Source organism: Streptomyces sp. CBMA29 (assembly GCF_014596445.1).
Classification (GTDB): domain Bacteria; phylum Actinomycetota; class Actinomycetes; order Streptomycetales; family Streptomycetaceae; genus Actinacidiphila.
On the sequence record NZ_MECL01000124.1, the window covers coordinates 56,153 to 112,237 of the forward strand.

Consider the following 56,085-nt stretch of genomic DNA (forward strand, 5'->3'; position numbering starts at 1 on the left):
CCAGGGTGGGCCAGTCGGCGCCGTTCGCGTCGATCCACGCCTCGACCTCGCCGGCGAGCTTGGACTGGAGGAGGAACAGGTGCTTGGTCTCGCGGACCTCCAGCGCGCTGCTGCCGCTGATCGCGGAGCGCGCGTCGATGAGGTCGGTCGGGTCGAGCACCCGCGTGCAGTTCTCGCACTGGTCGCCGCGGGCCTTGTCGTATCCGCAGTACGGGCAGGTGCCGACGATGTAGCGGTCGGGCAGGAAGCGTTCGTCGGCGAGCGAGTAGACCTGCCGGACGGCCCGCTCCTCGATGAAGCCGTTCTCGTCGAGCTTGCGCGCGAAGTGCTGGGTGATGTCGCGGTTCTCCGCCGAGGAGCTGCGGCCGAAGTGGTCGAAGGACAGCTCGAAGCCGTCGTAGATCGCCTTCTGCGCGAGGTGTGCCTGGCCGCAGAAGACGTCGACCGGCAGGCCCGCCTCCTTGGCAGCCAGCTCGGCGGGGGTGCCGTGCTCGTCGGTGGCGCAGATGTAGAGGACCTCGTGGCCGCGCTGCCGCAGATACCGCGAGTAGACGTCTGCCGGGAGCATGGACCCCACCATGTTGCCCAGATGCTTGATCCCGTTGATATAGGGGAGGGCTGAGGTGATGAGGTGACGCGCCATTGCGGGCTGCTCCCAATTCGTTGCGGGGAGTGAGTAATTCCTCTACGGACGGTCAATATCGTATCGGACGACCGGGGGGCATCCGCCGCCCCTTTTCCGGGTAGCCGGGCCATGAAGGGCTGTGAACGGCCCTGGGGGGCCGGGCGCTGAAGATCACAGCGAGTGACTGCACGTGCACATGCACGTGCACATGCACGTGCCTGCCCAACGAGTTATGATCTGCCGTACCAGACATGGCACTTATGGGGAGTGGCTGATGCGCCGGACGCACAACGGAATGGCCGCAGAAGACCTACGCGGAGTGGTCTGGCAGAAGAGCCGTCACAGCAATGCCAATGGAACGTGCGTCGAGTTCGCCGCCCTGCCCGACGGCGAGGTCGCCGTACGGAATTCGCGCTTCCCCGACGGTCCGGCGCTGATATACACACGTGCGGAGATCGAATCGATGATCATCGGCGTGAAAGCCGGTGAATTCGACCACCTGGTCCCGTAATGCTCCTGACCTGCCCTTGACCTAACACGGTCCCGTCGGTGTGAGGAAAAGCGCCCAGACGACCTTTCCCGTGCCGCTCAGCGGGTGCCATCCCCAGTTCTCGCTGAACGAGTCCACCAGATGGAGACCGCGGCCGGTCTCGGCCACGAAATCAGGGTCCTTGGCGACGGGCGCCACCCCGCTGGGGTCACGCACCGCACACACCACGCGCGAGGTCCAGCGCACCAGGCTCAGCCGTACCGGGGCGCCGGGCGCGCCGATCGGCACCGCGTACCGCAGCGCGTTGGTCACCAGCTCGGACGCGACCAGTTCGACCGAGTCGCGGAGCGTGGACAGATCCCATCGTTGGAGCGTCGCGCGCGTGAAGTGACGTGCCTCACCCACTGACTCCAGGGCGGCGGGCAGCTCACAGGTGGCTCCGTTACCCGAGGCCACGCGCTCAGGCGCGAGCACTCCCTGCCATAACGGCTCCAGCACGGCGACTGCCTCTGCCTTCATACGTGCCCCCGGGGTATCTGCACGTCCACCATGCTCATGGATCAGCACCCTCCGATGCAAGAGCGTCTGCACGTGCATCTGCAAGGAATTGATGCACGTGTCGATGGAGAGTGACCGAATGGGTACACCGCGCAGTCCGTTAGTGGCAGACTGCTGATGAACCAAGGGCGGAGCGTGACCTATGAGCGCAGGGCAGCCGGGAGGCGGGTCCATCGTGCGACGAATGCTGCTCGGAGCGCAGCTGCGGCGGCTGCGTGAGTCCAAGGGCATCACCCGCGAGCTGGCGGGCTACTCGATCCGGGCCTCCGAATCGAAAATCAGCCGCATGGAGCTGGGAAGAGTCAGTTTCAAGGAGCGCGACGTCGCCGATCTGCTGACCCTCTACGAGGTCACCGACGACGCCGAGCGGGCGGCCATGCTGGGCCTGGTCCGCGAGGCCAACGCGGCCGGCTGGTGGCACGGTTACGGCGAGGTCATGCCGACGTGGTTCCAGACGTACGTGGGCCTGGAGGAGTCGGCCGCACTGATCCGCACCTTCGAAGTGCAGTTCGTGCACGGCCTGTTGCAGACCGAGGACTACATAAGGTCGGTGATCCGGCTTGGTCACCCCGAAGCAGCCGTGCCCTGGGTGGAAAGACGAGTCGGTCTACGCCTGGAGCGGCAAAAGCTTCTCGTCTCCGAGCAGGCGCCGCACTTCGTCGCCGTCATGGACGAGGGCGCGCTGCGCCGTCCGTTCGGCGGCCGACAGGTGATGATCGACCAGGTGCGGCACGTCCTCGAAGCCGCCGAGCGGCCCAATGTCGACGTCCGCATCCTGCCGTTCGCCACGGGCGGGCACGCGGCGGGCGGCGGCGCCTTCACGCTGCTGAGCTTCCCGGAGTCCGACCTGCCGGACCTGGTCTACCTGGAGCAGCTCACCGGGGCGCTCTACATCGACAAGCCCGACGAAGTGGTCGAGTACCAGAAGGCGATGAACGCGCTGAGTGATGTCGCGCTGACGCCCACCGCGTCCCTGGACTGGCTGAACTCCTTCCAGCGCGAACTGTGAGCCGTGCGCTCGGGGCCGACCTTCACCGGTGACGGTGGGGGTCGGCCCTTCGCGTGCGAACAGTGGCGGACGCGGAGCTTCCGCTCCCGATTCCGTCACCCTCCCCGCATTGACGATTACGCAAATGCGCACCGCGTACAGTGTCTCGCCGGGCAATTCGCCCGAGGTGGAACCGGTGTGACGCGCGTCATACGAGCGGGATGGTTCAAGTGGTAAACGTTGGGGCTTCGTCGTGTGCGTGCGAGCCACCGGACTGAAGGTGTGGGAATGGGCGTTCGTGGGCGCAAGCGAGAACCCAAGCGCAATCGAAAGCGCTGGATCATCTCGATAGCCGTCGCCTTCGTGGTGCTGCTCGCCGGTGGCGCCGGCGCGATCTACCTGAAGCTCAACGGCAACATCTCGACGTTCGACTCGGCGGGGCTGAGCAAGAACCGGCCCAAGGCCGCGCCCGCCGACGCCAACGGCCACACCGCCGTCAACGTCCTGCTGATCGGCTCCGACACCCGCTCCGGCGCGAACGGCAAGCTCGGCGGCTCCGCCGCCGGCGACATCGGCCGCTCGGACACCACGATCCTGCTGCACGTCTACCCCGACCACAAACACGCGGTGGGCATCTCCGTACCGCGTGACTCGATGGTCGACATACCTCCGTGCCTGCTGCCCAACGGCAAGTGGTCGCCGGACCAGCCCAGGGCGCAGTTCAACTCGGCGTTCTCGATGGGCGACACGGCCAAGGGCAATCCGGCGTGTACGCAGAACACCATCGAGAAGCTGTCCGGGCTGCGCGTGGACCACACCATGGTGGTCGACTTCGAGGGCTTCGCGTCCATGACCTCCGCCGTGCACGGCGTCGAGGTCTGTGTGCCGAACAAGATCTACCAGGGGGACATGAACCCCAACCGCGGCAGCAAGGGCAAGGTCGTCCTCGACGCGGGCATGCAGAATCTCCAGGGACAGCAGGCGCTGGACTACGTCCGCGTACGGCACGGGGTCGGCGACAACTCCGACGTCGGCCGCATGCTGCGGCAGCAGGCGTTCCTGTCCGCCCTGATCGCCAAGATCAAGGGGCAGGGCATGAACCCGACGACGCTGCTGCCGCTGGCCGACGCCGCCACCAAGTCGCTCACCGTGGACCCGGGGCTCGGCAGCGCCACCAAGCTGATGTCCTTCGGGCTGTCGCTGAAGAACATCGACCTCAAGAACATCCAGTTCATCACCGCGCCGTGGAAGTACGACGGGCCGCGCATCGACCTCGTCCACCCCGACGTGGACGACCTCTTCGCGGAGCTGCGGGCCAACCGCACGCTGGAAGGCGTCGACGCCTCGGGCAAGCCGAAGTCGACGGCCTCCCCGACGCCCGCCGCCACGGTCGACGGCACCGGCGTCCCGGTCGGCGTCTTCAACGGCACCTCCGTGGACGGGCTCGGCGGCAAGGCCGCCGACAAGCTCAAGGGCTCCGGTTACACCGTCACCGGGACCTCGACCGCCAAGTCCCAGGACCACGCCACCACGCGTATCGAGTACGGGCCCGCCGACAAGGCGCACGCCGCCGAGCTCGCCAAGCTCTTTCCCGGGGCGGAGCTCGCTCCGCTCGACATCACCGGTGTCAATCTCGTCGTCGGCCAGGATTTCGCCTCGGCGGCGGGCAAGCCGAAGCCGTTGCCCACCAATCTCACGCAGCAGGCTCGCGCCGCGGACAGCGATCCCTGCCAGAAGCTCTCCTACGGCTGACGCCCCCGGGGCGCTTCTTCTGCCCAGGGGGGCAGGCCGATCTTTCAGGGGCGCGGCCCCTGGCGGTTCCCTTGCGCTGGGGGGCAGGCCGATCTTTTTAGGGGCGCGGGGAACTGCGCGCTCAGCCAGCGCGGCGGCGCGGGCGAAAAACCGGCCCCAGTGGGGCAGATGCTGTGTGTTTTCGGGCTGACAGCCCGGTGGGGGCGGGCCGCGCAGTTCCCCGCGCCCCTAAAAACCGGCCAGCCGCCCCGGGCGGAGGAACCGCCAGGGGCCGCGCCCCTGAAAAGATCGGGCGCCCCCCCGGGGCTAGTCGGCTACGGCGGCTTGGGCCGTCACACGGTTGATGCGGCCGCGTACGAGATATTCGCCGGGAACGGCGTTGCGGGCGCCGAATTCGGCCCCCCGGGCGGAGCCCATGTAGCGGGAACCGATCTTGGTGGACCAGAGGAGCAGAGCGGCGGGGTCCTCGACGAGCTCGGCGGTGCACTCGAAGAGGACGAAGGAGTAGGGCGGCTCCTGGTCGTCCACGCAGAGCGCGAAGCGGGCGTCGCGGCGCAGGGCCCTGCCCTTGAGGGAGTCGCTGCCGGTGTTGAAGACGACGCGGATGTCGGAGGGGTCGGTGTCGTCGAGCAGGAACCAGACGGGCGTGACGTGGGGACCGCCGTCCTTGCGCTGGACGGCGAGCTTCCCGGTGCGGGTGCCGGTGGAGGCGAAGGCGCGCCATTCGGCCTCGGTCATGTGCTGCATGGGGTCAGGTTAGGGCCGGGCGGGGCCGGAGGTCAGGCCGCCCCGCCGTGGGTGTGGGCGGCGGCGCCGCGTACCTCCAGGCCGTCGAGGAGTTCGGCGGTGGCCGCGGCGACGGCGGCCACGGCGGCGTCGAAGACCTCACGGTTGTGCGCGGCGGGCGCGCGGAAACCGGAGATCTTGCGGACGTACTGGAGCGCCGCCGCTGTGATGTCGTCCTCGTCCGGATCGGGCGTCATCGGCGGTCGGAGGGTCTTGATGCTTCTGCACATGTCTCCAGTGTCGCGCGGGGGTACGACATCGCGACCCGAACTCGGTCACGGCGGCCCCTTGGCGTGCGGCCGTCGCAGTGCTTCAATGCTCTCCATTGGTTAGGAACCTTTCCTAACTGCACAGCAGGCCCCCGCAGTTGGCCGTTCCTCCGACGGCCGGAAACGGAGACGCACGTGCACCGATCCCCCCACTCGCACCGCTCGAACCGGCGCCCCAGCCGCCGGATAGCCATGATCGCCGCCGTCGGCGTACTGGCGGGCGGCGGCGCCTCGCTGGCCCTGGCCACGGCGGGCAACGCGGCCAGCGCGCCCGGCGCGCACACCGCCGCCGTCGCCGCCGTCGCGCCCAAGGCGGCGGCAGCCGGTCTCGCCGACCCGCACAAGAAGGAAATCGCGATGGAGCTGGTCTCCAGCGCGGAGAACTCCTCGCTGGACTGGAAGGCCCAGTACAAGTACATCGAGGACATCGGCGACGGCCGCGGCTACACCGCGGGCATCATCGGCTTCTGTTCCGGCACCGGCGACATGCTGGACCTGGTCAAGCACTACAACGACCTCAAGCCCGGCAACGTCCTGGCCAAGTACCTCCCCGCGCTGGAGAGCGTCAACGGCTCCGACTCGCACTCCGGCCTCGGCTCGGCCTTCGTGAGCGCGTGGAAGACCGCCGCCAAGGACACCGTCTTCCAGACCGCGCAGAACGACGAGCGCGACCGGGTCTACTTCAACCCCTCGGTCAACCAGGCCAAGACGGACGGCCTGGGCACCCTCGGCCAGTTCATCTACTACGACGCCATCGTGATGCACGGCCCCGGCGACGACTCCGTCAGCTTCGGCGGCATCCGCAAGACCGCCATGAAGAAGGCCAAGACCCCGGCCCAGGGCGGCAACGAGACCACGTACCTCAACGCCTTCCTCGACGCCCGCAAGGCCGCGATGAAGACGGAGGACGCCCACGACGACACCAGCCGCGTGGACACCGAGCAGCGCGTCTTCCTGAACGCGGGAAACCTCAACCTGGACCCGCCGCTGAAGTGGAAGACGTACGGCGACTCGTACCAGATCCTGACGCTTCCGTAGCCCCCGACCCGTTCCGCCCCCGGCCCGCCGACCCCTGTGTCGGCGGGCCGGGTACGCTCCCGGGGTCGGATGCAGAGATCGGATGTATCGAAGGAGCCGCTGCCCATGCTGCGCTACGGACTGACCCACCCCGCGATCCTCGCCGCGCTCGCCGCCGCGGGCCACGGCTCCCGCGTCCTGATCAGTGACGGCCACTATCCGCACACCACGGGCGCCAATCCGGCCGCCGAGCGCGTCTACCTCAACCTCAGCCCCGACCGGCTGCTGGTCACCGAGGTGCTGGACGCCCTGGTCGACGCGATCCCGATCGAGGCGGCGGCCGTCATGACCCCGCCGCGTGAGTTTGACGACACTACCGACGTTTCCGCGCCGGAGATCTTCGCGGAGTTCCGTACCGCCCTCCCCGGCCTCACCCTCGACGGCCTGGACCGCTTCGCCTTCTACGACGCCGCCCGCGGCCCCGACACCGCCCTCGTGGTGGCCACCGGCGACAGGCGTACGTACGCCAATCTGCTGCTCACGATCGGGGTACGGTCAGAGGACCGCTGAGCCGCGCGAGGGTCGGCAGCGCGCGGGCCAGAGCGCGGGCGGTGCGCGCGGCGCGGGACTCCGCGCGGGCGACGGCGTCCGGCGCCGGGCCGAGCAGGCCCTCCGCGAGGAAGAGGACCAGGCCGTGGGCGGCGGAGGAGACGTCCAGTATCAACTCCACCGCGTGGTCGCCGGAGGTGAGGCGGCGGGCCGTCGGGAGCACGGCGGTCAGCACCTGGTCGCCCGCCGAAGCCAGGCTCGGATAGCGGGACTTGTCGAGTCCGGCGCTGAACGTGATGTCGAACAGGGCCCGTTCCTCCACCGCGAAGCGGACGTACGCGGCGGCGAAGTCCGCCAACTGCTCCACCGGGTCAGCGGATTGACGGACGGCGGCCGAGAACCGGCGGTGCTGCTCGCGGTACCCGCGCTCGGCCAGCGCCGCCAACAGCGCGTCCCGGTCGGCGAAGTGCTTGTACGGCGCCGCCGCGCTGACCCCCGCCCGCCGACTGGCCTCCGCGAGGGTGAAGCCGTGCGGCCCGCGCTCGGCGACGAGGCCGAGGGCGGCCCGCTCCAGGGCGTTGCGGAGGTCGCCGTGGTGCTGTCCACTGCGGCGGGCCGGTGCGGTGCGCTTGACGGGAGGCGTCATATCCGCAGGTTAACACCCGTCACCACGCGGTGAACTGCCGTCACCTCAGGCGTTCGTGACCGGCGAGGGGCGCACCATGAACACGTCCACCGGGTCCTGCGCCTCCAGGACGAACCCCCACCGCTCGTAGAGCCGCCGGGCAGCGCTGCCCTGGAGGACGTTCAGCCGTACGGTCTCGCCGCGTGCGTCGGCGCGGCCCAGCAGCTCCCTCAGCACGGCGGAGCCCAACCCCCGCCCCTGGTAACGGGGTTCCAGATAGAAGTGTTCGAGCAACCCGCCGCCGCCCTCGGCGGGCCGCAGCGTCACGCACCCCGCGAAGTCCCCTTCGACGGTGACGACCGAGGTGTACCGCGTCGAGAACGAGTCCCGCAGCCGCTGTCGCACCCGGCGCTCGTCGTAGCGCCCGAGCCGTTCCAGATCCGCCCGCATCACGACGGCCCGCAGCTCGGCTATGGGCTCCACGTCCCCCGCGACGGCCGCGCGCAGCGCCCACCGCAGGTCAGCTCCCCGTACCGCCCCGTCCGATCGCATCCCCCAAGTATCCGCGAGCCCCCGGAGCCGTCGCGCCCCAGCCCCCTCGCGCCCCAGCCCCCTCGCGCCCCAGCCCCCTCGCGCGGCGCGCGTCACTCCGGTGAGAGCCAGTCGAGCCGGGTGTCCAGCCAGATCAGGCACAGCCAGGCCAGGAGGAGCAGTGCGGCCGTGGCTGTCACGGCCGACAGCAGGGTCCGGGGGGTGCGGGCCACTCGGGCGCCGAGCGCGCGACGGGTCGACGCCCAGACCAGCAGCGTGATCGCCGGGACGCCGATCAGCATGCACGGCAGGTCGAGGTACAGGAGAGTCCAGTCGCGCTGGCCCTCGAAGGCACCGCGCAGGCCGGGGCGGGCGGTGCGGAGCCAGACGCCGAACGCCGTGGCGGCTGCGACGAAGGCGATGAGGCAGCCGGTCGCCGGGGTGTTGTCCGCGCTGTCTTCCATGAAGCGTACGGACGCCTGTCAGGCGCCGGCGGTTCCGGCGGACCCGCCCTCACAGGGCAATACACCTAGGGCGTGAGGGACTGCGTGCCCAGCACCCCGAGCAGGGCGAGGCGTTCGGCGTCCTCGGTGCCGGGCTCTGCGGTGTAGACCATGATCCGCAGATCGCTTCCGGCGACGCTGAGGATGTCGCAGTCCAGAGTCAGCGGGCCGACCACCGGGTGGTCGACCGTCTTGCGGGAGGCGTCGTGCCAGGTGACCTCGCCCGATTCCCACAGCTCGGCGAAGCGCGGGCTGCGGGCGCGCAGCTCGCCGACCAGGCGGCGCAGGCGCTGGTCGGCGGGGTAGCGGTTGGCGGTGGCGCGCAACTGGGCGACCTGGGAGATCTCCAGCAGGCGCAGCGACTCGGGGGTGTGGCGGACCCGGGAGCCGGAGCCGAGGAAATTGCGCCAGATCGCGTTGCGGTCGTCGCCGTCCTGCTGCCCCATCAGGGCCACGTACAGCGGGTTGGCCAGCAGCAGCGTCCACGCGGCGTCGCTGACGGCGACCGGCGTCCCGGTCAGCCGGTCGAGCATGCGCTGCACGCTCGGCGTGATGTACGCGGGGACCGTGCCCTGGCCCGGCGGTACGAGTCCGGCGACGTGGAAGAGGTGCTCGCGCTCGGCGCTGGTCAGCCGCAGCGCGCGGCCGAGCGCTTCGACGACCTGCTCGGAGGGGTTGGCCGCGCGGCCCTGTTCGAGCCGGGTGACGTAGTCGACGGAGATTCCGGCGAGCAGGGCCAGCTCCTCGCGGCGCAGCCCGGCCGCGCGCCGGTGGCCGCCGGCGGGCAGCCCGGCCGCCTCGGGGGAGACCCGGTCGCGCCAGCGCCGTACCGTGTGCCCGAACTCCGTGGTCGCCATGGTTCCACTGTGCACCGGACGCGCACCGAACGCCCCGCGCCGTCCTGGCCCGCGCCGTCCTGGTACCGGCAGTCCCAGGAAGACCGGGCCACTGGCTGCCCCGGCGGGCCTGCCGCACCGTGGACGTATGACAACGACACTGATCACCGGAGCGAACAAGGGTCTCGGCTTCGAGACCGCCCGCCGCCTGCTGGCCGCCGGGCACACCGTCTACGTGGGCAGCCGGGACGCCGACCGCGGGCGGCAGGCCGTCGAGCGTCTTGGCGCGGGCGCGCGGGCGGTCCTGCTCGACGTCACCGACGACGCGTCCGTCCGGGCCGCGGCCGAGGCGATCGCGGCGGACGGCGGTCTCGACGTCCTGGTCAACAACGCGGGCATCGAGAGCAGGACCGCGGACAACGGCGTCGTCGGCGCCGCCGACCTGACTGCCGACGTCATGCGGGAGACGTTCGAGACGAACGTCTTCGGCCTGGTGCGCGTCACCCACGCGTTCCTGCCGCTGCTGCGCCGCTCGGCCGCGCCGGTCGTGGTCAACCTCAGCAGCGGCCTGGCCTCGCTGTCCCGGCTCAGCGCCCCCGGCACCCCCGCCTCCGCGTATCCGGGCGTCGCGTACCCGGCGTCGAAGACCGCCGTGAACATGATCACCGTGCAGTACGCGAAGGCGTTCCCCGAGATGCGGATCAACGCCGTCGAGCCCGGTTTCACCAAGACCGATCTGAACGGGAACACCGGGGTCCAGACGGTCGAGCAGGGCGCGGAGATCATCGTCCGGATGGCGCGGGTGCCGGCCGACGGTCCGACCGGCGGGTACTTCGACGCCGAGGGGCCACTGCCCTGGTAGCCCCCGGCGACCCCTGTACGCCGGGGGCGTACGGCCTCGGCCGAGGCGGTCTCAGCCGAACATGCCCGGCTCGTAGTCCCCCGCGGGCTGCTGAATGATCACGTTCAGCCGGTTGAAGGCGTTGATCAGGGCGATGCCCGTGACGAGGGCGGCCAGCTCCTCCTCGTTGTAGTGCTTGGCGGCGTTCTCCCACACCTCGTCCGCGACGCCCCCGGCCGCGTCGGCGATACGGGTGCCCTGCTCGGCCAGCTCCAGGGCCGCGCGCTCGGCGTCGGTGAAGACCTTGGCCTCGCGCCAGGCGGCCACCAGACTGAGCCGCTGCTGCGTCTCCCCGGCGGCCGCCGCGTCCTTGGTGTGCATGTCGGTGCAGAATCCGCAGCCGTTGATCTGGCTGGCCCGCAGCCGTACCAGCTCCTGGGTCGCGAGCGGCACCGTCGAGTCCGCCAGCACTTTGCCGGCCGCGGTGAGGTGCCGCAGCGACTTCGCGGCGAGCGGGGTCTCGAAAAGGTTCAGACGGGCTTCCATGGCGTACTACTCCTCGCGCTAGTGCGTTTCCGCGCCGTCGCCGCCCTCCACGGCGGTCCCGGCGTCTGCACCTCCCTGACGCGCCGCCCCGCCCCGATGTGACCGCTCCAGAAGTGACGCCCGTCTCCCCGCGGCGCCGCGGGCCGCGGGCTGCGGGGCCGCGGGGCCGTTCGTGATCCGCCGGACACGCCCTAGCCGCGCGGGCCGCGTTGGAGAGGTGTCACGACCGTGTCGTGGAAGCGGTCGACGGCTTCGTCCACGCTGCGGATGAAGCCGGTCTCGGCCGTACCGCGGGTGCTGCCCATGCCCTTGAACAGGGAGAGGCGGAAGCCGGTGATCGTGGCGCCGTCCCGGGGGAGCAGATCGGCGGGCTCGGGGCGCAGCCGCTCCAGCGTTCCCCGGGGGCCGGAGCCGCGTCCGTCGACCAGCGTCTCCACGTGCAAGTCGGCCGGTGCGTCGGGGAGTTGGCGTACCAGCCGCTTCGCCCAGGTCAGCGGTGAGCCGGCGGCGGGCGCGGGAACGTCCAGGGACGTACGCAACTTGCTGGTGCGCAGATCGGCGGTGAGACCGAGGACGCCGGGGCTGTCCTCGATCCGCAACTCGGCCTGGAGGCGCCCCTCCCGGCACAGCCGGTCGGCGAGCGCGGCGCGGCGCTCCCCGGGGTCGGTGCCGCGCTTGACCCGCTGCACCGGCAGCACCTTCTGGCCCAGCTCACCGCCGAGCCGCAGGCAGACCTGACGGATCAGCCGCTCCCAGTTGGCGACCACGTCGACGGCGCGCGGGTCGCCCTCGCACAGCGTCTCCTCGTCGATGCCCCGGCGCACCGGCACCCAGGCCGGGCCCATGTTCTGGAAGCCGTGGCAGCCGGAGTTCTCGTGCTGGAGGTAGTACAGCAACTCCCGCAACAGCCAGGCGTGCGCCGCGTTCCCGACGCCCTCGTGCCGGATGAGCATCTGCGCCTGGTGGGTGACCTCCGCCCAGGACAGGTGCCACAGCGCCACCTTGTGCTTGCGGCGGCCGTCGATCTTGACGTCCACGAGCGGACTGCCGTCCAGGGCGACGTCGTTGGAGAGCGTGATCACCGCTTCGTACGCGCGGCGGCCCGCGATGTCCACGTAGTCCTGGACCTGCGCGGTCCGCAGCGGATTGCCGTTGGTCTTCGTCTCGACCAGCGCGGTCCACAGTTTGCCCGCGCGCTCCACCCGGATCAGCCCGTCGGGCCGCTTGGGGCTCTCGCCGCCGTGCGGCAGCGACACCTCGGTGTACGTCTCCATCCGCCCGGCGGGCGCGCCGAACGCCGCCGTCAACCGCCGTCCGAACTCGGGCACTTGGGCCATCACCGAGAGCAGTACGGACGTGGCCCTGGTCTCCCGCTCGCGGTCGCTCTTGAGCGTGCCCGCGGGGAAGAGCCGTGCCATGCGCCAGGAGTCGTTCTCCGCGAGGGACTTGCGGGTGACGGCCGGCAGCGTGACCTTCTTACGGGCGGTGCGGGGGCGCTTGGGCGGCGGGGCCTGCTCGACCGACGGGGCGGCCTGCGGGGCGGTGGCCCGGGGCGCGACCTGCCGGGGGATCGGCGCCGAGGTGCCCACCGGGCCCTGGGCGTGCGCCGGGCCCTGAACGGCCACCCGCGCCGACGCGTCCGGAGGAACCGGCGGTTCCGGCGCCGCCTCCAGTGCGCCGCCCGGCTCCTCGTCGGCCGCCGACTCGTCCGCGTCGTCCACGTCGATGCCGAAGTCCGTTGCCAGGCCCGCGAGTCCCGAGTCGTACCCCTGGCCGACGGCCCGGAACTTCCAGCCGCCGTCCCGCCGGTACAGCTCCCCGAAGATCACGGCGCCGATCGGGCCCGCGTCCTCGATCGTGAACCGCAGCAGCCCCTCGCCGTTGCGGTCGGCGAGCGTCAGCCGAAGGTCGTCCAGGTCCCCGAACCGCGCGCCCCCGTACCGGCTCGCCGCCAGCACGATCCGCTGCACATCCCCTGCGGCGGCCGTCAGATCCAGGCTGATCCGGTCCTCGCTGCCGCTCTCCGTCGGGATCTTGCCGAGCAACTGCACGCTTCCGTCCGCCGCCGCGGGGTTGTTGTAGAAGTAGAAGTCGTCGTCGCTGCGGACCTTGCCGTCGCCGTCCAGCAGCAACACGGACACATCGGCGTCCCCGTCCCCGCTCGCGCTGCTCCACCCCAGGCTGACGATCACCGCCCCGGCGTGCTCGCTCAATGCCGAAAGTCCGACATTGCCGCCCTTGACCATCTCGCGCATACGGCCCCCCACAGGCTGTGACCCAGCGCACAACCGCCGCGCGCTGCCTGCACCTTAGCGCCGTAATATGCCCGCGCGATCCCATTCGCCCGGTCCTTTGCGCATGTGCCCGGATAAGGGGGCACCTGTGCCCCGGGTGCCTTGGGGGCGGGACTTACGTCGCTGAGGGGGAAGCGGTCGGGCGGGTGGGGAGGAGGGGCTTGCAGGTGGTGTACGCCTTGGCGGTCTTGGGGTCGGAGGTGTTGAGGTCGCCGAAGCCGAAGCCGCCGCGGCGGGTGTCGGGGGAGCCGGAGGCGTTGGGGGAGGGGGTGGGGAGGGTGACGCCGTGGTCCTTGAGGCAGCTCGTGAACGCCTGGAAGGCGGAGCTGTCGCCGCCACCGCCGGGGCCGCCGCCGCGCTGGCCGTTGAACTGGGGGCGCAGCGAGGCGCATGCCTGTATGGCCTTCTGGGTGGCCGGGTCGGCGGACTCGCCGCCGAAACCGCCGAAGCCGCCGCCGAATCCGCCGCTCGGGCGGCCGGAGGGGCGACCCGAGGGCCGGCCGGACGCGCGGTCGGAGGGCCGTCCGGAGAAGGACGGCAGCTTCACGCCGTGCTGGGAGAGGCAGTCGCGGTAGGCCGCCATGTCCTGCGCGCCGCCGGAGGCGTTCTTGGCGGAGGACGACGGCGAGGACGAGGCGGACGTCTTCGCGTCGGCGGACGCCGAGCCCGAGGAGCCCGACGACGAGCAGGCGGTGAGCAGCAGCGCGCCCGAGGCGAGGACGGCGACGCACGCGCCCGCCCGCAGCGCGGAGCGGCGCGCGGACTGTCCAGTGGTCGGCAAAGGCATGACCGTGGTCTCCTCGGAAAGACGGGACAAGGGGCGCCGCTCACCCACGCGCACGCGCGGGACACGAGTACCCGTGAGTGGCGGCGCATGAGTGAACCGCCGCGAGTTAGGCACAGCCGGGGCGCGAGCTGTGAGTTCCCGGGGAGTCAGGGCGCGGAAATCGGCCGTCGCGACCCGTACGGGCCCGCCGTACGGTCCGGTTGGGCCGTATAGCGACCGCTTCGTGCCGGGGAAGGGTGTCGGTCCGGGCGGCGGGGTTCCCAGGAAACTCCCAGCCTTCTCCCAGGCCATCAAAGGCGTCGGCGGCCAGGATGCGCGCCATGAAGGTGCTCCCACGGCGGCGCAGGGCCGTCCTGATCAACTCGGTGCTCGGCGTGGTGGTCCTCGCGGGCGCAGGCGGCGCCTACGCGGCGGTCAACAACGGCGACAGCGGCAACACCCGCGGTACGGGCGCTCGCGTGGTGACCGTGTCCAAGGGCACGGTGCTGGCGACGGTGTCCGGCTCCGGCACGCTCGCCTCGCCCAGTGACGCCGGTGTGGACTTCACCACGGGCGGCACGCTCACCGAGGTCGACGTGAAGCCGGGCGACAAGGTCGCCAAGGGCCAGGTGCTGGCGAAGGTCGATCCGACCGACGCCAAGGAGACGTTGCAGCAGGACCAGGCGACGCTGACGGCGGCGCGGGCCAACCTCACCAAGGTGGAGGCGGGCGAGCTGGTCACCTCCAACTCAGGCTCCAACACGGGCTCCGGCAGCTCGCGGGACGCCACCCCGACGCCCACGCCGTCCCCCACCTACACCGTGGACCCGGCCCAACTGGCCCAGGCGCAAGCCCAGTTGACGCAGGCGCAGAACGCCGTGGACGCCGACCAGCGCGCGGTGGACGGCACCACGCTCAAGGCCCCGGTGTCCGGCACGGTCGCCTCGGTGTCGGCCGCCAAGGGCCAGACGGTGTCCGGTACGGGCGGCACCGGCACCGGCAGCGGCAGCGGTTCGGGCGGCCAGGGCTCGAACTCCAGCAGCTCCAACTCCACTTCGAGCAGCAGTAGTTCGGGTACCCCGTCCGGCTTCGTCGTCCTGACCAACCCCACCGGCATGCAGGTGACGGCGAACTTCTCCGAGGCCGACTCGCTCAAGGTCAAGGCGGGCCAGCCCGCCACCGTCACCCTCAACGCGCAGTCGAGCACGGTGCTCAACGCCAAGGTGCTGTCGGTCAGTTCGCTCCCGGTGAGCAGCGGAAGCGGCAGCGGCGGAGGGAGCGGCAGCGCCGTGCAGTACGCGGCCACGCTCGCCATCACCAGCCCCACCGCGGACCTGCGGACCGGTCTGAGCGCCAGCATCCAGGTGATCACCGGCTCGGCCTCCGGCGCGCTGAACGTGCCGACCGCCGCGGTCTCCGGCACCGGCGCCAACCGTACGGTCACGGTGGTCAACTCCGACGGCGGCACGACTCGTACGGCCGTCACCGTCGGCGTCGAGGGCGACACCGCCGACCAGATCACCAGCGGCCTGACGGAGGGTCAGCAGGTGCAGATCGCCACGGTCGCGTCCTCCGGCAACGGCGGCTTCCCGAGCGGCGCCTTCCCCGGCGGCCTCGGCGGCGGCGCGAACCGGATCGGCGGCGGGGGCGGCGGCTTCCGTACCGGCGGTGGCGGCGGTGGCCGCGGATGAGGCCCGCCCTGCGGCAGCGGCTCGGCGGCCTGCGGCCCGGCGTCCGTACCCGTGACGCCGAAGAGACCTCGGGCGCCCAAGAGAGATCCCGCGCCGAAGAGACCTCGGGCATCGAAGAGACCTCACGCGTCGAGGGCGACGACGACAGCCCCTGGGGCCGCCCCCCGGTCATCGAGGTGCGGTCGCTGCTGAAGACGTACGGGCACGGCGACGCCGCCGTGCGCGCGCTCGGCGGTGAGCCCGACCCCGTCACCGGCGTCTCGCCCGGCATGAACCTGCTGGTCGAGCAGGGCGACATGGTGGCCGTGATGGGCAGTTCCGGGTCCGGCAAGTCGACCCTGATGAACATCCTCGGCTGCCTCGACATCCCCACCGAGGGCCGCTATTTGCTCGACGGCATCGACGTCGGCGGCCTGGACGAGCACCAGCTCTCGCTCGTCCGGAACCGTAAGATCGGCTTCGTCTTCCAGTCGTTCAACCTCGTGCCGCGCACCCCCGCGCTCGCGCAGGTCGAACTCCCCCTGGCCTACGCGGGCGTGCGGTCCGCCGAGCGCAGGCGGCGCGCGCTGGCGGCGCTCGCACTGGTCGGCCTCGCCGACCGCGTCCACCACCGGCCGAACGAACTCTCCGGCGGCCAGCAGCAACGCGTCGCGGTGGCAAGGGCGTTGGTCACCGCACCGGCCATGCTGCTCGCCGACGAGCCGACCGGAAACCTGGACAGCCACAGCACCGAGGAAGTGCTCGCCATCGTCGACCGGCTCAACGCCTCCGGGCGCACCGTCGTACTGATCACGCACGAGGACGAGGTCGCCCGGCACGCCAAGCGGGTGATCACGCTGGTCGACGGCCAGGTGGTCGAGGACCGGCGGCAGGCGCCGGCCGACGGCCCGCCGCCCGCGCTGCGCGACCCGGCGTCCTTCGCCGCGCACCACCCGCAGGACCCGATAACCGGCGGCAGGCGTCAGGCACTGACGAGTGGCACGAGCAACGGCTTCGGAAGCGGGGGCACGGCGTGAACCCCTTCGAGACCCTCCGCTTCGCCTTCGGCGGCCTCGCCGCCAACAAGGTCCGCTCCGGACTGACCATGCTCGGCGTGCTGATCGGCGTCGCCGCCGTCATCATCCTGCTCGCGGTCGGCAACGGCTCCTCGCAGTCCGTCAAGGACTCCATCGAGAAGCTGGGCACCAACTCGCTGACCGTCTCCTCCGGCGCCGGATTCAGCGGCGGAACCGGCGGCGGTTCGTCCTCGTCGGCGACCACCGTCAAGCCGCTGACCGTGGACGACGCGCGGGCGCTCGCCGACCCGACGGCCGCCCCCAGCATCGAGTCCGTCGCGCCCGAGGTGACCACGTCCTCGCAGACCGCGCTGTACGAGGGCGCCTCGCACGACGTCGCCCAGGTCGTCGGCACCTACCCCGCGTACTTCAAGGCGTCCAACAGCAAGGTCGCCAAGGGCGACTACTTCAGCGCCGACGACGTCCTCAACTCCCGCAAGGTGGCGGTGATCGGCTCGACCACGGCCACCGACCTGTTCGGCACGGCAGACCCGGTCGGCAAGAAGGTGGTGCTCGGCGGGACGCCGTTCACGGTCGTCGGCGTGCTGGCGGCCAAGGGCGGCACCGGCTTCCAGGACCCGGACGACATCCTGGTCGCGCCGCTGCCGACCGTGCAGAACGCCTTCACCGGCTTCGGCTCGGTCAACCAGATCCTGGTGGAGGCGAAGTCGGCCGACGCGACGACCCCGGCGCAGAACGAGATCACCACGATCCTGATGGGCACGCACGGCATCAAGGACGCCAACGCGCTGGACTTCCGGGTCAGCAGCCAGCAGTCGCTGCTCAGCACCCAGTCCGACACCAACAAGACGTTCACGGTGCTGCTCGGCGCGGTCGCGGCGATCTCGCTGCTGGTCGGCGGGATCGGCATCACCAACATCATGCTGGTGACGGTCACGGAGCGGACCCGCGAGATCGGCATCCGCAAGGCGATCGGCGCGCCCAAGGGCGTCATCCTCGGGCAGTTCCTCGCCGAGTCGACCCTGCTGTCGCTGGTCGGCGGCGGGCTCGGGGTGGTGGCGGGACTGATCGGCTCGCGCTTCACGATCGTCGGCATCAAGCCGGTGATCATCCCGGAGTCGGTGTGGGGCGCCTTCGCCATCGCGGTCGCCATCGGCCTGTTCTTCGGCAGCTACCCCGCCAACCGGGCCGCCGCCCTGCGCCCGATCGAGGCCCTGCGCCACGAGTGAGCACCCCGATGAGCCCGCACAGCACGTCAACTCACGTAAGGACGAGGGAGAACCGGACATGGCGCGACGCCGCACCGAACTAGTGAAGGCCGACGCCGACACGGAGCTGCTGCCGCTCACCGACACGTTCGGTGAGGTGGAGATCGTCGAGCGGCCCGGCGAGGCGCTGCTCACCGAACGGCCGGAGGACGTCCTGTCCGAACCGCCGGACACCCGCGACATCTCGGCCGAGCTGGCCGCCCCGCCGCGCCGCAAACTGCCCTGGCTGACGCTGCTGCTGTCCGCGGGCGTCGTCGCCGCGGCGGCCTTCGCGGGCGGCGCGCTGGTGGAGAAGAACCACCTCAACGGCCGCTCGTCCGGCGGCGGTTCGGCCGCGGCCCGCGACTTCGCGTCGGCCTTCGCGGGCGCCAACGGCCGTACGGGTACAGGCACGGGCACGGGCACGGGCACGGCGGGTACGGGCTCCGGTACGGCGCCGGGCGCGGCTCCCGGGGCGGCGGGCGGCACCGCCGCCTCCGGCGTCACCACCGGCACCGTCAAGCTGGTCGACGGCGACACCATCTACGTCACCGACGCCCAGGGCGGCATCGTCAAGGTCACCACCGGCGGCTCCACGAAGGTCACCGTCACCAAGGACGGCAAGACCTCGGACCTCCAGCCCGGCCAGAGCGTGACCGTACGCGGCAGCGCGAATTCCTCGGGCGACATCGCCGCCACGACCGTCACCGAGGGCGCGGCCACCGCGGGCGGCTTCGGAGGCTTCGGCGGCCGTGGCACCGGCACCGGCGGCGGTACGGGCACCGGCGGCGGTACGGGCAACTGACCCCGCCTTCACAGGACGGGAGCGTACGGTGCGAAACCGCACGGTACGACGGGGGCCAGGAGGACTCCATGGACACGACGCCCGAGGCCAGCCTGCTGGTGGTCGACGACGAGCCCAACATCAGGGAACTGCTCTCCGCGTCCCTGCGCTTCGTCGGCTTCAAGGTGGTCTCCGCCGCCTCGGGCGCCGACGCGCTGGCCGCCGTCGCCCGTGAGCGCCCCGACCTGGTCGTCCTCGACGTGATGCTGCCCGACATGACCGGTTTCGCGGTCGTCCGGCACCTGCGCGAGGAGTCGGGGCCGCACGCGCGTCCCGGCAGCGGCGCCGCCGACCGGCTCCCCGTCCTGTTCCTGACCGCCAAGGACGGCGTGGACGACAAGATCAGCGGCCTGACGGCGGGCGGCGACGACTACGTCACCAAGCCGTTCAGCCTGGAGGAGCTGATCGCCCGCATCCGCGCGATCCTGCGCCGTACCGGCGGCCCCACCGACGAGGGACGGCTGGTCGCGGGCGACCTGGAACTGGACCCGGTCGGCCACCAGGTGCTGCGCGCCGGCCGCCCGGTCTCCCTCTCACCCACCGAGTTCAAGCTGCTCGCCTACCTCATGGCCAACGCCGACCGCGTCGTGTCCAAGCTGCAAATCCTCGACCACGTGTGGGCGTACGACTTCGGCGGCGACCTGAGCATCGTCGAGTCGTACATCTCGTACGTGCGCCGCAAGGTCGACTCCGGCGCCGACGGCACGGCCAAGCTGATCCACACGGTGCGCGGCGTCGGCTACGTGCTGCGCCGGCCACAGGGCTGAGGCGCCCATGGGTCTGTCCGCGCTCTCGCTGCGCTCCCGGCTGGTGCTGCTCTGCCTGGTGCTCGTCCTGCTCGGCCTCGCCGTCAGCGACACGGTCGTGCTCGGCACGGTCCGCGGCCAGCAGGAGCAGCGCGTCGACCAGCAGCTCCAGCGGTACGGCGAACCGCTCGCCCGGCGGCTCGGCACGGACGGGGTGCCCGCGCCGCGCTCCGTACGGCCGGGGCCCGGCGCGCCGCGGCCGTGGCTGCCCAGCCAGTTCGTGGTGGCCTTCGCCGCGGCCGACGGGCAGGTCTCCGACCAGTTCCGGCTGCCGGTCTCGGCCGGGGACCCGCGCCCGCTGTGGCCGACGATGGACGCGGCGTCGCTGCGCGAGCGGCTGGGCAAGCCGTTCGACGTCGCCAGCGACCACGGCGGCGGGCGGTGGCGGGTGCTGATCGAACCGGTCACCGGGGGCACGGCCGCCCCCTCCGCCGGCCTGCCCGCGGGTGTCGTGGTCGCCGCGTCCCTGGACGAGGTGTCGTCCACGGCCTCCCACCTGCGCACCGCGTTCCTGCTGATCGGCGCGCTCGTCGCGGCGCTGCTCGGGGTGGCGGGCTGGTTCGCGGTACGGGCCGGGCTGCGGCCGCTGCGGCAGATCGAGGCCACCGCCGCCGAGATAGCCGCCGGGCGCCCGCTGTCGCACCGGATGCCCGCCGCGTCTCCGCGCACGGAGGCCGGGCGGCTGTCCACCGCGCTCAACGGGATGCTCGCGCAGATCGAGTCGGCCTTCGCGGCGCGCGCGGAGTCCGAGAAGCAGATGCGCCGGTTCGTCGCCGACGCCAGCCACGAGCTGCGCACCCCGCTGGCCGGAATCCGGGGCTTCGCGGAGCTGTACCGGATGGGCGCGCTGCCCGACGAGGCCGACGTGAAGCGGACGATGACGCGGATCGAGAGCGAGGCCGTACGGCTCGGCGGCCTGGTCGAGGATCTGCTGACGCTGGTGCGGATGGACGAGCAGCGGCCCGTCCAGCTCGCCCCGATGGACCTGCGCACCCTGGCCGTGGACGCCCTGCACGACACGACCGCCCTCGATCCGTCCCGGCCGGTCTCCCTCACCGGGCCCGACGGTTCCGGTTCCGGCCCCGGTCCCGGTCCCGGCCCCGCACCCGTGCTCGGTGACGAGGCCCGGCTGCGGCAGGTCGTCGCCAACCTCGTCGGCAACGCCGTCGCCCACACGCCTCCCGGCACTCCCGTCCGGATCGGCGTCGGCACCGTCGGTGGACACGGGGTGCTCGAAGTCGCCGACGCCGGGGCCGGGCTCGCCGCCGACCAGGCCGCCCGGGTCTTCGAACGCTTCTACCGCGTGGACGCCTCCCGCAGCCGGGGCGCCGGGGGCGGCGCAGGTCTCGGCCTCTCCATCTGTGCCGCGTTCGCCGCCGCTCACGGTGGGTACATCGAGCTCGACACGGCTCCCGGCCAAGGCGCCCTCTTCCGCCTCCGCCTCCCCTCCGCCCCTCCCTAGGGGCGCGAGGAACTGCGCGGCCAGCCGCCGGCGGGCTGTCAGCCCGAAAACAACAGCATCTGCCCCGCTGGGGCCGGTTCTCGCCCGCGCCAACGCGCTGGCGGGCCGCGCAGTTCCCCGCGCCCCTGGTGGGCACCCACCTGCGCAAGGGCACCGTGCTGAGCGCGCCCACGGGGCGCTGCCCGTTGCGGGAGTCGCCTACCAGGCGAAGGCTTCGGGGGACGGGCCGGGGCCCGGGAAGATGGCGTCGAGGGCGGCGAGAAGGTCCACAGAGAGGTGGAGATCAACGGCTCGGAGGGCACCGTCGAGGTGGGCCGGGGTGCGGGGGCCGATGATAGGCCCGGTCACGGCGGGCCGGGTGAGGAGCCAGGCGAGCGCGACCTCCCCGGGGTCGAGCTCGTGCTCGGCGAGCAGATCCTCGTACCGCTGAACCTGGTCGCGGACGACCGCGTCGGACAGGCCCCGCGCCGAGCGCCCGGCGTTCGTACGGGAACCGCCCCCCTCGCGCTGCTTGCGCAGCGCCCCGCCCAACAGCCCCTGGTGCAGCGGGGACCAGGGCACGACACCGAGCCCGTACGCCTGGGCCGCCGGGAGGACGTCCATCTCGGCGGTGCGCTCGAAGAGGTTGTACAGGCACTGCTCGCTGACGAGTCCGAGCGAACCGCGCAGTGCCGCCGCCTCGTTGGCCTGCGCGATGTGCCAGCCGGCGAAGTTGCTGGAGGCGGCGTAGAGCACCTTGCCCTGCTGGATCAGGACGTCGACCGCCTGCCAGATCTCGTCCCAGGGCGTGGCCCGGTCGATGTGGTGGAACTGGTAGACGTCGATGTGGTCGGTGCCCAGCCGCTTGAGGCTGGCCTCGACCTCGCGGCGGATGTTGAGGGCGCTCAGCCGCTGGTGGTTCGGCCAGGGCTCCTCCTGCCAGGCGTTGCCCTGCGTCATGTTCCCGTACAGCTTGGTGGCCAGCACCACCTTGTCGCGCCGGTCGCCGCCCCGGGCGAACCAGCTTCCGAGGATCTCCTCGGTACGGCCCTTGCGGTCGTCCACGCCGTAGATGTTCGCCGTGTCGAAGAAGTTGACGCCCGCGTCCAGCGCGGTGTCCATGATCGCGTGGCTGCCGGGCTCGTCGGTCTGGCCGCCGAAGTTCATGGTGCCGAGGACGAGGCGGCTGACTTTGAGGCCGGTGCGGCCGAGCTGGGTGTACTTCATGGCTCCACAGCCAACACCTTGGAGTGCGCTCTATCGCAAGGGGTCGGTCTCAGTGGCGGACGAGCCTCGGCCGGTCCGGCGGGACGTCCTCGCCGACCGGGCCCGTACCGGCGTCGGGGCCGGGGCCGGGGCCGGTGTCCGGATCCGCGAGGCCCGCGCCGTCGGTGGCCGTCTCCCCGGCCGCGCGGTCGAAGAAGCGCAGGATCTCGACCGGGAACGGCATCACGAGGGTGCTGTTCTTCTCGGCGGAGACGTCCACCACGGTTTGCAGCAGCCGCAGTTGGAGGGCGCCCGGGGTGTTGGCCATCGTGGCGGCGGCGTCCGTCAGGCGCCGCGACGCCTGGAATTCGCCGTCGGCCGCGATGACCCGGGCACGCCGTTCACGTTCGGCCTCCGCCTGCTTGGACATCGAGCGCATCATCGACTCCGGCAGCGCGATGTCCTTGATCTCGACCCGCTCGATGCGCAGGCCCCAGGGCTCCTCGGTCGGCTCGTCCATCACCGTCTTCAGCTCGGCGTTGACGTGGTCGCGGTCGGACAGCAGTGTGTCGAGGTCGGCGCGGCCGATGACCGACCGGAGCGAGGTCTGCGCGATCTGGGAGACGGCGCTGGGGTAGTCGTGCACGTTGACCAGGGCCTTGACCGGGTCCAGCACCCGGAAGTAGACGACGGCGTCAACGGTCACGGTCACGTTGTCTGCGGTGATGGCGCCCTGCGCCGGGACGCCGAGCACCTCGGTCTGGATGGAGACCTTGCGCATCCGGTCGACGATCGGGCGGATCGTCCGCAGACCCGGCTGCCGGAGATTCGGCAGCAGACGCCCGAACCGGAAGACGACGCCCCGCTCGTACTGCTGGACATCGTGCAGACTCATGGCGAGCAGGACCAGCCCGATCAGGACGATCACCACCAGCACCGTGATCAGAGCAACCATCGATCTCACGACCTTCCGGCGAGGCCGAAGCCAGGCGCGCGCCGCACAGGCACGTGCCGCACCACCACGCTCACCTGCACTTTCAGCCTACTCCGACAGCCGCTTGCGGGCTTGCGTGCGTTCGGGCTTCCGGGAGCTGTCACCGGTCGCGGCCGACTCCTGGCCCGGGACGTGAGCCGAGTCGTCAGGCCGCCCAGGGCGGTCCCGGGTCGTGCAGGTGCCGCGCCCGCTCGACGAACTCCATCAGCGCCACGCGCTGCCCGGGGCTCAGCTCCCCCGCGAGCCCCGACTCACGGATGTGCGCGCGCACCAGCAGGTCGTGGCTGTCGAACATCCCCATGCCCGGCAGCGCCCGCAGCAGCGCCTCCACCCGGATGCCCGCCGCGTCCTCGTCGCCCGCCGCCGCCCTGCGCAGCACCCGCGACAGCCCCACCATCCCCTCCGACGCCACCTCGCTCAGCACTCGGGCCCTGCGGTGACTGGCCTCCCAATCCTCAGGGCCCGTGGTCCCATGGTGACGCGACCCCATGATCGTCATGGCCACCACCTCGCTCCCTTTAGTCCCTTTTATCCCTCTCCCTGGACGAGCGTACGCCCGTCCCCCCGCCCCGCAAACGCCTCACTCCCCGTGACCGCTCCGGGCCCCTCCGTGGCTTTCCCCAAGGCCAGGTCACCGGCGGCGGCCGTCGGTTACTGTGCGCGAATGTCAAACGCGCGTACGGACGACAGGCCCGGCGGCTATCGGACGGGCCCGCTGTGGCTGGGCGCGGGCGTGGCCTTCGCGGTGCTCGGACTGGGCCTCGTGGTCGCGCTCTTCGGCATGCTGGAGTTCGACGAGCGGTGCATGCAGGGGATGACGAAGGGTCCCGGCCCCCTGGTGAACACCCGGAACCAGGCGTTTCCGCCCGCCACCGTCTGCGAGTTCCGCGACGGCGACGTGACGTCCGTCGGCGGCGGCGCGCTGCTCACCGGACTGCTCTGGGCCGCCTTGCTGTTCATGACGGCGTGCGTGTTCCTGGCGCTGCTCGCCGAGTGCTTCGAGCCGCCGCTGCGCGGAGCCTTCGCCGGTGAGCTGGTGGTGCCGATGTCGCGGACCGAGAAGGTCCGCCGTACGGGAGCGGCGTTCTTCGTCACCGGCTCCTTCTTCCTGATGATCTACGCGCTGGCGGGCTGGAAACTGCTGGCGGGACCCGCGTCCGCGTGCGCGCGGGGCGCCGACTGGGGCGCCTACGCGCCGCGCACCGTGACGTACAGCTTCTTTCCGCCGCGGGCCACCTGTCAGTACGCCAGCGGCATGACCCATCGGATGAACCCCGACTGGTTCGCCTGGCTGACGGCCGGGATGATCGCTCCCGCGCTCCTCGCGGGGCTCGGGTTCGTCCTCGCGTACCGCCGCCGGCGCGCGGAGCGCCTGGCCGGCGCACCGGCCGGGCGACCGGCGGACGCCACGGGCGCGGACCGGACACCGGCGACGTAGCATCGCCGCATGGAGCAGCGGATTCTTGGCAGGACGGGCCGGAAGGTGTCCGTCGTCGGGCTCGGGACATGGCAGTTGGGCGCCGACTGGGGTGAGGTGCGCGAGGCGGACGCCTTCGGCGTGCTGGACGCGGCCGTCGCCTCGGGCGTGACCTTCTTCGACACGGCCGACGTGTACGGGGACGGCCGCAGCGAGCAGTTCATCGGGCGGTATCTCAAGGAGCGCCCGGACGCCGGGGTGTTCGTGGCCACCAAGATGGGCCGCAGGGCCGAGCAGCTGCCCGAGAACTACGTACTGGCCAACTTCCTCGCCTGGAACGACCGTTCGCGCGCGAACCTCGGCGTCGACACCCTCGACCTGGTGCAGCTCCACTGCCCGCCGACGGCCGTCTACTCCTCGGAGGCGATGTACGACGCCCTGGACACGCTGGTGGCGCGGGGGCGGGTGGCCGCGTACGCGGTGAGCGTCGAGACGTGCGAGCAGGCGCTGACCGCGATCGCGCGGCCCGGCGTCGCGAGCGTGCAGATCATCCTGAACCCCTTCCGCCTCAAGCCACTTGAGGCGGTACTGCCCGCCGCCGCCGAGGCGGGCGTCGGCATCGTCGCGCGGGTGCCGCTGGCCTCGGGGCTGCTCACCGGCAAGTACACCCGCGACACCGTCTTCGCCGCCGACGACCACCGTACGTACAACCGGCACGGCGAGGCGTTCGACCAGGGCGAGACCTTCTCCGGCGTGGACTTCGGGACCGGCCTCGACGCCGCCGCCGAATTCGCCGCGCTCGCGCCCGAGGGCGCCACGCCCGCGCAGACCGCGCTGCGCTGGATCGTCCAGCAGCCGGGCGTCAGCAGCGTCATCCCCGGCGCGCGCGATGTCGCCCAGGCGCGGGCCAACGCCGCCGCTGCCGCGCTGCCGCCGCTGACCGACGCCACGCTGGACGCGGTGCGCGAGCTGTACGACCGCCGCATCAGGGCGCAGGTGCACGGCCGTTGGTGAATGTGGCCGCTGGTGAATGTCCCCCGCCGGTGGCCGCCCCGCCGGACGTCCCGCCGAGGGCAGGGCCTACCGTCTTGCGGATGACTGCCAATGCTGCCAATGCCGCCAACGCGGAATTCCCCGGCGCCAGCGGGCCGTACGCCACCACCGAGGCGGAGCCGCGCGAGGTGGGCCGGGTGCGGACGTCGTACGCGCCGGATCACAACGGTGACCCCGACCCCGGGGAAATCGTCTGGACCTGGGTGCCGTTCGAGGAGAACGACGGGCGCGGCAAGGACCGTCCTGTGCTGGTCGTGGCGCGCGAGGCGGGCGGCACGGTGCTCGCCGTCCAGCTCTCCAGCAAGCGCCACGACAACGACCGCGAGTGGGTGCCGATCGGCACCGGGCCCTGGGACCGTGAGGGCCGCGAGTCCTGGGTCGCCGTCGACCGCGTCCTGCGCCTGCACGACCAGGGCATGCGGCGCGAGGCGTGCGCCCTGGACCGGGGCAGGTTCAACCTCGTCGTGAACCGGCTCAAGGAGCTGTACGGCTGGGTGTGAGCCCCGGTCGCGTCTGACGCGTCGGGCAGCCGCGTCCACCTCCGCAGCGGTGGACGCGGCTGCCCCGTACGTCTACGCGCACGCCGTACGCATGCCGGCCGCGTCGTACGGTGTCGTACGGGTTACTGCTGCTCGTTCGACGGACGGGTGCCGCCGCCGAGTTGGTCGTTCAGCTTCTCCTGGACCTGGTCGACCTGGCTGCTGTACTTGTTGCCGGTCTTCTTGTCGACCATGTCGCCGGCCTTTTCGACGCCTTGGCGCGCCTGGTCCTCGTGACCCTTCAGCAGGCCCTTGAGCTTGTCGAGCATGGACATGGCTGCCCTCCTTGGGGGAACGCCTTGCTCTCCCCGTTGCCCTCCCAGCATCGGGGCCCCCGAAGGTTTTCGCATTCCGGACAGGTCCGGACGAGTTCGTACGCTCTCCGGAGACGCCTTCCACGCCGCGCTCCGGCGTACGGACCTTGTTGACAACGACAACCGTTTTCGTATAGTGGATGTCATGGCACGCAACGAAGTACGTCCCGTGATCAAGCTCCGGTCCACCGCGGGTACCGGATTCACCTATGTCACCCGTAAGAACCGTCGCAACGACCCCGACCGGATGGTGCTGCGCAAGTACGACCCGGCGGCGCGGCGGCACGTGGAGTTCCGCGAGGAGCGCTGAGCTGTAGGGGGTTTACAGGGGAGGGGCTCCGCCCTTCGGTGGGCGTCAGCCCACGTGCACGCGGGGCCGACGGGAGCGGTCGGGCTCGGCTTCGCGCAGCACCTCGCGGGTGACCGGGGCGACCTCGCCGTGGCCGAAGAGGAAGAAGCGGAGGAAGTTGGCGAAGGGGCTGCCCTCGGTCCACTCGAAGTAGATGTGCGGCTTGCAGCCCGTGGTGTCGCGGACGTGGAGGAGCAGGGCGGCCAGCGCGTTGGGGACGGAGGAGCTCTCCAGGGACAGCACGCGGTAGCGCCCGTGCAGGACATGCCCGGTGACGCGCAGGGCGGATTCGAACTCGGAGGCGTCGAGGACGGTGACCTCGACGAAGACCAGGTCGTCCTCGGGCGGGATGTCGTTGTCGGCGCGGATCTGGTGCACCTTGTCGCGGTACTCGGCCGCGTCGCGCAGCCCCGGCTCGTTGGCGATGAAGCGAATGCGGCGGCTGGCGATGTCGCGTACGAACCGCGCGGCCATGCCGTCCAACTCCACGCTGGTGACCCGCAGTTCGAAGGCGCGGGCGAGCCGGGACAGCAACGAGACGAGGATGATCCCGGCGATGAAGCAGGCACCGATCTTGACGCCGTCGGGCCGCTCCACGACGTTGACGACCGTCGTGTAGAGGAAGACCACCGAGATCACGGCGAAGACGACCGTCCAGCGCCGCTGCCCGGCCTTGCGGGCGGCGATCGTGACGGCCAGCGCGGCCGAGCTCATCAGGACCAGGACGCCGGTCGCGTACGCGCCGCCCTGCTTGTCGACGCTGGCGTCGAAGATCCAGGTCACGAGGAAGGCGACGAGCGTGAAGACCAGCACCATCGGCCGCACCGCGCGCGCCCAGTGCGGGGCCATGCCGTACCGCGGAAGGTAGCGCGGCATCAGATTGAGCAGTCCCGCCATCGCGGAGGCGCCCGCGAACCAGAGGATGGCGATGGTGGAGAAGTCGTAGACCGTACCGAAGACCGACCCCAGGTACTCGTGCGCGAGATACGCCAGCGCGCGGCCGTTGGCCTTGCCGCCGGTCTCGAACTCCTTCTTCGGGATCAGCACGGTGGTGATGAAGCTGGTGCAGATCAGGAAGACGCTCATGATCAGCGCGGCCGTCGTCAGCAGCTTCTTGGTGTCGCGAATCCGGCCGACCGGCCGCTCCTCGGTGTCGCCGGGGTCGCCCGCGACGTTCGGCATGACGGCGACGCCGGTCTCGAAGCCGGACATGCCGAGCGCGAGCTTGGGGAAGATCAGCAGGGACACGCCGATCATGACGAAGACGTTGCCGCGCTCGGCGGTCAGCGCGTGCGACCAGTCGGTGACGACATGCCCGGCGGTCACGACGTGCCAGAAGCCGGAGACGACCACGACCACGTTGAGCGCCAGATAGAGCCCGACCAGGACGACGGCGATCCCGATGGCCTCCAAAAAGCCCTTGAGGAACACCGCGCCCAGCAGCGCGACCAGGACCAGCGTGATCACCATCTGGTGGCTGTGCAGCGCCGCGGCGAAGTGCGGATTCTCCACCAGGTGGGTGGAGGCGTCGGCGGCCGACAGGGTGATGGTGATCAGGAAGTCGGTGGCGGCGAAGCCCAGCAGCGTCAGGACGAAGAGCTTGCCCTTCCAGAACGACAGCAGCCGCTCCAGCATCGCGATGGAGCCCGCGCCGTGCGGGCTCTCCTCCGCGACCCGCCGGTAGACGGGCAGCGCGCCCGCCAGCGTGACCAGGACCAGCACGACCGTCGCGATCGGCGACAGCAGCCCGGCCGCGAGCGCCGCGATGCCGGGCTGGTAGCCGAGGGTGGAGAAGTAGTCCACGCCGGTCAGGCACATCACCCGCCACCAGCGCTGGCCCTTGTGGGCGGGCGCGGCCTCCCGCTCCGCGGCCCCGCCCTCCCCGGACGCCTTGTCCCCGCCCGACTGGTGCCTGCCCATGTCCGAGAGACCTTCGAGCAGCCAGGCCCTCAAGCGGCTGCGCGGCGGCGTCGAGGACCGCTCGGGCGGGACGGTCGTGGTCATCCGGAGGGCTCCTGGGGTGCGGCGGATCGGTCGGGCCATCGCGGATGACGGCCCGGCCAGCGTACGCATCCCCGCCCCGCCGACACGTGATCGGCCGCCCGGGGTGTTCCGGGCGGCCGACCAGGCATTTCATCGGGACGGTGGTGGCTTTGCCGGGGTCTGTCCCGGCGCTCCGGCCACCGCGGCCCGCGAGTCTTAACGCTTTCTTAGCGGCCCCGCGCGGAACCCGTACGGACCTCCGTATGGACTTCGCGCGGGGCGCTTGTCACAGGGTGTCGCTCATGGCGCGCTGCTCGCGGCGCGCTTCGTGAAGGGGAGCCGTCACCACGCCGACGGCGCCGGCGGTGCCACGACCGGCGGCCGGTCGTCGCAGGTGATCGTGTTCGGCAGCTCCCACGGCGCGAACCACGGCCCGGTGGTACCGCCGCCGCTGTTGCCGCCGAGGTCGGTCAGCGAGAACTCCGAGCCGGAGGCGGGGAAGTTGAAGGAACCGCAGTTGTTCACGCCGACGGCGCCGACATTGCGCGCGACCACGTTCTCGAAGGACGCGGAGCCCGCCACCCGGCCGCTGACCACCGAGGTGCCGGTGCCGTCGACCTTGATGTCCTTGAAGTGGACGTTGGTGACCGAGTACAGGTCCTTCACCGGCCAGTCGGCGACGAGCATGATCGCGTTGTAGGTGCTGTCGAGGAAGTTGTCCCCGGTCACCCGGATGTCCGCGTCGATGTTCTTCTCCAGCGCGTAGAACCAGATCGCGCCGAGCCCGATGTTCCAGTTCAGTTCGTACGTGCCCGCCCTGACCGTGGTGTTGTCCGTGATCCACAGGTGGCCGGTGAACGCCTCGGAGCCGAAGCGGGAGCCGACCTGGATGGCGCTGCCCTCGCGGATCGGGTCGGCGATCAGGTTGTGGGAGACGGTGTTGTCGGTGCCGCCGTAGAGGGCGATGCCGTTGGCGAGCACCGGCGTCTGCACGGTGTTGTGGTCGATGGTGTTGCGCGCGTCCTCGGTCTTCTCCGACCACAGCGCGAGCGCGTCGTCACCGGTGTTGCGCAGGAAGTTGTTGGAGACGGTCGAATCCGTCACGCCGGTGTGGAAGTTGATGCCGTCGGCGATCTGGTCGACGATCACGTTGTCGGTGATCCGCAGGTTCTTCATCGGCCCGTCGAACCACATGCCGACCTTGGTGTGCTGGATGTACAGGCCGTCGATCGTCGAGTTGCTCAGCGAGCCGCCGATCCCGTTGACCTGGTCGGTGTCGATACGCTCCCGGACGTCGCCCTGGATCGCGAAGCCGGACAGGTGGACGTTCGAACTCCCGCCCTTGGACGCGTCCTTGCCGTAGAAGCCGACACCGGTGTGGACACTCCCGTCGGGCGCAGGGGTGGCGAGGTCGACCTGGTGGCCCTTGATGATCGTGTACCAGCTACCCGCGCCCTCGATCGTCACGTTGTCGACGACGATGTGCCGGTTCACCTGGTACGTGCCCGGCGGGATGTACACCTTCAGGTGCGTGAGCTTCGCGAAGGCGATGGCCTTGTCGATGGCGTTCGCCGAGTCGCGGCGGCCGGTCGGATCGGCGCCGAAGGCGAGGACGTTGGCCGCGATCAGGTCGATCTTCGGCGGCGCGACGAGCTGCGAGTCCAGCAGGTCGACCGTGGTGGTCGCGGCGGTGGCGCCCGCCGGGACCTGGAGCCGCACCTTGTCGCCCGCGCGGTACGTCCTCCCCAGCGACAGCCGCTGCTCGTCGTAGAAGTGGTTGGGGCGGAACGGCTTGGCGAACACCGGTGCGGGCGTGGTGTCCTGGGGCACGCAGGCGCACTCGGTCACCCAGTAGTCGGGGTGCAGGACATCGGCGCCCGGGTCGTTCGAGAACGGGTACAGGTTGTAGAGCCACGCGTACTGCGAGGTGAGCGTCAGGGCCTTGCGGTCCTTGCCGTTCACCGTCACGTCGAGCGGCGAGGTGATGCCGCCGCCGGTCGGCGCGTCCGGGATGCTGTACCGCACGTTGATCGCGTTGGCGGCACTCGGAAGGGTGAACTCGACGTACTGGCCCGGCTTCAGCGACACCGCCTTACGGCCCGACGCCTCGGCGGGCAGCGTGTACGCCTCCCGGCCGGGGCCGATGACCGTGCCGTTCGTCGCGGCGTTCTCCGCCTCCTGCTCCGCGAAGCCGACGTTCGCGCCGCGGCCGGCGACGAGCGAGGGGTCGAGCGCCGCCCGCGTCACCACCGGGGCCGTACCGCCGCCTGTTCCGCCCGCTCCCGTACCCGCCAGGGCGGTCGTACCACCGGCCATGACGCTGAACCCGACGGCCACCGCGGTCGCCGTCGCGACCACGACCGCGGCTCTTCGCCGCGGTCTGCCCGACCACTCCACCACAGCGCCTGTGCTGCTCCGTGACATCGAAAGCTCGTTTCTGTCGAGACCTGCCGAGAGGGTGAGGTGACATTAGGGCGCGCGCGTCCGGTTCCACAAGGCTCATGCGAAATGATTTCGTAACCCTGCCGTCGAACTACGGCTGTTGGTTGACTTCTTGCAATCACCTGCACCACCTGTTGCAGGCGTCCCCGCCTCCGCGCCGGAACGATTGCCGGGAAGCGGTCCCGGCGGGGGTGCGAACAGGGGCAGAATCGGGGGGACTTCGGCGCCGCGCGGACGCGGAGGCGCGCAGGCACGAAAAGCGGTACCCGGGGGAGGCGAAGGGGCGTGGGGCGGCGACTTGCTCTGCTGATCGCTACATACGAGCACGAGGACGCGGGGCTGCGGCAGTTGACCGCGCCGGGGCACGACGCGGAAGCCCTCGGCGACACGTTGCGCGACGCGGAGATCGCGGGCTTCGAGGTCACCACGCTCGTCAACGAGCCGCACTACGTGGTCGGCCGGGCCATCGGCGAACTCTGCCGTGACCGCCGCCGCGAAGACCTCGTCCTGCTCTACTTCACCGGCCACGGCCTCAAGGACGACGCCGGACGGCTGCACCTGGCGACGGTCGACACCCGCCGCGACAACCTCGCCTTCACCTCACTGCCCGCCGACCTGGTCGACCGCGCCCTGTCCGACTGCGTCTCCCGGCAGCAGGTGCTGATCCTCGACTGCTGCTACGGCGGCGCCTTCCCCGCGGGCGGCCTCACCAAGGCCGACGAGGACGAGACGCACGCCCTGGAACGGTTCCGCGGCCGGGGCCGCACCGTCCTCACCGCGGCCGACGCCACGCAGTTCTCCTTCGAGAGCGACGGCGCCCTGCGCGGCGGCACCGCGCGCTCGGTCTTCACCCACCACCTCGTCACCGGCCTGCGCGAGGGCACCGCCGACCTCGACGGCGACGGCGACATCACCCTCGACGAGCTGTACGAGTACGTCCACGACAAGGTCGTCGACGAGATGCCGCAGCAGCGGCCGAAGCGGCAGGACAACGTCGAGGGCCGGATCGTCATCGCCCGCAACGTCAACTGGACGCTCCCCGCCCACGTCCGCGACGCCCTCGAAAGCCCCATCGCCAGCGCCCGGTTGGGCGCCGTGGCCGCCTTCGCCCACCTGCTCCGCATCGGCAACCCCGTCGTCCGGACCCGCGCCGTCCAGGAGTTGGAGCGGCTGGCCGGAGACGACAGCCGTATGGTCTCGGCCGCCGCGATCAGGGCCCTGCCGGTGGAGCCGGTCCCGGACGAGCCCTTGGTGGCACGGGAGTTGGTGCCGGACGAGCCGTTGGTGCCGGAGGAGACCGTGGCGGTCGCCGCTTCGGTCGCGGTACCGGTCGCGCCCGACAGCGCGGGCATCGAAAGCATCGAAAGCAACGAAGGCACATGGCAGGACAACATCGGCAGCGCCGTGTGCGCGCCGCTGGCCGTGGAGAACGGCACGCTGTACGTCGCGGGCTTCGCCGGTCACCTGAGCGCGTACGACGCCGCCTCGGGCGCGCGGCGGTGGCGGTACGCCACCGGCCACCCCGTACAGAATCCGCCGGTCGTGCTGAACGGGCTGGTGTACGTCGCCGCCAGGGGCGCCACGATCGCGCTCGACGCCGTGACCGGTGAGGTCGCGTGGCGGCACGAGGCCCAGGCAAGACCGGTCGGGGCGGTCGCCGCGCTCGCCCCGTGGGTGTTCGCCGTCAACGGGATCAACCTGCGCTGTTTCTACGCCGCCGACGGGCACGAGAAGTGGCGGCGCACCTTCGGCGTCTCGGACCTGCGGTGGGCGGTGGTGGTCGGCGACCAGGTGTGGTGCGGCAACAGCGGTCGCCATGTGTACGTGACCGACGCGGCCACCGGCAAGAAGGGATTCCGTCTCGCGCTGCGCGACTCCTCGTCCTCCGCACGGGCCGTGGCGGAGGACGGGCTCTCCCTCCACATCGCCGGCGGGAAGGACGGCGACCTCTACCGCGTCGACGCCGTCACGGGACAGGAGCGCTGGCACTTCGCCACGCTCAGCCCGGTGCGGTGCTCCCCGGTCGTCGCGGGCCCGCTGGTGTACGCGGGCGACGCCGCCGGCAATCTGTACGCGGTCGAGGCGGCCACCGGCACCGTACGGTGGCGCGTCTCCGTCGGCACCCCGCTCAACGCGTCCCCCGCGGTGGCGGACGGGGCCGTGTACGTCGGGGGCATGGACGGCACACTGCACGTGTTCGACGCCGCCACCGGAGAGCGGCTCGCAGCCGTGCCCACCGACGGCCCCGTGCAGACGGTCCCGGTGGTGCGCGACGGACTCGTCCACGCCGGCAACGACGCAGGCGAGATCCTCACCTTTCCGGTGCCCGGCGCCGGAAGGTGAGGGCCACCGCCCGCGACCGTACGGCTACGCCTCGGCGTCCTCGGTGGCCTTGGCCTTCTTCTCGTCGGCCTTCTCGTCGGCCTCGTCCGTGGCGTCGGCCTCGGCGGCTTCCTCGACCTCTTCCGTGGCGTCCGGCTTGTCGTCCTCGAAGTACGTGTCCAGCACCGCGTCCAGCTCGGCCGCCCAGGTCTTGAGCAGCGGCTTGGAGGGCGCCTCGACGTCGGTGTCGAACCAGCGGCGGGTCGAGGTGTAGACGGTGACGGAGAAGCGGCGGCCGAAGCGCGGGGTGTCGATCTCGACGGCGCCGATCTCGTCCCAGCCGAAGTCGGCGGACTCGCCGTCCAGCTTGAAGGTGATGCCGGTGCGGTCGGCGGTGATCGAGCCGCGGCGGTCGGAGACCGAGAACACCGCGCCGGTGTCCTCCTCCGACGCGTCCTCGTCGTCCGCCGTGTCCGTGTCCGTGTCCTCGGCCACGGCCTCGACGGCGGCTTCAGGCGCGGCCTCGGGCGCCGGTTCCGGCTCGGTCTCGGGCGCGGCCAAGGGCGCGTCCTCCGGGGCGTCGTCGTCCACCACGGGCGCGGGCGCCTCGGCGGCGGACCGCGCGGGGGGCGTCAGGCCGGGTATGTACGCCGGGTCGACTCCGGCGGGCGGTATCGGCGGGGTGTTCGGACCTGTTTTCTGCTCCACGGCGCGAAGTATGGCCGATGAACCTGTGCCCGCGACAGCCGTAACGGCCTCTGGGACCGGGATACGGGCGCGATCGTGATGCGCGCGCGACCGGTCGCCCCCGGACCCGGGCGGGGGGCCGACGACACCCCGACGGCACGCCGACGGCACCCCGTGGGGCGCGCCGGACGGGGTGTGACGCGTTTTACCCGGCGAGAATCTGGTTCCGTGGTACCGTTGTTTTCAGTTGCAGTTGTGGTTCCCAAAGACTTACAAGTGCTCCTTCATCGGCATACGTGCCGATAGGTGCACTTTTGTATTTCCGCTGTTCTTTCCTGAACGGGGCAATCATTGCGGCGACACGGGGTCCGTAATCCGCGGATTTCGATGTACTGCCCCTGAAGGAGATTAATATGGCTTCCGGTACCGTGAAGTGGTTCAACGCTGAAAAGGGCTTCGGCTTCATCGAGCAGGACGGCGGCGGCGCCGACGTCTTCGCCCACTACTCGAACATCTCGGCCCAGGGCTTCCGTGAGCTCCAGGAGGGCCAGAAGGTGACCTTCGACGTCACCCAGGGCCAGAAGGGCCCGCAGGCCGAGAACATCGTTCCCGCCTGACGCGTCTGAAACGCCTGACACGTTCAGCGACATAGCTGGGGCCCGCGCCTTGGGGTGCGGGTCCCGGCTTGTTGCGTTGTACGGATTTCCACCGCGTTCCGCCGTTTTCCACGGCTTTTTCATGGCGCGGAAATGTCGAAGCCACGGGAGGAAATATCCCGACCGGCTTCGTTTCGCTTTTTATCCGGCTCGTTCTTGCGATTGTCCCCGCCGCCTCACGGCCGCCGGGAAATCCTCGATACGTGTCGCATCGAGGAAGGGTTCCTTTGAACCGCACATCTCGCACGAACGACCGTTTCAGCCGCACCCGAACGGGTGGTTCCTCCCGTACGGGCGGCTCCGGCTCGGGCTCGGGCTCCGGCCGCTCCGGCGGCCAGTCCCGTAACGGCGGCGGCTCCCGCTCCGGCGGCTACGGACGGCGGCCCTCCGCGCCGCAGGGCGAGTTCGCCCTGCCGGTGACGGTCACGCCGCCGCTGCCCGCCGTCGAGTCCTTCGCCGAACTCGACCTGCCCGACGCCGTGTTGAACGCGCTGACCGTACAGGGCGTCACCGTACCGTTCCCGATCCAGGCCGCCACCCTGCCCAACACCCTCGCGGGACGTGACGTGTTGGGCCGCGGGCGCACCGGCTCCGGCAAGACGCTCGCCTTCGGCCTGGCGATGCTGGCCCGTACCGCGGGTCAGCGCGCCGAGTCGCGGCAGCCGCTCGCGCTGGTCCTGGTCCCGACCAGGGAACTCGCCCAGCAGGTCACCGACGCCCTCACCCCGTACGCCCGCACGCTGCGGCTGCGGCTGGCCACCGTCGTGGGCGGTATGTCCATCGGCCGCCAGGCCAGCGCGCTGCGCGGCGGCGCGGAGATCGTCGTGGCGACGCCCGGACGGCTCAAGGACCTGATCGACCGCGGCGAGTGCCGGCTGGACCGGGTCGCGATCACCGTGCTGGACGAGGCCGACCAGATGGCCGACATGGGCTTCATGCCCCAGGTCACCGAGCTGCTCGACCAGGTGCGGCCCGGCGGCCAGCGGATGCTGTTCTCCGCCACGCTCGACCGCAACATCGACCAGCTCGTGCGGCGCTACCTCTCCGACCCGGTGGTCCACTCCGTCGACCCGTCGGCGGGCACGGTCACCGCGATGGAGCACCACGTGCTGCACGTCCACGACGCCGACAAGTACGCGACCGTCACCGAGATCGCCGCGCGCGACGGCCGGGTGCTGATGTTCCTCGACACCAAGCACGCCGTCGACAAGCTCACCCAGCACCTGCTCAAGAGCGGTGTACGGGCGGCGGCGCTGCACGGCGGCAAGTCGCAGCCGCAGCGCACTCGTACCCTCGCGCAGTTCAAGACCGGACACGTGACGGTGCTGGTCGCCACGAACGTGGCGGCCCGCGGCATCCACGTCGACAACCTCGACCTCGTCGTGAACGTCGACCCGCCGAGCGACCACAAGGACTACCTGCACCGCGGCGGGCGTACCGCGCGGGCGGGCGAGTCGGGCCGGGTCGTCACGCTCGTGGTGCCCAGCCAGCGCCGCGAGATGACCCGTCTGATGGCCAGCGCGGGGATCGCGCCGCAGGTCGCCCAGGTGCGTTCGGGCGAGGCCGAGCTGACCCGGATCACCGGTGCCCAGGCGCCGTCCGGCATCCCGGTCACCATCACCAACCCGGTCGCCGACCGCCCGCAGCGCTCCGGCGCGCCGTCCTCCCGCGCCCGCCGCGGCCGTCCGACGTCGCAGTCCCGCCGCCGCTCGTCCCCGATGCGCGGCGCCGCGTAACCCCTCCGGGGCGGACCACCGGTACGACCGGCAGGACCGGTACGACTGGCACCACGCGCACGACGAGGGCCCGAGCCGTTCGACACGGCTCGGGCCCTCGTGCGTGGGTGCGTGCGTGGGTGTGTCGCCGCCGCCCGGACTACTGCCTGGCGCCCGTGCGGGCGCCCACCGGACCCAAGGGGCCTGGCGGGAGCGGGTCGGGGGCCGGGTAGAGGTAGGCGGGACGGCCGAGCAGCAGACGCTGGATGAGGAAGCCCAGGGCCAGGGTGAGGGCGCCCGCCACGGCGTCGGCGAGGAAGTGGTTGCCGGTGGCGAGGATGACGGTGAAGGTGAAGAAGGGGTACAGGAAGCCCAGGACCCTGACCCACGTTCTGCGGGCCAGCGCCGCGACCGTCAGACCGCTCCAGGCCGACCACACGATGTGGACGGACGGCATCGCCGCGTACTGGTTCGACAGCGACGACACGTCGTCGTTGTCCCATGAGCCCCAGGTGTGGTGCGTGACGACCGTGTCGATGAAGCCCTGGCCCTCCATCAGGCGCGGCGGCGCCAGCGCGAAGAAGGTGAAGCCGATCAGGGCCACGAAGGTCGCCGCGTACAGCGCGGTGCGCGCGCTGCGGTAGCTGGCGGGGTGGCGGGCGTAGAGCCAGACCAGGACGCCGAGGGTCACGATGAAGTGCAGCGTCGCGTAGTAGTAGTTCATGCCGACGATCAGCCAGTCGATCTTGTCGATCGCGTGGTTGATCGTCAGCTCGATGTTCACGTGCAGCGTGCGCTCGGCGTTGAGGATGTCCGTGGCGCGGTGCAGCGCGGCCTCGTGGTGCTCGGGCGCGGCGCGGCGGGTCAGCGAGTACGTCTTGTACAGCACCACGCTGAAGACCAGTTCGACCAGCAGGTGCGGGCGGCCGAGGCGGCGCAGCCGTGCGGGCAGGAGCGGGCCGAGGCGGCGGAACCGGCTCTTGGGGGTTTCGGCGGGCGCGGGTGTGGGTTCGGGTGCCGCCTCGGGCGCGGTCTCGGTCTCCGGGGCCGCGTCCTTGCGGAGGATGTCGGTACGGGGCTCGTCGCCTCGGGGTCCGTCCGTACGCGCGCCGTCCGTACGCGCGCCGTCCGTACGCGTGCCGTCCGTACGCGGCGCGTTGCGCGTCGGGGACGTCATCGGCTGCCCTCCGGCGCGGCTGCGGGCAGGACCCGTCCCGGGTGCCGGGCACCTTGTGCGGGACTCGGGGGATACGCCAGCAGCATGAAGGTTTTCACTCTCGCCGTACGGTCCGGCCGTGGCCGGCGGACTCGGACGAGATTACATCGGACACCGAAGTTTCCGTCGTCCGGGTGGCGCCGAAGTGACGAGTCGCCGCCCGCCGCGGCGGGGTCCCGTCCCGCTCCTGAGAGGCCGCGGACAGGTCTTCCGTGACATCCCAGGGCCTACGCTCAAGGGCATGTCCCCGCACCACCCCGCGGTTTCCCCGCCGCGACCGCTCAGCAAGTCCGCCGACGCCCGGCTGCTCACCGAGGCCGTCACCCGGCTCCGCCGTGCCCTTCGGGTGTCCGTCGGCGGCGACGACCCGTGGGAGGCGCTGCCCATGGCCCAGGTCGAATTGTTGCAGGTCCTCGGCGAGCACTCGCCCGCCCGCATCGGTGATCTCGCCGTCCGGCGACGGCTCGCCGCCAGTACCGTCAGCGGGCTCATCGGGCCCATGATCGCCGCCGGGCTCGTCGCCCGGCAGACCGATCCCGCCGACCGGCGCGCCTCGGTCGTCACGCTCACCGCTGCCGGGCGGGACCGGCTCGCCGCGTGGACGCTGGCGCATGAGCGGCGGATGGACGCCGCGCTTGAAGCTTTGCCCGATGCTGACCTTCGGGCCGTTCGTGCGGCCCTTCCCGCCCTCTTTCGGCTCGCCGAATTCCTCGACGGCCCCACCCCCTGAGAACACCGCCTCGCGCAGGGCGGGCGCGCCGCCGCGGCGCCCCTGGAAACGAGGCTCCGCGGCAGCAGAAAAGATCGGGGTATCGGCACGTGGGAAGGGGGGTCAGGGGCGGGGGCCCTGGAAGGATCGGGGGGTGCCCGCCAGGGCAGACGGTGGGAGAGGCGGCGTGGAGTGGTGAGCGGACCGGTCGAGGGGGAGGCGGAGGGCACGGACGGGGGCCGGTTCGAGATGGCGGAGGAGGCGGTCGAGGCCATCGGAAGCACGCTGGACGAGCAGACGACCTGCGCGGAGCTGGTCGCCTTCCTGTGCCGCCGGGTGAGCGACGCGGCGGCCGTGGACCTGCTGCCCGAGGACGTACCGGCGGACCGGCGGCCGGAGGAGCTGGCGCTGACGCGGACGGCGGCGGCGGGCAGGTCGGAGCTGCTGGAGCCGAGGACGCCGCTGAGCGCGCAGTCGCTGTCGGTGCGGGCGCTGGACGAGGGGCATCCGATCACGACGACGGCGGACGCGTACGGGAGTCTGCCGCGTACGGCGGTGTCGATGCCGCTGCTGGCGCACGGGCGGCTGTACGGCGCGCTGTTGGCGGTACGGGCGGGCCTGCGGGGGTTCACGGCGCAGGAGACGGCGGCCGTGCACTACGCGGCGCGCCTGGCGGCCGTGCACCTGAGCCACGCGCGGCAGCACACGGCGGCGCACAGCACGGCGCTGAATCTCCAGCGGGCGCTGCTGGCCGAGCCCCGGCGCCCGCACCCGAACCTGGACATCGCGACCCGCTATCTCCCGGCGGGCGGCGGGAGCCTGGTGGGCGGCGACTGGTTCGAGACGGTACGGCTCAGCTTCGGCCGGACGCTGCTGGTGATCGGTGACGTGATGGGCCACGGTCTGGACGCGGCCGTGGACATGAACGCGTACCGCTCGATGCTGCGGTACGTGGCCTCGGCGGATCTGCCGCCGCACCGCGTGCTGCGCCAGCTCGACGCGGCCGTGGCCGAGGACGGCACCCGCCGCCCGGCGACGTGTCTGCTGGTCCGGGTCGACCCGGCGCGGGGGAGCGTGGCACTGGTCAGCGCGGGCCACCTGCCGCCGGTGCTGTTCTCGGCGGACGGCACGGGCAGCCTGCTGCGTCTGCCCGTCGGGCCGCCGCTGGGCACGGGCGTCGGCGGCTACGAGCTGACCACCCGTGACATCACCCCCGACCAGACGCTGGTGATGTTCACCGACGGCCTGGTCGAGCGGCGCAAGGAGGACATCGACGTCTCCCTGGCCCGCCTCGCCGACCTGCGGCTCCCGCCGGGAGCCGCGATCCAGCCGGTCCTGGACGAAGTCCTCACCCGGCTGGACGCCGCCCGCGCCGAGGACGACGTCGCCGTCCTCGCCGCGCGTCTCCACCCCCGCGCGCGCCGCGAGCCCTCCTGACCCGTAGCCCTGGACCTGCGGGCTGTTACAGAACTGTGGCGGTCCCGCCCTCGGGCTGTCCACAACCAGCCTTAGTTTCCGGGGGTGTTGGGGAAAAAGTGGCTGAAGCCGAGGCGGTTGGGCCGACGCGCGACAGGCGCGATACGCGCGATAGGCGCGATGAGCGCGACCCGTGCGAAACGCGTGGCCCGGGTACTGCGGCCGCGCTATCCACGGCCCGAGCGGCGCGGGATACGGCGGTGGGTGCCGTCGCCGCGCCAGGCGTCGCTGCTGGCGCTGTGGGTGCTGGTGACGCTGACCGCCGTGGTGGGAGTGGCGTACGCGCGGACCCGGATACCCACCGACCTCAATGAATTCGCCACGCAGCAGGACAACGTCTACTACTGGGCCGACGGCACCGAGATGGCGCGGGTGGGCCCGGTGGACCGGCAGGCGATGCCGCTGGACCGGATACCGACGAGCGTGCAGTGGGCGGTGCTGGCCGCCGAGAACGCCTCCTTCTACTCCGACCACGGCGTCTCGCCGAAGGGCATCGGCCGGGCCGTCGCCACCATGGTGACCGGCGGCGACACCCAGGGCGGCTCCACCATCACCCAGCAGTACGTGAAGAACGTCTACCTCGACCAGAGCCAGACGCTCTCCCGCAAGATCACCGAGATGTTCATCTCGGTGAAGCTGGACCAGAAGACGAGCAAGAAGCAGATCCTCGACGGCTACCTCAACACCGCCTGGTTCGGGCGCGGAACGTACGGTGTGCAGCGCGCCGCGAAGGCGTACTACGGCAAGGACGTCTCCCAGCTCAACGCCAGTGAGGGGGCCTTCCTCGCCACGCTGCTCAAGGGCGCCGCGCTCTACGACCCCGCGATCAGCCCGGCCAACCACCAGCGGGCGGTGGCCCGTTGGACGTGGGTGCTGGACCGGATGGTGAAGACCGGTCAGCTCTCCCGCGCCGAGCGCGCCGCGTACACCGTCTTCCCCGAGCCCAAGGCGCCGCCGAAACCGGTGGGGTTGAGCGGGCAGACCGGCTATCTCGTCGACACCGCGCGGGCGTACGTGTCCGCGCACAGCGACATCTCCGACGCGCGCTTCGACCTGGGCGGCTACCAGATCTACACGACCTTCGAGCGCCCGCGCGTCGACGCCCTGGCGGAGGCCGTACGGCACGAGACCGCGGGCCTCACGCCGAAGGCGAGGACCGCCGACCGGAACGTACGCGTCGGCGCCGCGTCCGTCGCCGCCGACGGCCGGATCGTCGCGCTCTACGGCGGCCCCGACTACATCGAGCAGGGCTTCGACGACGCCAACATCGCGATCGTGCCGGTCGGTACGGCCTACGCGCCGTTCGTCTACGCGGCCGGACTGCGCGACGGCGCGCTGCTCACCCGCGGCGAGCCGCGTACGCCCGTCACCCCCGACTCGGTCTACGACGGCGACGACAAGGTGCCGATACGGACGCCGGAGGGGCCGTACTGGAGCCGGGACGGCACGATCGTGAAGAGCCGCAACGACGGCGGGAAGTCCTGGGGCTGGATCAGCCTGCGGCAGGCGGTGGCGGACTCCGTCAACGGCCCGATCACCCAACTCGGCATGGACGTCGGCCTGGACCGGGTACGGAAGGCGTCCGTCGACGCCGGGCTGCTGCCGCACGGTTTCGGCGAGCAGGTGCCCGCCTTCGCCACCGGGACCGGCGTCACCCCGAGCCCGATCCGGGTCGCGAGCGCGTACGGCACCTTCGCCGCCGCCGGCGCGCACACCGATCCGTACTCCGTGCTCAAGGTCACCCGCGACGGGCAGCGCGTGGACATCGAACAGCCCACCGTCACACACCCGTTCACGCCGAAGGTCGCGGGCGAGGTGGACGACGCGCTCAAGGACGCGGTGACCGGCGGGACCGCGCGCCGCGCGGTGAGGTCGGGCGGCGGGCTCGCGGGCGGGACGGATCTCGCGGGCAAGACGGGCACGGCGGCCGGGGACCTGTCGGCCTGGTACGTCGGCTACCCGCCGAAGGGGGCGCGGGCCGCGGCGGTGGCGACGTCGGTCGCCGTCTTCCGACTCGACCCGAAGACACAGGAGTTGCTGCCGCTGACCGGGACCGGCGGGCCGTCGAAGTCCACGAAGGAGTTCGGCAGCACATATCCCGTCGACATCTGGACGCGGTACGTGGCGGCGGCCGGCTGACCGGGCCGGGCCCTTCGGCGCGGGGCCCGGCCGCCGCTTCCCGGATCTCTTCGCAAGGCCCGGCTACTCGTCCGGATTCTTGCTGAGGAACGTCGTCCAGTCCGGCGACTCGCTCGGGTCGAGATCGCGCAACTTGGCCAGCACCGCCGGGTCCTGGACGTCCAGCCAGTCGGACAGCTCCTTGAACGACACGCAGCGCACCCCGTCCCGGTGGCAGACGTCCTTCACCACGTCCTCGATGGCCTGCATGTAGATGCCGCCGTTCCACGTCTCGAAGTGGTTGCCGATGAACAGCGGTGCGCGGTTGCCGTTGTAGACGCGCTCGAAGCCGTTCAGATAGCCCTGCCGGGTCTCGCGCTCCCAGTCCCCGAACTTCGCCGGGTCGCCCTGGGTCTGCTCGCCGCCCGACTGGTTGTAGAGGAAGTTGAAGTCCATCGACAGCACCTGGAAGTCCTTGCCGGGGTAGGGCATCAGCTCCAGCGGGAAGTTCCACACCCCGCCCAGCCTGGCGGGCCAGAGCTGGAAGTCGCCGGGCGAACTGGCGTCGTACCGCCAGCCCAGCGCCTTGGCCGCGGGCAGCAGATTCTTCTGCCCCTCCAGGCACGGCGCGCGCCCGCCGACCAGCTCACGGCCGTAGTCGAAGGGCAGCGGCGGGAGGTCGGTGAAGCCGGTGTTCGTCTTCCAGTGCTCCACGAACGAGTACGCCTGGGCGATCTCCTCGCGCCAGTCCGCGGTGCTCCACGTGCCGCCGCCGCCCGCGTCGGGCGCGCAGAAGTGCCCGTTGAAGTGCGTCCCGATCTCGTCCCCGTCCTGCCACGCCAGCCGCAGTTGCTCCAGCGTCTCCTTGATGTGCGCGTCGGTCGGGAAGTCGATCGCGGACGCCCCGGCCGCGTGCCGGGGCGGGTGGTAGAGCGACCGCTTCGTGTCCGGGACGAGGTAGATGCCGGACAGGAAGAACGTCATGTTCGCGTTGTTCTCCTTGGCCAGCTCCCGGAAGCGCGAGAACAGATGGTCGTCGTTCTCCAGCGCGCCGTCCCAGGAGAACACCACGAACTGCGGAGGTTTCTCACCCGGCTTGAGCTTCTCCGGCTTCGGCTGGTGCGGCTGCGGCCCGGTGTACGCGGTGGACCCGTCGCCGATCGGCCCCTTCGTCTCGGTGACGGTCGGCGACGGCGTCGGCGTCGGTGCCGTCTTCACGCCCGGCGCGCGGCTGGTCGGTGTCGCGCTCGACCGCGCCGCCGCGTCGTCCTGCTGACCGCTCCCGACGCTCCCGCCGCCCCCGCCTCCGCCGGACAGCGTCGCCACCAGCGCGACCGCCACTCCCACGGCGCCCACCGCCGCCGCCCCCGCCACCGCCGCCTTCGGCCGCTGCCTGACCCACGACCGGACTGCTGACTTCACGCTCTCGCCCCTTCGCTCCCACCGGCGTCGCCGAAGACCGGGACCCGGTATCGATCGCCTCGCCGTCTATGCAGACACGTGTGGGGCGCGTGCGGCGTACCCGTAGCCGATTCCGTAGCCGTACGATCACAAAAGGGCCCGGCGGAGGGGAGACCTCCGCCGGGCCCTTCGGGGCGAACCGGTCAGTAGCGGCCGAACGACCGCAGGTAGGACAGGGTCGGGGAGCCGACGCCGGTCGCGTCGTCGAAGCCGCGGACCGCGTTGAGCGAGGTGTCCTCGCCGAAGGCGGCGAGGCGCACGGCGAGGGTGCCGTTGACCAGGCCGAAGTCGGCGACGTTGCTCAGCGGGGCCTTGTTGTGGTGGGCGGCGTTCTGGTCCACGACGTCCTTGAACAGTCCGGCGCGGGCGTAGATCGCCGGGTTGGCGAAGCCGATGGCGTGGTGCCTGGCCTGGATGGCGTCGGCCTGGACCGCGGCGAATTCCGGCGCCGAGACGCTGGTGCCGCCGTAACCGCCCTCGCTGTACGGGGCGCCGTCGGAGATGCCGACGAGGACCGAGGTGTACAGGTCACCGTTCATCGAGACGTCCGGCGTGACGCGCTGGGCCGTACGGCTCTTCGCGCCGGTCATCAGCGTGTGCGACAGCGAACCGGGCACGACACCGCGCTGGTACGCGGGCTGTGCGAAGTCCTCGCTGGTGCCGCCGCCACCGCCGAAGTAGAACGGGGCCGGGGGAGCCGGGGTCCAGCTCTTGCCGTCGGCCGACAGGTTGGAGCGCAGCGTGCCCATGTCGGTCTCGAAGCCGTACGAGCCGCTCTTGTCCTTCAGACCGAGCGCGGTGCCGCCGACCGAGGTCACCCACGGGTCGGAGTCGGGCCAGTTGGCCTGCGCGCGCGAGGTGTCGGGCTGGCAGTTGACGCCGGTCGCGGCGGCCAGCGGGCTGCTGTCGCCGCAGTCGCCCGCGGAGAAGCCGATGGTGATGCCCTCGACGGCGGCCTGCTTGAACACCTGCTCGTAGGCGGCGATCAGCGACGCGGTGACGTCGGCGTCGTCCGTGGTGTGCATGATCTCGCCCCACGAGTTGGAGACGACATCGGCCAGGTGGTGGTCGACGATGGTGCTGATGCCGCCCAGCAGGTCGTTGTCGTCGCAGGAGTTGGCGCCCACGTAGACGACCTTGGCGTCGGGCGCGAGGCCGTGCGCCATCTCGACGTCCAGCGCCTCTTCCGGCGCCCAGCCCTCGGGGCCGCCGCACAGGTCCTGGTTGGTCCACTGCGACGGGTCGACGACCTCGCTGTACTGGCCCGGCTTGAACGCCTTGTCACCGTGCGCGGTCGCGTACTGGTTGGCGTCCGCCAGCATGGTGGAGCTGCCGTACGCGTCCACGATCGCGATCGTCGCGCCCTTGCCGGTCAGCCCCGAGGCGGTGATGCCGTACGCCTTGCGGAGCTGCGAGGGGTAGAACGAGCACTGGTCGAACGGCACGTCGGACTTGGTGTATCCGGCCGGTGCGCCCTTGGCGGTCTTCTGGCCCCAGTAGTCGGAGCAGGTCGCGGTGGTCGGCAGGCCGGCGTCGGGCTTGCCGCTCCTGGCCGGGGTCGCGGCGGAGCCGGCCGCGGTGTCGTCGACGCGGTGCGAGTCCGGCTTCGCGACGTTGGCGCCGGGCGTGGTGAAGCCCGTCACGCCGAGGATCGCGGAGGAGACGGACGCGGGGACCACGACGTCACGGGCCGGGGCGTGCCGCAGCGTGCCCGAGACGCGGTACTGGTGGATGCCGGTGCCGAACGCCTTGGTGACCGCCGCGTTGGTGCCCTTGACGGTGATCGCGTGGTCGGAGGTGCTCACGACCTTCAGGCCGGAGTCGGCCGCCCACTTCAGGACCGCCGAGACCTGCGCCGTGGTGGCGCCGAAGCGGGCCTTGTACGCGGCCGGACTCAGGAACTCGCCGTAGCGGGCGCTGCTCGGGTCGGACACGGCCGTCGCGTACGTCGTCAGGCCCGCGGCGTCCTGGCCCGCCAGGTACACGGTGCCGGTGAGCTCGGTGTCCGCGGCGACCGAGCCCTGGTCGGCGGAGGCGGTGGCCCAGTCCGGGTGGCTCTGCGCGATGGTCCTGGCCGCGGGCGTGGGGCCGCTGGCCTGCGAGGGCATGGCGAGGATCAGGGACCCGGACACCATGGCCAGCGAGGCCGCCGCGACCACCGCTGCGCGGGCCCGTGTGACACGGGGTTTTTGTATGTCGTTGATGACGACTCCAACGTGAGGTCAGGAACAGGACAAGGACGAGACCTGGATCGTGGTGCGATAGCTGCCTGTTGCACGCTTTTGGCGGGCGACGGCTGTAGTGTGCACGCCACTTCCGGACGCTGGGAATGCCGAACAGCCGTCCTTAGCTGGACCTTTAACCACCGGGCGGGGATTTCGACGCGCTTAGGCCAAATGCCGGGTCCGCCACCCCTGTCATCTGTCAGGAGCGGGCCCGCCGGGCCGTGCCTACAGTGGTGGGTGTCCGGCCGGACCGGTCCGCACGGGGGAGCCCGGGACGGCGGGACAGGGGCCGGTGGCTACCGCGCGGTGTAGTCGGCCAGGTAGCGATGCACCTTGTCGACGTACGGCCGCACGCGCGCCGGTACGCCACCGGCCTCCTCGATCGTGCGGGTGCTCGTGCGGTACGCGGCGGCCGTCAGCCCCGGAAGGTCGTCGTGCAGGCCGTGCTTCTTGAGCTGTTCGTCCACCCAGCACAGATAGGCGCCCATGGTGGCGATGGCGTCGGGCGCCGACATGTAGTCCTTGGTGCCGTTGCGGTCGCCGTCCACCGCCCACGCCTTGAAGACCCGCGGTGTCCACATGGCGATGCCGTACTCGTCGGTGCTCGGGCGGCGCGCCTTCTCGTTGAAGCCGGTCTCCGCCTTGAGCATCGCGGCGATCAGCGCCGGGGTGACCTCGGGCTGCACGCACAGCCGGGCGGCAGAACCGATGGACGTCCGCAGATTCTTCGGTATGTCGGAGGAGGCGGGCAGCGCGTCGTTCACGGCGCTGACCGTCACGCCGGGGGTGGTCGCGGGAGCCTCGGCCCCGGGCTTCCCGGCGCCGTCACCGCCCGCGAGCAGCACTCCCGTGGTGGTCCCCGCGGCGGCCAGGACGACGACAAGCGCCGTGACCAGGACGGCGGTTCGCGGCCCGCGCCGGGACGCGCCGGAGGGACGCGTGTCGCCGGAGGCCGCGCACTCCTCGACCCGCTCGGCGAGCTTGGCCGCGGTCAGGGCGGAGCGGGCGGCGTGGTCGGGCGCGAGGCAGTCGGCGATGAGCTGTCGCCAGCCCGCGGGGAGCGCGGGGTCGAGCCGCAGCGGCGCCCGGCCGCGCGCGTACGCCTGGGCGGCCAGGGCTCGGGCCCGCGCTCCGGCGCCGGGGAAGGGGTGCTGGCCGCCGCTGAGGACCTGGTGGGCGACGACGCCGAAGGCCCAGATGTCGGCGGTGGGGCGGACCGCCGTGCCGAGGCTGCCGGTGCGCTCGGACCACCACTCGGGCGGCAGGTGGTCCAGGGTGCCCATGGGCGGTACGTAGGCGTGCGTGCCGTCCAGTTCGGTGGTGAGGCCGAAGTCCGCGAGCCAGACCTCGCCTTCGGGGCCCAGCAGGATGTTGGCCGGTTTCAGGTCCCCGTGCAGCCAGCCCTCGCCGTGTAGATGGGCGAGGCCCGAGGCGGCGCCGCGCAGGATGCGGACGGCGTCGGGGACGGGTGCGGACGGGGCGTCGGCGAGCAGGTCCTGGACATTGCGCTCCGCGCGGTCCATGGCCAGCGCGATGGAGCCGTCGAGCGCGGGCCGGTCCTGGTCGGTCACCGGCAGCGCCTCGTACGTACGGATCAGGTGCGGGTGGCGGGCCGCCAGGCTGAACCGCACTTCCTTGGTGACCAGTTCGTCCACCTCGGCGCGCTGGCCGGGGGCGAGCAGGCCGGTGCCGAGGAATTTCAGGGCGGCGCGCTGTCCCGCGCGCGGGCTGTCGGGCGCGCCCTCGGCGGTGTAGACGCTGCCCCAACTGCCGCTGCCGATCAGGCCGGTGACCGTCCAGTCGCCGACCCGGTAGCCGGTCGGTACGTCGAGCGGCGCCTTGGCCCTGGCCTGGCCGCCGCCCTCCTCGTGCGTCACGCTCAGACCTTTCCGGTTCCGTGGGAGACGGCGGCGGCGGTGCCGGCGGTGGCGGCCGGGGCGGCGCCGTGCCGTGTCCTGGGCGGCAGCAGGGCCAGGTGTTCCTCCCTGACCAGGTCGAAGCGGAGCGCGAAGGCCACCAGTTCGTCCCGCTTGCCGCCCGCGAGGGTGTCGGAGTCGGTCTCGGCGGCGTCGTCGCGCAGCCGCAGCTTCACCGAGGCCAGGTAGTCCACGTGGTAGTTGACGGCGGACCTGGTCAGGTCGCGGCAGGACTCCAGCGGGCGCAGCCGCTTGAGCACGTCGCCGACGCCGGGCACCGCGCCGGTCGAGGCGTTGCGCAGCCTCGGTTCGCACAGCGCGAGCAGCACCAGGAAGTATTTGGAGGTCGGATCGAGAGCGAAGGGCATCGTCGTGCGCTCGCCGCCGTCCGCCCCGCTGTCCGGGTCGTCCTGGTACGCGTGCTGCGGCGCGAACACCTTGAAACTGGCACCGGCGCCCCGCGAGGGCAGCACCACCTGCGAGAACTCGAACGGCACCGGAGCGCCGAGCCGTCCGGGCGCCACCTTGATGTGCTCGCCCGCGCCCTCCAGATTCTCCACCACATAGGTCGCGCTGCGGCTGAAGTTGGACAGCCGCCAGTAGTCCTCGGCCGCGGTGATCTGCCCCGCGCACCGCGAGACCCCGGGGTCCCGCAGCCGCACCGGCACCGGGCTTCCGGGCGACCCCCGCCCGAACTCGGCCGTCTCACCGGGACCGAGCCGCAGCAGTCTCGGCCGCCGCCCGACCGGTTCCTCGCCCCACCGCCCGTCGGACCACCGCCCGTCCGATTCCTCGGGCAACTGCACAATCACCGTGTCCACGCCCGACCCCCTTCCCACCCCAAGCGTCACACCTGTCGCGCAGTAGTGGACGCCCCTCGCGGAAAGCGGGTTGCGCAACCTCCCCAAGATGACCGAGAAGCGCTCACTCGTCCGGGTGATGCCGGGGTCACATTCCATGCCGTTCCCTGAACGGCCGGGGCGGTCCCTCAGCTCTCCTCGCGGACGACCGTCGCGCTCGCGGGCGGGAGGACGGCGCCCTCGGGCGGAAGGGCGCGGGAGGCCAGGAGATCGTGGCCCCGCACGGGGACGCGGACCTCGGCCGGGGAGTGGTTGAGGAGGAAGAGGTACGCGCGGCCGTCGGCGCTGTGGCGGCGGACCGCCTCGACGCCCGCCGGGAGCGCGGGGAGTTCGGGCTCCGCGCCGGACGCCCGTATCAAGCCGGCGATCAGCGCGGTGTACGAGGCGGGGGACAGCCGGGTGGAGGCGTACCAGGCGGCGCCCCGGCCGAGGGCGTGCCGGGTGACGGCGGCCCGGCCGGTCAACGTGCCTTCCGCGTAACGGATTTCGGCCGTCGCGCCCTCCAATAGCAGCGCTTCGGTCCAGGTGGCGCCGGCGCCGCCGTCGGTCAGGGTGACGGCGGCGCCGGACGGCAGGGGGCGGAACTCCTCGGCGCGCAGGCCGAGCAGCGGCCGCAGCGGGCCCGGCGCCCCGCCGGGCCACGCGCGGTAGTGGGGGTCGACCGCGCCGCTGAAGCACTCGACCAGCAGGGTGCCGCCGCCCTCGACGTAGGCGGTGAGCGCGGCGGCGGACTCCTCGGAGACCAGGTGCAGGCTGGGGGCGAGAACCAGCCGGTACGCGGACAGGTCGGCGGACGGGTGCGCGAAGTCGGTGGTGATCCCGGCGTCCCACAGGGCGCGGTGGGCGCGCTTGAGGGCGGGCAGGTACGGGAGTTCGGGCGTGGGCAGGACGGGGGTGTCCAGCGCCCACCACACGTCCGGGTCGTGCAGGACGGCCGCCCGCGCCCGTACGGTCGAGCCGGTCACCTCGGCCAGGGCGGCCACCGCGTGGCCGGTTTCGACGGTCTCGCGGAAGATCCGGGTGTCCGGCCCCGCGTGCGGGACCATCGCGGAGTGCCAGATCTCGGCCCCGGCCGGTGACTGCCGCCACTGGAAGAACAGCACGCCCTCCGAACCGCGCGCGATGTGGCTCAGCGAGTGCCGCAGGATGTCGCCCGGTTCCTTGGGCAGGACGAGGTCGCCCGCGTAGACGGTGCTGGTGGCCTGCTCGATCAGCAGCCACGGCTTGCCGCCGCCGAAGGAGCGCGCCCGGTCCGCGCCGAAGGCGGTGTCGGCGGCGGCGTCCAGGCCCGGCGCGTCCGGGTAGTGGTCCACGCCCACCAGGTCGACCTCGCGGCCGAACGCCCACAGGTCGAGCACCTGGTAGCCGGGCAGCATCAGATTGGTGGTGACCGGCACCCGGCTGTGCGCCCGGATCGCGTCGCGCTGCTCGCGGTAGGCGGTCAGCGCGAGGTCGGACCAGAAGCGGCGGAAGTCCAGCACCTGGCCGGGGTTGGGGCGCCACTGCGTGGCGCGCGGCGGCTGGATCTGCTCCCACGCGCCGTAGCGCTGGCTCCAGAAGGCGGTGCCCCAGGCCCGGTTGACGGCTTCCAGCGTGCCGTACCGGTCGCGCAGCCAGCGCCGGAAGGCGTCGGCGGCGTGCTCGCAGTGGCAGACGGTCGCGTACTCGTTGTGCACGTGCCAGAGAGCGACCGCCGGGTGCGCGCCGTAGCGGGCCGCCAGAGCCTCGGCGACGGCGCGGGCGGCCTGCCGGTAGGCGGGCGCGGCCAGGCAGTACGTGTCACGGCTGCCGTGCGTCAGCCGGGTGCCGTCGGCGGTGACGGGCAGGGCGTCGGGGTGCGCGAGGCCGAACCACGGCGGCGGCTGCGCGGTGGGTGTGGCGAGATCGACGGCGACGCCTTGCGCGTGCAGCCGCTCCAGCCGGGCGTCGAGCGCGGCGAAGTCGTAGCGTCCCGGCTCGGGTTCGAGCTCCGCCCAGCCGAAGACGTTGAGGGTCACGAGATTGACGCGGGCCCTGCGCATCAGCTCCTCGTCCTCGCGCCGTACGGCCGGGTCGTGTTGGAACTGCTCGGGGTTGTAGTCACCGCCGAAGGCGGGGCCGCCGAGCCGCGCGGTCAGCCAACCGGCCGGATCGGCACGGGAGTCGGGGACGGCGTCCATGGAAGGGTTCACCTCGGCTCCGCGATCGGCAGCCGCGCCCCGTCGCGCAGGAACAGCGGAATGCGCTCCAGCGGCGCCGCGGCCGTCACCGTACGGCCGCCGTCGTGCTCCTCGCCCGTCCACGCGTCCGTCCACCGCGCGCCCGCCGGAAGGTAGACCTCCCGCGCGACCGCGCCCGCCTCGGTGACCGGGGCCACCAGCAGGTCGGGCCCGAGCAGGAAGGCGTCGGAGATCCCCCACGCGTCCTGGTCGTCGGGGAATTCCAGCAGCAGCGGCCGCATCGGCGGCACCCCGCTCCGGGCCGTCTCCCGCATCTGCTCGGCGACGTACGGCCGCAGCCGTTCGCGCAGCCGCAGATACGAGGCCAGGACCGCGTACGCCTCAGGGCCGTACGACCAGACCTCGTTGGGCAGGCCGGTCATGCCGGGCTCCAGGACCTGTTCCGGGCCGCGGAAGCCGTGCAGGCGGAACAGCGGGCAGAAGGCGCCGTACTGGAACCAGCGGACCAGCACCTCGCGGTAGGCGGGGTCGTCGGGGTCGCCGCCGTGGAAGCCGCCGATGTCGGTGGTCCACCAGGGGATGCCGGAGAGCATCACCTGGAGCCCGGCGGTGATCTGCGCGCGCAGCGACGCGAAGTCGGTGCCGATGTCGCCGGACCACAGGGCGGCGCCGTAGCGCTGCGCGCCCGCCCACGACGAGCGGTTGAGGGTCAGCACCTCGCTGTGCCCGGCCGCGCGCAGCCCGTCGTGCACCATGCGGGCGTGCTCGCGCGGATAGAGGTTGGCGACTTCGAGTCCGGGCCCCGCGTGGAAGCGCAGGTTGGCGGGGTAGTTGGGTTTCAGCTCCGGCTCGTCGGCGTCCAGCCAGAACGCCGAGACGCCGTGCGCGAGGTAGTTGGCGGCCAGCTTCTCCCACACGTACGCGCGGGCCTCGGGATGCGTGGCGTCGTAGAAGGCGACCTGCGCCGCGTACGCGCCGAGGCCCTTGTCCGGCCAGTCGGCGTGCGCGAGCGGGCCGTATTCGGTGCCGATCAGCAGCCCGCGGTCCCCCATCGGCGCGTGGTTCTCGCTGGCCGGGCTGACTGACGGCCACACCGAGACCATCAACTTCACGCCCATGCCGTCCAGTTCACGGACCATCGCGGCCGGGTCCGGCCACTCGGCGGGGTCGAAGCGCCAGTCGCCCAGGTGCGTCCAGTGGAAGAAGTCGCAGACGATGACGGACAGCGGCAGCTCGCGGCGGCGGTACTCACGCGCGACCTCCAGCAGCTCCTCCTGGGTGCGGTAGCGCAGCTTGCACTGCCAGAAGCCCGTGGCCCAGTCGGGGAGTTCGGGGCTGTGGCCGGTGGCGTCGGCGTACCGGCGCAAGGCGGCGGCCGGGTCGCCCGCGGTGAACCAGTAGTCGATCTGCCGGGCGCTGTCGGCGACCCAGCGGGTGCCGGTGACGCCCAGCTCGACGCGGCCGACCGCCGGGGAATTCCACAGCAGGCCGTAGCCGCGGCTGGAGATCAGCAGCGGCACGGTCACCTCGCCGTTGCGCTGCACCAGGTCGAGGACCGCGCCTTTCTGGTCGAAGAGTCCGTGCCCGTGCTGGCCCAGGCCGTAGCAGCGCTCGTCCGCATACGCCCTGAACCGCTGCTCCAGACGGTGGTAGCCGTTGCCGGTGGCCGTGTAGAGGCGCGGCCCCGGCCACCAGAAGTGCGGCGGCTCCTCGGCCAGCAGCTCACCGCCGTCATCGGTGCGCAGGAAGGTCAACCGGCCCGCCGCCGCGGGCAGTTCCGGGGTCAGCCGGCCCTCGGCGCAGGCGTCGATCCGTACGGTCAGCGTGCCGTTGACGAGGGTCGCCGAGTCGCCGTGCACGGTGATCGCGGTTGTGGCGCCGGGCGGCGGCGCGTCCAGCGCGCCGGGCAGATCCTCGACGATCTCCCCGGCGGGCGCGGACCGCACCCGGACCGCGTCCGGGCCCCACGCCTCGACCCGCAACGTCTCACCCCTGGCCCGCCATTCGAGGGCGTGCTCGCGGATGCGGAAGTGCTCTGCCATGCGGTGGCTCTCCTGACGTGTCGGTACGGGGGCGGAAGCGGGCGTGCGGGGGTAGGGAGGTGGCGCGCTCTGTCTCGGGGGAAGCGGGCTCGGGGAAGCGGGGCTCAGGCGCGGTGCGGGGCCGGGCCCGTACTCTCGCGCGTAGTCAACAGCGGTGTGAGCAGGGCGACTTCGTCGGCGTCCGCGCCCTCGATCCGCCGCATGACCAACTCCACCGCGCGCCGCCCCAGATCCTGCGCGGGCCCGGTGACGGCGGTCAGCCGCGGCGAGTACTGGTCGGCCAGCGGCTCGGGGCACAGCGCCACCACCGAGGCGTCCTCGGGCACGATCCGCCCGGCCGCCCGCAGCAGACTCAGCAGCGGCCCGATCGCGCCCTCGTTCTGCACGACGAAACCGGTCGTCTCCGGCCGGTCGGCGAGGATGCGGGTGAAGGCGCCCGCCGTGCTCTCGTACGTCCCGTCGCACGGCCGGTGCACGATCCGCAGCCCGCGCTCGGCCGACCTCGTACGGAAGCCGGTCAGCGTGCGTTCCGCGTAGCCCGCGTGCCGCCGGTAGACCGCCGGGCTGTAGCCGATGAAGGCCACGTCGCGGTGGCCGAGGCCGGCCAGGTGGTCCGCGCACAGCGCGCCCGCCGCCGCGAAGTCGTGGTCCACGCAGGACAGTCCGGTCGCGTCGGCGGGCAGCCCGATCAGCGCGGCGTGCGTGTTCTGCGCCCGCAGCACGGGGATGCGGTCGTCGTCCAGCTCGACGTCCATCAGGATCACGCCGTCGGCCAGGCCGCTGGCCGCGACCCGCCGCACCCCGTCGGGGCCCTCGTCGTTGGTGATCAGCAGCACGTCGTAGCCGAAGCTGCGCGCGGCCATGGTCACCGCGATGGCGATCTCCATCATGATCGGCACGTAGACGTCCGTGTGCAGCGGCACCATCAGCGCGATGATGTGCGACCGCTTGCCCGCCAGCGCCCGCGCGCCCGCGTTGGGGTGGTAGCCCAACTCCCTGATGGCCGCCTCCACCCGGCGCCTGGTCGCCTCGGAGATCGAGCGCTTGCCGCTGATGACGTAGCTGACCGTGCTCGACGACACCCCGGCGTGCTTGGCCACTTCGGCGATGGTCACGGCGGAGGTGCTTCCCATCATGCTGTGCTGCTCCTTCTGGGTGTTCGCCGAGCCGTTCATCCCCTGAGCGTTCATCCCCTGACCGCTCGTCCCCTGACCGCTCATCCCTTGACCGCTCCGGTCAGCACGCCGGTCTTGAAGTGCTTCTGCATGAAGGGGTAGACCATCAGGATCGGTACGAGGGTGAGTACCACGACGGCCATCTGGAGCGACAGCGGCGCGGTCTGCGCGTGCGCGGTGCCGAAGCCGCTGTTCACCGAACCCGGCATGTTCATCCCGTAGTTGACGTACTCCAACAGCACATACTGCAAGGGCCACTTGGGGCTGTCCGTGGGCATGTAGAGCATGACATTGAAGAAGGAGTTCCAGTATCCGACCGCGTAGAAGAGCGTGACGACGGCGGTCACGGCCCGCGAGGTGGGCAGCACGACCGACCACAGGATGCGCCAGTCGTTGGCGCCGTCCATCCGCGCCGCGTCGATGAGTTCGGCGGAGGTGCCGGAGTAGAAGGCGCGCAGGACGAGGATGTTGAACACGGAGATCGCGCTGGGCAGGATCAGCGCCCAGTACTGGCCGTAGCCGCCGAGGCCGGTGACGACGAGGTACGTCGGGATCAGGCCGCCGCTGACGAACATCGTGACGATCAGCACCATCAGGATCGCCCGGTGGCCGAGCGACCCGGAGCGCGACAGGCCGTACGCGCACAGCACCGAGACCACCATCGAGATCGCGGTGCCGACGCCGGTGATGCCGAGGCTGACCAGCAGGGCGCGGGTGACCGCGCCGTTCTCCAGCATCAGCCGGTAGGCGTTGAGCGTCATCCCGTCCGGCCAGATCACCAGGCCGCCCGCGCGGCCGATCGCGCCGGGCGTGGAGACGCTGGTCAGCGCCACGATCCACAGCGGCACCAGGACGGCCGCCACGACCAGGGCCAAGGTGGCGCCCTTGAAGGTCTGCCCGGCGACGCCCGGCGCCTCCTCCCACGACGGGCGCTGCGGCCCCTTGCGCGCACGGGGGTCGCGCGTACGGCCGGCGCGGTCGCCGCCCACGGTCAGTGTGTCGGTCATTTCCGGTACAACCCGTCCTCGCCGAAGGAGTGCGCCAGCCGGTTCGCGCCCCAGATCAGCAGCAGCGAGATGACGCTCTTGAACAGACCTGCGGCGGCGCCGTAGCTGTAGTTGTTGGTGGCGATGCCGTAATAGAAGGAGAAGGTGTCCAGGACGTCGGCCGCGTCGTGGCCGACCGCGCCGCGCTGGATCAGGAACTGCTCGAAGCCGACGGTCAGCGCGTTGCCGAGCCGCAGCACGAGCATCAGCACGATCACCCCGCGCATGCCGGGCAGCGTGATGTGCCACATCCGGCGCCACCGGCCCGCGCCGTCGACGGCCGCGGCCTCGTACTGGTTCTGGTCGATGGCCGCGAGCGCCGCGAGGAAGACGATGATGCCCCAGCCCGCCTCCTTCCACACCGCCTGCGAGGTGATGAGCAGCGCGAAGGTGTGCGGGTCGGTCATCACGTCCCAGGTGCCGATCGAATGTCGGCGCAGGAACTGGTTGAGCACGCCCGCGCCGCCGAGCATCTGCTGGAAGACGGTGATCGTCAGCACCCAGGAGAAGAAGTGCGGCAGATAGACGATGGACTGCACGAAATTGCGCAGCCGTTCGCTGATCACGGTGTTGAGCATCAGGGCGAGCGCGATCGGCACCGGGAAGAAGAGGATGATCTGGACGGAGCTGAGGAAGAGCGTGTTGCGCAACGCGCCCCAGAACAGCGGGTCGTGGAAGAGCTGCCGGAACTGCTCCAGGCCCGCGAAGTCGCTGTTGCGGACGCCGACCAGCGGGTCGTAGTACTCGAAGGCGGTGACCAGGCCGAACAGCGGCGCGTAGTTGAAGACCAGCAGCAGCGCGACGGCCGGGAGGGTCATCAGCAGCAGCGACTTGTCGCGGCGCAGCCGCACGCGCCAGGTCAGGCCGCCGTGCGCCGGGCCCTTGGCGTTGCCCTTCGCTGAAGGCTTGTCGGAGTCCGACGTCGCAGCGTCCTTCTGCGACTTCCCGGTGATGATCGCGGCCACCGCCTACTGCCCCGAGCCG

At 71.6% G+C, this 56,085-nt stretch carries 51 protein-coding genes (2 of these 51 only partly in view); 22 read left to right on the plus strand and 29 right to left on the minus strand.

Going from position 1 to position 56,085, the window contains the following annotated elements; genetic code table 11:
* Positions 1–643 carry the 5' end (the start) of a methionine--tRNA ligase gene (gene metG / locus BGM09_RS17465; RefSeq protein WP_188282535.1) on the minus strand. Its footprint begins 1,091 nt before the window's first position, so the window shows 643 of its 1,734 coding nt (coding positions 1–643); its start codon is at positions 641–643; its stop codon lies off the left edge, out of view.
* 256 nt (positions 644–899) lie between these two features.
* Here metG and BGM09_RS17470 point away from each other — a divergent pair, with 256 nt between their 5' ends.
* On the plus strand, positions 900–1,136 hold the full coding sequence (locus BGM09_RS17470; protein ID WP_188282536.1) for a DUF397 domain-containing protein: 237 nt from the start codon (positions 900–902) through the stop codon (positions 1,134–1,136).
* Between the two features lie 21 nt (positions 1,137–1,157).
* Here BGM09_RS17470 and BGM09_RS17475 read toward each other — a convergent pair whose 3' ends face one another.
* Positions 1,158–1,634: an ATP-binding protein gene (locus BGM09_RS17475; protein ID WP_188282537.1), complete on the minus strand. Its 477-nt coding sequence runs from the start codon at positions 1,632–1,634 to the stop codon at positions 1,158–1,160.
* Between the two features lie 181 nt (positions 1,635–1,815).
* On the opposite strand from BGM09_RS17475, the gene BGM09_RS17480 reads away from it, so the two are divergent.
* Together BGM09_RS17480 and BGM09_RS17485 are read left to right on the plus strand one after the other, a co-directional pair.
* On the plus strand, positions 1,816–2,682 hold the full coding sequence (locus BGM09_RS17480) for a helix-turn-helix domain-containing protein (protein ID WP_188282538.1): 867 nt from the start codon (positions 1,816–1,818) through the stop codon (positions 2,680–2,682).
* Between the two features lie 267 nt (positions 2,683–2,949).
* A complete protein-coding gene (locus BGM09_RS17485; RefSeq protein ID WP_188282539.1) occupies positions 2,950–4,413 on the plus strand; it encodes an LCP family protein in 1,464 nt (487 codons plus the stop codon).
* A gap of 306 nt (positions 4,414–4,719) precedes the next feature.
* Here BGM09_RS17485 and BGM09_RS17490 read toward each other — a convergent pair whose 3' ends face one another.
* Together BGM09_RS17490 and BGM09_RS17495 are read right to left on the minus strand one after the other, a co-directional pair.
* Positions 4,720–5,160, minus strand: a complete 441-nt coding sequence (locus BGM09_RS17490; RefSeq protein ID WP_188282540.1) for a PPOX class F420-dependent oxidoreductase — start codon at positions 5,158–5,160, stop codon at positions 4,720–4,722.
* Positions 5,161–5,192: 32 nt separating this feature from the next.
* Entirely contained in the window at positions 5,193–5,429 is a 237-nt protein-coding gene (locus BGM09_RS17495) for a DUF2277 domain-containing protein (RefSeq protein WP_188282541.1), read from the minus strand.
* A 231-nt stretch (positions 5,430–5,660) separates the two neighbouring features.
* On the opposite strand from BGM09_RS17495, the gene BGM09_RS17500 reads away from it, so the two are divergent.
* The gene (locus tag BGM09_RS17500) at positions 5,661–6,506 is read left to right on the plus strand and encodes a chitosanase (protein ID WP_188282599.1); all 846 of its coding nucleotides are present in this window, start codon (positions 5,661–5,663) and stop codon (positions 6,504–6,506) included.
* Between the two features lie 105 nt (positions 6,507–6,611).
* Positions 6,612–7,055, plus strand: a complete 444-nt coding sequence (locus tag BGM09_RS17505; RefSeq protein ID WP_188282542.1) for an RbsD/FucU domain-containing protein — start codon at positions 6,612–6,614, stop codon at positions 7,053–7,055.
* Here the strand turns inward: BGM09_RS17505 and BGM09_RS17510 are convergent.
* The 4 genes from BGM09_RS17510 to BGM09_RS17525 all read right to left on the minus strand — a co-directional run bounded on the left by BGM09_RS17510 (position 7,024) and on the right by BGM09_RS17525 (position 9,550).
* Positions 7,024–7,680 (minus strand): TetR/AcrR family transcriptional regulator, encoded by a 657-nt coding sequence (locus BGM09_RS17510; protein WP_188282543.1) that lies wholly within the window; start codon positions 7,678–7,680, stop codon positions 7,024–7,026. The genes BGM09_RS17505 and BGM09_RS17510 overlap by 32 nt on opposite strands.
* Positions 7,681–7,725: 45 nt before the next feature.
* The gene (locus BGM09_RS17515) at positions 7,726–8,211 is read right to left on the minus strand and encodes a GNAT family N-acetyltransferase (protein WP_188282544.1); all 486 of its coding nucleotides are present in this window, start codon (positions 8,209–8,211) and stop codon (positions 7,726–7,728) included.
* Positions 8,212–8,303: 92 nt separating this feature from the next.
* Complete coding sequence (locus BGM09_RS17520; protein ID WP_188282545.1) at positions 8,304–8,654, minus strand: hypothetical protein; 351 nt, start codon at positions 8,652–8,654, stop codon at positions 8,304–8,306.
* Positions 8,655–8,719: 65 nt separating this feature from the next.
* Positions 8,720–9,550: a helix-turn-helix transcriptional regulator gene (locus tag BGM09_RS17525; RefSeq protein WP_188282546.1), complete on the minus strand. Its 831-nt coding sequence runs from the start codon at positions 9,548–9,550 to the stop codon at positions 8,720–8,722.
* A gap of 127 nt (positions 9,551–9,677) precedes the next feature.
* Here BGM09_RS17525 and BGM09_RS17530 point away from each other — a divergent pair, with 127 nt between their 5' ends.
* Complete coding sequence (locus BGM09_RS17530) at positions 9,678–10,391, plus strand: SDR family NAD(P)-dependent oxidoreductase (protein ID WP_188282547.1); 714 nt, start codon at positions 9,678–9,680, stop codon at positions 10,389–10,391.
* Positions 10,392–10,442: 51 nt separating this feature from the next.
* On the opposite strand, the gene BGM09_RS17535 is transcribed toward BGM09_RS17530, so the two are convergent.
* The 3 genes from BGM09_RS17535 to BGM09_RS17545 all read right to left on the minus strand — a co-directional run bounded on the left by BGM09_RS17535 (position 10,443) and on the right by BGM09_RS17545 (position 13,997).
* On the minus strand, positions 10,443–10,916 hold the full coding sequence (locus BGM09_RS17535) for a carboxymuconolactone decarboxylase family protein (protein ID WP_188282548.1): 474 nt from the start codon (positions 10,914–10,916) through the stop codon (positions 10,443–10,445).
* A gap of 191 nt (positions 10,917–11,107) precedes the next feature.
* Positions 11,108–13,162: a TerD family protein gene (locus BGM09_RS17540; RefSeq protein ID WP_188282600.1), complete on the minus strand. Its 2,055-nt coding sequence runs from the start codon at positions 13,160–13,162 to the stop codon at positions 11,108–11,110.
* 163 nt (positions 13,163–13,325) lie between these two features.
* Positions 13,326–13,997, minus strand: coding sequence for a hypothetical protein (locus tag BGM09_RS17545; RefSeq protein ID WP_188282549.1), 672 nt, complete (start codon positions 13,995–13,997; stop codon positions 13,326–13,328).
* Between the two features lie 320 nt (positions 13,998–14,317).
* On the opposite strand from BGM09_RS17545, the gene BGM09_RS17550 reads away from it, so the two are divergent.
* The 6 genes from BGM09_RS17550 to BGM09_RS17575 all read left to right on the plus strand — a co-directional run bounded on the left by BGM09_RS17550 (position 14,318) and on the right by BGM09_RS17575 (position 21,042).
* Positions 14,318–15,667, plus strand: a complete 1,350-nt coding sequence (locus BGM09_RS17550) for an efflux RND transporter periplasmic adaptor subunit (RefSeq protein ID WP_188282550.1) — start codon at positions 14,318–14,320, stop codon at positions 15,665–15,667.
* A complete protein-coding gene (locus tag BGM09_RS17555) occupies positions 15,664–16,683 on the plus strand; it encodes an ABC transporter ATP-binding protein (protein ID WP_188282551.1) in 1,020 nt (339 codons plus the stop codon). Before BGM09_RS17550 ends, BGM09_RS17555 begins: the two co-directional genes overlap by 4 nt.
* The gene (locus tag BGM09_RS17560) at positions 16,680–17,912 is read left to right on the plus strand and encodes an ABC transporter permease (RefSeq protein WP_188282552.1); all 1,233 of its coding nucleotides are present in this window, start codon (positions 16,680–16,682) and stop codon (positions 17,910–17,912) included. The genes BGM09_RS17555 and BGM09_RS17560 overlap by 4 nt, the downstream gene beginning before the upstream one ends.
* A gap of 58 nt (positions 17,913–17,970) precedes the next feature.
* Positions 17,971–18,735 carry a hypothetical protein gene (locus BGM09_RS17565; protein WP_188282553.1) on the plus strand — a complete coding sequence of 255 codons (765 nt, stop codon included), beginning with the start codon at positions 17,971–17,973 and terminating at the stop codon, positions 18,733–18,735.
* A 68-nt stretch (positions 18,736–18,803) separates the two neighbouring features.
* Entirely contained in the window at positions 18,804–19,541 is a 738-nt protein-coding gene (locus tag BGM09_RS17570) for a response regulator transcription factor (protein WP_188282554.1), read from the plus strand.
* A 7-nt stretch (positions 19,542–19,548) separates the two neighbouring features.
* On the plus strand, positions 19,549–21,042 hold the full coding sequence (locus BGM09_RS17575; RefSeq protein WP_188282555.1) for a sensor histidine kinase: 1,494 nt from the start codon (positions 19,549–19,551) through the stop codon (positions 21,040–21,042).
* A gap of 198 nt (positions 21,043–21,240) precedes the next feature.
* On the opposite strand, the gene BGM09_RS17580 is transcribed toward BGM09_RS17575, so the two are convergent.
* The 3 genes from BGM09_RS17580 to BGM09_RS17590 form a co-directional block, all read right to left on the minus strand.
* A complete protein-coding gene (locus BGM09_RS17580) occupies positions 21,241–22,248 on the minus strand; it encodes an aldo/keto reductase (protein WP_188282556.1) in 1,008 nt (335 codons plus the stop codon).
* 49 nt (positions 22,249–22,297) lie between these two features.
* Positions 22,298–23,182 carry a slipin family protein gene (locus BGM09_RS17585; RefSeq protein WP_188282557.1) on the minus strand — a complete coding sequence of 295 codons (885 nt, stop codon included), beginning with the start codon at positions 23,180–23,182 and terminating at the stop codon, positions 22,298–22,300.
* Positions 23,183–23,366: 184 nt separating this feature from the next.
* Positions 23,367–23,618, minus strand: a complete 252-nt coding sequence (locus BGM09_RS17590; protein ID WP_188282558.1) for a hypothetical protein — start codon at positions 23,616–23,618, stop codon at positions 23,367–23,369.
* 267 nt (positions 23,619–23,885) lie between these two features.
* Here BGM09_RS17590 and BGM09_RS17595 point away from each other — a divergent pair, with 267 nt between their 5' ends.
* From BGM09_RS17595 to BGM09_RS17605, 3 genes are all read left to right on the plus strand, one after another.
* A complete protein-coding gene (locus BGM09_RS17595) occupies positions 23,886–24,659 on the plus strand; it encodes a hypothetical protein (protein WP_188282559.1) in 774 nt (257 codons plus the stop codon).
* Positions 24,660–24,668: 9 nt separating this feature from the next.
* A complete protein-coding gene (locus BGM09_RS17600; protein WP_188282560.1) occupies positions 24,669–25,652 on the plus strand; it encodes an aldo/keto reductase in 984 nt (327 codons plus the stop codon).
* 80 nt (positions 25,653–25,732) lie between these two features.
* Complete coding sequence (locus BGM09_RS17605; RefSeq protein WP_188282561.1) at positions 25,733–26,191, plus strand: type II toxin-antitoxin system PemK/MazF family toxin; 459 nt, start codon at positions 25,733–25,735, stop codon at positions 26,189–26,191.
* A gap of 122 nt (positions 26,192–26,313) precedes the next feature.
* Here BGM09_RS17605 and BGM09_RS17610 read toward each other — a convergent pair whose 3' ends face one another.
* Entirely contained in the window at positions 26,314–26,505 is a 192-nt protein-coding gene (locus BGM09_RS17610; protein ID WP_188282562.1) for an antitoxin, read from the minus strand.
* Between the two features lie 184 nt (positions 26,506–26,689).
* On the opposite strand from BGM09_RS17610, the gene rpmG reads away from it, so the two are divergent.
* Positions 26,690–26,854, plus strand: a complete 165-nt coding sequence (rpmG, locus tag BGM09_RS17615) for a 50S ribosomal protein L33 (protein WP_188282563.1) — start codon at positions 26,690–26,692, stop codon at positions 26,852–26,854.
* 45 nt (positions 26,855–26,899) lie between these two features.
* On the opposite strand, the gene BGM09_RS17620 is transcribed toward rpmG, so the two are convergent.
* Complete coding sequence (locus BGM09_RS17620; RefSeq protein WP_188282564.1) at positions 26,900–28,897, minus strand: APC family permease; 1,998 nt, start codon at positions 28,895–28,897, stop codon at positions 26,900–26,902.
* 321 nt (positions 28,898–29,218) lie between these two features.
* A complete protein-coding gene (locus BGM09_RS17625; protein ID WP_188282565.1) occupies positions 29,219–31,300 on the minus strand; it encodes a glycosyl hydrolase family 28-related protein in 2,082 nt (693 codons plus the stop codon).
* A gap of 303 nt (positions 31,301–31,603) precedes the next feature.
* Here BGM09_RS17625 and BGM09_RS17630 point away from each other — a divergent pair, with 303 nt between their 5' ends.
* On the plus strand, positions 31,604–33,661 hold the full coding sequence (locus BGM09_RS17630) for a caspase, EACC1-associated type (RefSeq protein ID WP_188282566.1): 2,058 nt from the start codon (positions 31,604–31,606) through the stop codon (positions 33,659–33,661).
* Between the two features lie 24 nt (positions 33,662–33,685).
* Here BGM09_RS17630 and BGM09_RS17635 read toward each other — a convergent pair whose 3' ends face one another.
* Complete coding sequence (locus tag BGM09_RS17635) at positions 33,686–34,348, minus strand: hypothetical protein (protein WP_188282567.1); 663 nt, start codon at positions 34,346–34,348, stop codon at positions 33,686–33,688.
* A gap of 392 nt (positions 34,349–34,740) precedes the next feature.
* On the opposite strand from BGM09_RS17635, the gene BGM09_RS17640 reads away from it, so the two are divergent.
* Together BGM09_RS17640 and BGM09_RS17645 are read left to right on the plus strand one after the other, a co-directional pair.
* Entirely contained in the window at positions 34,741–34,944 is a 204-nt protein-coding gene (locus tag BGM09_RS17640; protein WP_188282568.1) for a cold-shock protein, read from the plus strand.
* 266 nt (positions 34,945–35,210) lie between these two features.
* The gene (locus tag BGM09_RS17645; protein ID WP_188282569.1) at positions 35,211–36,719 is read left to right on the plus strand and encodes a DEAD/DEAH box helicase; all 1,509 of its coding nucleotides are present in this window, start codon (positions 35,211–35,213) and stop codon (positions 36,717–36,719) included.
* A gap of 139 nt (positions 36,720–36,858) precedes the next feature.
* On the opposite strand, the gene BGM09_RS17650 is transcribed toward BGM09_RS17645, so the two are convergent.
* The gene (locus BGM09_RS17650) at positions 36,859–37,875 is read right to left on the minus strand and encodes a phosphatase PAP2 family protein (protein ID WP_188282570.1); all 1,017 of its coding nucleotides are present in this window, start codon (positions 37,873–37,875) and stop codon (positions 36,859–36,861) included.
* A gap of 280 nt (positions 37,876–38,155) precedes the next feature.
* Between BGM09_RS17650 and BGM09_RS17655 the strand changes: the two genes are divergently transcribed.
* The 3 genes from BGM09_RS17655 (at position 38,156) to BGM09_RS17665 (ending at position 42,238) form a co-directional block, all read left to right on the plus strand.
* Positions 38,156–38,644, plus strand: coding sequence for a MarR family winged helix-turn-helix transcriptional regulator (locus tag BGM09_RS17655; protein ID WP_188282571.1), 489 nt, complete (start codon positions 38,156–38,158; stop codon positions 38,642–38,644).
* 228 nt (positions 38,645–38,872) lie between these two features.
* Positions 38,873–40,060 carry a PP2C family protein-serine/threonine phosphatase gene (locus BGM09_RS17660; RefSeq protein ID WP_188282601.1) on the plus strand — a complete coding sequence of 396 codons (1,188 nt, stop codon included), beginning with the start codon at positions 38,873–38,875 and terminating at the stop codon, positions 40,058–40,060.
* 159 nt (positions 40,061–40,219) lie between these two features.
* Complete coding sequence (locus BGM09_RS17665; RefSeq protein WP_188282572.1) at positions 40,220–42,238, plus strand: transglycosylase domain-containing protein; 2,019 nt, start codon at positions 40,220–40,222, stop codon at positions 42,236–42,238.
* Positions 42,239–42,301: 63 nt separating this feature from the next.
* Here BGM09_RS17665 and BGM09_RS17670 read toward each other — a convergent pair whose 3' ends face one another.
* The 10 genes from BGM09_RS17670 to BGM09_RS17715 form a co-directional block, all read right to left on the minus strand.
* The gene (locus BGM09_RS17670; protein WP_317452749.1) at positions 42,302–43,639 is read right to left on the minus strand and encodes a hypothetical protein; all 1,338 of its coding nucleotides are present in this window, start codon (positions 43,637–43,639) and stop codon (positions 42,302–42,304) included.
* Between the two features lie 182 nt (positions 43,640–43,821).
* Complete coding sequence (locus BGM09_RS17675) at positions 43,822–45,837, minus strand: protease pro-enzyme activation domain-containing protein (RefSeq protein ID WP_188282573.1); 2,016 nt, start codon at positions 45,835–45,837, stop codon at positions 43,822–43,824.
* Positions 45,838–46,199: 362 nt separating this feature from the next.
* Entirely contained in the window at positions 46,200–47,780 is a 1,581-nt protein-coding gene (locus tag BGM09_RS38515) for a serine/threonine-protein kinase (protein WP_188282574.1), read from the minus strand.
* 2 nt (positions 47,781–47,782) lie between these two features.
* Positions 47,783–48,640, minus strand: coding sequence for a serine/threonine protein kinase (locus BGM09_RS17685; RefSeq protein WP_411158325.1), 858 nt, complete (start codon positions 48,638–48,640; stop codon positions 47,783–47,785).
* Between the two features lie 167 nt (positions 48,641–48,807).
* Positions 48,808–50,838, minus strand: a complete 2,031-nt coding sequence (locus BGM09_RS17690) for a beta-galactosidase (protein WP_188282575.1) — start codon at positions 50,836–50,838, stop codon at positions 48,808–48,810.
* 8 nt (positions 50,839–50,846) lie between these two features.
* Positions 50,847–52,880: a TIM-barrel domain-containing protein gene (locus BGM09_RS17695; protein ID WP_188282576.1), complete on the minus strand. Its 2,034-nt coding sequence runs from the start codon at positions 52,878–52,880 to the stop codon at positions 50,847–50,849.
* Positions 52,881–52,984: 104 nt separating this feature from the next.
* Positions 52,985–54,055, minus strand: a complete 1,071-nt coding sequence (locus tag BGM09_RS17700; RefSeq protein ID WP_223187164.1) for a LacI family DNA-binding transcriptional regulator — start codon at positions 54,053–54,055, stop codon at positions 52,985–52,987.
* Between the two features lie 41 nt (positions 54,056–54,096).
* Complete coding sequence (locus BGM09_RS17705) at positions 54,097–55,062, minus strand: carbohydrate ABC transporter permease (protein WP_188282577.1); 966 nt, start codon at positions 55,060–55,062, stop codon at positions 54,097–54,099.
* The gene (locus BGM09_RS17710) at positions 55,059–56,066 is read right to left on the minus strand and encodes an ABC transporter permease (RefSeq protein WP_317452750.1); all 1,008 of its coding nucleotides are present in this window, start codon (positions 56,064–56,066) and stop codon (positions 55,059–55,061) included. Before BGM09_RS17710 ends, BGM09_RS17705 begins: the two co-directional genes overlap by 4 nt.
* 3 nt (positions 56,067–56,069) lie before the next feature.
* Positions 56,070–56,085, minus strand: partial view of an ABC transporter substrate-binding protein gene (locus tag BGM09_RS17715; protein ID WP_188282578.1) — the end only. The gene runs 1,664 nt beyond the window's last position; 16 of the gene's 1,680 nt are visible here — the last part of the coding sequence; its start codon lies beyond the right edge, outside the window — the gene reads right to left on this strand; its stop codon occupies positions 56,070–56,072.

Excerpts from the sequence above, each read along its gene's own strand:
- BGM09_RS17470 (WP_188282536.1), top strand. The coding sequence starts at position 900 with ATGCGCCGGACGCACAACGGAATGGCCGCAGAAGACCTACGCGGAGTG.
- BGM09_RS17475 (WP_188282537.1), bottom strand. The coding sequence starts at position 1,634 with ATGAAGGCAGAGGCAGTCGCCGTGCTGGAGCCGTTATGGCAGGGAGTG.
- BGM09_RS17480 (WP_188282538.1), top strand. The coding sequence starts at position 1,816 with ATGAGCGCAGGGCAGCCGGGAGGCGGGTCCATCGTGCGACGAATGCTG.
- BGM09_RS17485 (WP_188282539.1), top strand. The coding sequence starts at position 2,950 with ATGGGCGTTCGTGGGCGCAAGCGAGAACCCAAGCGCAATCGAAAGCGC.
- BGM09_RS17490 (WP_188282540.1), bottom strand. The coding sequence starts at position 5,160 with ATGCAGCACATGACCGAGGCCGAATGGCGCGCCTTCGCCTCCACCGGC.
- BGM09_RS17495 (WP_188282541.1), bottom strand. The coding sequence starts at position 5,429 with ATGTGCAGAAGCATCAAGACCCTCCGACCGCCGATGACGCCCGATCCG.
- BGM09_RS17500 (WP_188282599.1), top strand. The coding sequence starts at position 5,661 with ATGATCGCCGCCGTCGGCGTACTGGCGGGCGGCGGCGCCTCGCTGGCC.
- BGM09_RS17505 (WP_188282542.1), top strand. The coding sequence starts at position 6,612 with ATGCTGCGCTACGGACTGACCCACCCCGCGATCCTCGCCGCGCTCGCC.
- BGM09_RS17510 (WP_188282543.1), bottom strand. The coding sequence starts at position 7,680 with ATGACGCCTCCCGTCAAGCGCACCGCACCGGCCCGCCGCAGTGGACAG.
- BGM09_RS17515 (WP_188282544.1), bottom strand. The coding sequence starts at position 8,211 with ATGCGATCGGACGGGGCGGTACGGGGAGCTGACCTGCGGTGGGCGCTG.
- BGM09_RS17520 (WP_188282545.1), bottom strand. The coding sequence starts at position 8,654 with ATGGAAGACAGCGCGGACAACACCCCGGCGACCGGCTGCCTCATCGCC.
- BGM09_RS17525 (WP_188282546.1), bottom strand. The coding sequence starts at position 9,550 with ATGGCGACCACGGAGTTCGGGCACACGGTACGGCGCTGGCGCGACCGG.
- BGM09_RS17530 (WP_188282547.1), top strand. The coding sequence starts at position 9,678 with ATGACAACGACACTGATCACCGGAGCGAACAAGGGTCTCGGCTTCGAG.
- BGM09_RS17535 (WP_188282548.1), bottom strand. The coding sequence starts at position 10,916 with ATGGAAGCCCGTCTGAACCTTTTCGAGACCCCGCTCGCCGCGAAGTCG.
- BGM09_RS17540 (WP_188282600.1), bottom strand. The coding sequence starts at position 13,162 with ATGGTCAAGGGCGGCAATGTCGGACTTTCGGCATTGAGCGAGCACGCC.
- BGM09_RS17545 (WP_188282549.1), bottom strand. The coding sequence starts at position 13,997 with ATGCCTTTGCCGACCACTGGACAGTCCGCGCGCCGCTCCGCGCTGCGG.
- BGM09_RS17550 (WP_188282550.1), top strand. The coding sequence starts at position 14,318 with ATGAAGGTGCTCCCACGGCGGCGCAGGGCCGTCCTGATCAACTCGGTG.
- BGM09_RS17555 (WP_188282551.1), top strand. The coding sequence starts at position 15,664 with ATGAGGCCCGCCCTGCGGCAGCGGCTCGGCGGCCTGCGGCCCGGCGTC.
- BGM09_RS17565 (WP_188282553.1), top strand. The coding sequence starts at position 17,971 with ATGGCGCGACGCCGCACCGAACTAGTGAAGGCCGACGCCGACACGGAG.
- BGM09_RS17570 (WP_188282554.1), top strand. The coding sequence starts at position 18,804 with ATGGACACGACGCCCGAGGCCAGCCTGCTGGTGGTCGACGACGAGCCC.
- BGM09_RS17575 (WP_188282555.1), top strand. The coding sequence starts at position 19,549 with ATGGGTCTGTCCGCGCTCTCGCTGCGCTCCCGGCTGGTGCTGCTCTGC.
- BGM09_RS17580 (WP_188282556.1), bottom strand. The coding sequence starts at position 22,248 with ATGAAGTACACCCAGCTCGGCCGCACCGGCCTCAAAGTCAGCCGCCTC.
- BGM09_RS17585 (WP_188282557.1), bottom strand. The coding sequence starts at position 23,182 with ATGGTTGCTCTGATCACGGTGCTGGTGGTGATCGTCCTGATCGGGCTG.
- BGM09_RS17590 (WP_188282558.1), bottom strand. The coding sequence starts at position 23,618 with ATGGTGGGGCTGTCGCGGGTGCTGCGCAGGGCGGCGGCGGGCGACGAG.
- BGM09_RS17595 (WP_188282559.1), top strand. The coding sequence starts at position 23,886 with ATGTCAAACGCGCGTACGGACGACAGGCCCGGCGGCTATCGGACGGGC.
- BGM09_RS17600 (WP_188282560.1), top strand. The coding sequence starts at position 24,669 with ATGGAGCAGCGGATTCTTGGCAGGACGGGCCGGAAGGTGTCCGTCGTC.
- BGM09_RS17605 (WP_188282561.1), top strand. The coding sequence starts at position 25,733 with ATGACTGCCAATGCTGCCAATGCCGCCAACGCGGAATTCCCCGGCGCC.
- BGM09_RS17610 (WP_188282562.1), bottom strand. The coding sequence starts at position 26,505 with ATGTCCATGCTCGACAAGCTCAAGGGCCTGCTGAAGGGTCACGAGGAC.
- rpmG (WP_188282563.1), top strand. The coding sequence starts at position 26,690 with ATGGCACGCAACGAAGTACGTCCCGTGATCAAGCTCCGGTCCACCGCG.
- BGM09_RS17620 (WP_188282564.1), bottom strand. The coding sequence starts at position 28,897 with ATGACCACGACCGTCCCGCCCGAGCGGTCCTCGACGCCGCCGCGCAGC.
- BGM09_RS17625 (WP_188282565.1), bottom strand. The coding sequence starts at position 31,300 with ATGTCACGGAGCAGCACAGGCGCTGTGGTGGAGTGGTCGGGCAGACCG.
- BGM09_RS17640 (WP_188282568.1), top strand. The coding sequence starts at position 34,741 with ATGGCTTCCGGTACCGTGAAGTGGTTCAACGCTGAAAAGGGCTTCGGC.
- BGM09_RS17650 (WP_188282570.1), bottom strand. The coding sequence starts at position 37,875 with ATGACGTCCCCGACGCGCAACGCGCCGCGTACGGACGGCACGCGTACG.
- BGM09_RS17655 (WP_188282571.1), top strand. The coding sequence starts at position 38,156 with ATGTCCCCGCACCACCCCGCGGTTTCCCCGCCGCGACCGCTCAGCAAG.
- BGM09_RS17660 (WP_188282601.1), top strand. The coding sequence starts at position 38,873 with ATGGCGGAGGAGGCGGTCGAGGCCATCGGAAGCACGCTGGACGAGCAG.
- BGM09_RS17665 (WP_188282572.1), top strand. The coding sequence starts at position 40,220 with ATGAGCGCGACCCGTGCGAAACGCGTGGCCCGGGTACTGCGGCCGCGC.
- BGM09_RS17690 (WP_188282575.1), bottom strand. The coding sequence starts at position 50,838 with ATGGACGCCGTCCCCGACTCCCGTGCCGATCCGGCCGGTTGGCTGACC.
- BGM09_RS17695 (WP_188282576.1), bottom strand. The coding sequence starts at position 52,880 with ATGGCAGAGCACTTCCGCATCCGCGAGCACGCCCTCGAATGGCGGGCC.
- BGM09_RS17700 (WP_223187164.1), bottom strand. The coding sequence starts at position 54,055 with ATGAACGGCTCGGCGAACACCCAGAAGGAGCAGCACAGCATGATGGGA.
- BGM09_RS17705 (WP_188282577.1), bottom strand. The coding sequence starts at position 55,062 with ATGACCGACACACTGACCGTGGGCGGCGACCGCGCCGGCCGTACGCGC.